The organism is Loigolactobacillus iwatensis (genome assembly GCF_003950295.1).
GTDB lineage: Bacteria > Bacillota > Bacilli > Lactobacillales > Lactobacillaceae > Loigolactobacillus > Loigolactobacillus iwatensis.
The window spans coordinates 1-57,671 of the sequence record NZ_RHNP01000017.1; the positions used below are offsets into that span (position 1 = coordinate 1).

50 protein-coding genes and 2 riboswitches (1 of these 52 running past the window's edge) are annotated in these 57,671 nt (G+C 40.0%); of the genes, 30 read left to right on the plus strand and 20 right to left on the minus strand.

Annotated elements, in window-relative coordinates:
- Positions 1-208 precede the first annotated feature (208 nt).
- Positions 209-973 (plus strand): gamma-glutamyl-gamma-aminobutyrate hydrolase family protein, encoded by a 765-nt coding sequence (locus EKM98_RS05775; protein WP_125981223.1) that lies wholly within the window; start codon positions 209-211, stop codon positions 971-973.
- An 82-nt stretch (positions 974-1,055) separates the two neighbouring features.
- On the opposite strand, the gene cytX is transcribed toward EKM98_RS05775, so the two are convergent.
- From cytX to dnaA, 18 genes are all read right to left on the minus strand, one after another.
- Positions 1,056-2,231, minus strand: coding sequence for a putative hydroxymethylpyrimidine transporter CytX (gene cytX, locus EKM98_RS05780; RefSeq protein ID WP_100070635.1), 1,176 nt, complete (start codon positions 2,229-2,231; stop codon positions 1,056-1,058).
- Positions 2,218-2,883: a thiamine phosphate synthase gene (gene thiE, locus EKM98_RS05785; protein WP_100070634.1), complete on the minus strand. Its 666-nt coding sequence runs from the start codon at positions 2,881-2,883 to the stop codon at positions 2,218-2,220. Before thiE ends, cytX begins: the two co-directional genes overlap by 14 nt.
- On the minus strand, positions 2,870-3,694 hold the full coding sequence (gene thiD, locus EKM98_RS05790; RefSeq protein ID WP_100070633.1) for a bifunctional hydroxymethylpyrimidine kinase/phosphomethylpyrimidine kinase: 825 nt from the start codon (positions 3,692-3,694) through the stop codon (positions 2,870-2,872). The genes thiE and thiD overlap by 14 nt, the downstream gene beginning before the upstream one ends.
- Before the next feature lie 16 nt (positions 3,695-3,710).
- Positions 3,711-4,517, minus strand: coding sequence for a hydroxyethylthiazole kinase (thiM, locus tag EKM98_RS05795; RefSeq protein WP_100070632.1), 807 nt, complete (start codon positions 4,515-4,517; stop codon positions 3,711-3,713).
- A 75-nt stretch (positions 4,518-4,592) separates the two neighbouring features.
- Positions 4,593-4,697, minus strand: a riboswitch (TPP riboswitch).
- A gap of 41 nt (positions 4,698-4,738) precedes the next feature.
- Complete coding sequence (locus tag EKM98_RS05800) at positions 4,739-6,031, minus strand: adenylosuccinate synthase (RefSeq protein ID WP_100070631.1); 1,293 nt, start codon at positions 6,029-6,031, stop codon at positions 4,739-4,741.
- A 515-nt stretch (positions 6,032-6,546) separates the two neighbouring features.
- Positions 6,547-6,930: a hypothetical protein gene (locus EKM98_RS05805; RefSeq protein WP_068225911.1), complete on the minus strand. Its 384-nt coding sequence runs from the start codon at positions 6,928-6,930 to the stop codon at positions 6,547-6,549.
- Between the two features lie 246 nt (positions 6,931-7,176).
- Positions 7,177-8,586, minus strand: coding sequence for a replicative DNA helicase (gene dnaB, locus EKM98_RS05810; RefSeq protein ID WP_068225912.1), 1,410 nt, complete (start codon positions 8,584-8,586; stop codon positions 7,177-7,179).
- 267 nt (positions 8,587-8,853) lie between these two features.
- The gene (rplI, locus tag EKM98_RS05815) at positions 8,854-9,306 is read right to left on the minus strand and encodes a 50S ribosomal protein L9 (RefSeq protein WP_068225913.1); all 453 of its coding nucleotides are present in this window, start codon (positions 9,304-9,306) and stop codon (positions 8,854-8,856) included.
- 48 nt (positions 9,307-9,354) lie between these two features.
- Entirely contained in the window at positions 9,355-11,388 is a 2,034-nt protein-coding gene (locus EKM98_RS05820; protein ID WP_125981224.1) for a DHH family phosphoesterase, read from the minus strand.
- Between the two features lie 276 nt (positions 11,389-11,664).
- Positions 11,665-11,904 carry a 30S ribosomal protein S18 gene (rpsR, locus tag EKM98_RS05825; RefSeq protein ID WP_068225915.1) on the minus strand — a complete coding sequence of 80 codons (240 nt, stop codon included), beginning with the start codon at positions 11,902-11,904 and terminating at the stop codon, positions 11,665-11,667.
- Between the two features lie 48 nt (positions 11,905-11,952).
- Positions 11,953-12,504, minus strand: coding sequence for a single-stranded DNA-binding protein (ssb, locus tag EKM98_RS05830; RefSeq protein WP_068225916.1), 552 nt, complete (start codon positions 12,502-12,504; stop codon positions 11,953-11,955).
- A 78-nt stretch (positions 12,505-12,582) separates the two neighbouring features.
- On the minus strand, positions 12,583-12,882 hold the full coding sequence (gene rpsF, locus EKM98_RS05835; RefSeq protein ID WP_068225917.1) for a 30S ribosomal protein S6: 300 nt from the start codon (positions 12,880-12,882) through the stop codon (positions 12,583-12,585).
- A 242-nt stretch (positions 12,883-13,124) separates the two neighbouring features.
- Positions 13,125-15,599, minus strand: coding sequence for a DNA gyrase subunit A (gene gyrA, locus EKM98_RS05840; protein WP_125981226.1), 2,475 nt, complete (start codon positions 15,597-15,599; stop codon positions 13,125-13,127).
- Between the two features lie 54 nt (positions 15,600-15,653).
- On the minus strand, positions 15,654-17,606 hold the full coding sequence (gene gyrB / locus EKM98_RS05845; protein ID WP_068225919.1) for a DNA topoisomerase (ATP-hydrolyzing) subunit B: 1,953 nt from the start codon (positions 17,604-17,606) through the stop codon (positions 15,654-15,656).
- Positions 17,607-17,636: 30 nt separating this feature from the next.
- The gene (recF, locus tag EKM98_RS05850) at positions 17,637-18,761 is read right to left on the minus strand and encodes a DNA replication/repair protein RecF (protein ID WP_100070628.1); all 1,125 of its coding nucleotides are present in this window, start codon (positions 18,759-18,761) and stop codon (positions 17,637-17,639) included.
- Positions 18,761-18,997: a S4 domain-containing protein YaaA gene (gene yaaA, locus EKM98_RS05855; protein WP_068226277.1), complete on the minus strand. Its 237-nt coding sequence runs from the start codon at positions 18,995-18,997 to the stop codon at positions 18,761-18,763. The genes recF and yaaA overlap by 1 nt, the downstream gene beginning before the upstream one ends.
- Before the next feature lie 296 nt (positions 18,998-19,293).
- Entirely contained in the window at positions 19,294-20,433 is a 1,140-nt protein-coding gene (dnaN, locus tag EKM98_RS05860) for a DNA polymerase III subunit beta (protein ID WP_100070627.1), read from the minus strand.
- A 170-nt stretch (positions 20,434-20,603) separates the two neighbouring features.
- On the minus strand, positions 20,604-21,968 hold the full coding sequence (gene dnaA, locus EKM98_RS05865) for a chromosomal replication initiator protein DnaA (protein WP_100070626.1): 1,365 nt from the start codon (positions 21,966-21,968) through the stop codon (positions 20,604-20,606).
- 529 nt (positions 21,969-22,497) lie between these two features.
- Here dnaA and rpmH point away from each other — a divergent pair.
- The 6 genes from rpmH to mnmG all read left to right on the plus strand — a co-directional run bounded on the left by rpmH (position 22,498) and on the right by mnmG (position 28,709).
- Positions 22,498-22,638, plus strand: coding sequence for a 50S ribosomal protein L34 (gene rpmH / locus EKM98_RS05870; protein ID WP_075168934.1), 141 nt, complete (start codon positions 22,498-22,500; stop codon positions 22,636-22,638).
- Between the two features lie 133 nt (positions 22,639-22,771).
- Positions 22,772-23,125 carry a ribonuclease P protein component gene (gene rnpA / locus EKM98_RS05875; protein WP_068225923.1) on the plus strand — a complete coding sequence of 118 codons (354 nt, stop codon included), beginning with the start codon at positions 22,772-22,774 and terminating at the stop codon, positions 23,123-23,125.
- Positions 23,126-23,128: 3 nt separating this feature from the next.
- Positions 23,129-23,959, plus strand: a complete 831-nt coding sequence (yidC, locus tag EKM98_RS05880; RefSeq protein WP_068225924.1) for a membrane protein insertase YidC — start codon at positions 23,129-23,131, stop codon at positions 23,957-23,959.
- Positions 23,960-24,206: 247 nt separating this feature from the next.
- Entirely contained in the window at positions 24,207-25,004 is a 798-nt protein-coding gene (gene jag, locus EKM98_RS05885) for an RNA-binding cell elongation regulator Jag/EloR (RefSeq protein WP_100070625.1), read from the plus strand.
- Between the two features lie 253 nt (positions 25,005-25,257).
- Complete coding sequence (mnmE, locus tag EKM98_RS05890; protein WP_068225926.1) at positions 25,258-26,649, plus strand: tRNA uridine-5-carboxymethylaminomethyl(34) synthesis GTPase MnmE; 1,392 nt, start codon at positions 25,258-25,260, stop codon at positions 26,647-26,649.
- A gap of 152 nt (positions 26,650-26,801) precedes the next feature.
- Positions 26,802-28,709, plus strand: coding sequence for a tRNA uridine-5-carboxymethylaminomethyl(34) synthesis enzyme MnmG (mnmG, locus tag EKM98_RS05895; RefSeq protein ID WP_125981228.1), 1,908 nt, complete (start codon positions 26,802-26,804; stop codon positions 28,707-28,709).
- Between the two features lie 142 nt (positions 28,710-28,851).
- On the opposite strand, the gene EKM98_RS05900 is transcribed toward mnmG, so the two are convergent.
- A complete protein-coding gene (locus EKM98_RS05900; protein WP_225418531.1) occupies positions 28,852-29,307 on the minus strand; it encodes a MerR family transcriptional regulator in 456 nt (151 codons plus the stop codon).
- 184 nt (positions 29,308-29,491) lie between these two features.
- Between EKM98_RS05900 and EKM98_RS05905 the strand changes: the two genes are divergently transcribed.
- The 14 genes from EKM98_RS05905 (at position 29,492) to EKM98_RS05970 (ending at position 47,743) form a co-directional block, all read left to right on the plus strand.
- The gene (locus EKM98_RS05905) at positions 29,492-30,961 is read left to right on the plus strand and encodes an MDR family MFS transporter (RefSeq protein ID WP_068279484.1); all 1,470 of its coding nucleotides are present in this window, start codon (positions 29,492-29,494) and stop codon (positions 30,959-30,961) included.
- Positions 30,961-31,683, plus strand: a complete 723-nt coding sequence (locus tag EKM98_RS05910) for a DUF4811 domain-containing protein (protein ID WP_125981230.1) — start codon at positions 30,961-30,963, stop codon at positions 31,681-31,683. The genes EKM98_RS05905 and EKM98_RS05910 overlap by 1 nt, the downstream gene beginning before the upstream one ends.
- A 363-nt stretch (positions 31,684-32,046) precedes the next feature.
- Positions 32,047-33,570 (plus strand): glycerol kinase GlpK, encoded by a 1,524-nt coding sequence (glpK, locus tag EKM98_RS05915; RefSeq protein WP_263850799.1) that lies wholly within the window; start codon positions 32,047-32,049, stop codon positions 33,568-33,570.
- Positions 33,571-33,592: 22 nt separating this feature from the next.
- Positions 33,593-35,425 carry a type 1 glycerol-3-phosphate oxidase gene (glpO, locus tag EKM98_RS05920; RefSeq protein ID WP_125981232.1) on the plus strand — a complete coding sequence of 611 codons (1,833 nt, stop codon included), beginning with the start codon at positions 33,593-33,595 and terminating at the stop codon, positions 35,423-35,425.
- A 4-nt stretch (positions 35,426-35,429) separates the two neighbouring features.
- Positions 35,430-36,158 carry an MIP/aquaporin family protein gene (locus EKM98_RS05925; protein WP_125981234.1) on the plus strand — a complete coding sequence of 243 codons (729 nt, stop codon included), beginning with the start codon at positions 35,430-35,432 and terminating at the stop codon, positions 36,156-36,158.
- Positions 36,159-36,382: 224 nt separating this feature from the next.
- Positions 36,383-38,758: an ATP-dependent DNA helicase gene (locus EKM98_RS05930; protein ID WP_125981236.1), complete on the plus strand. Its 2,376-nt coding sequence runs from the start codon at positions 36,383-36,385 to the stop codon at positions 38,756-38,758.
- Positions 38,759-38,877: 119 nt separating this feature from the next.
- Entirely contained in the window at positions 38,878-40,032 is a 1,155-nt protein-coding gene (locus EKM98_RS05935) for a hypothetical protein (protein WP_125981237.1), read from the plus strand.
- Between the two features lie 98 nt (positions 40,033-40,130).
- A complete protein-coding gene (locus tag EKM98_RS05940) occupies positions 40,131-40,958 on the plus strand; it encodes an undecaprenyl-diphosphate phosphatase (RefSeq protein ID WP_125981239.1) in 828 nt (275 codons plus the stop codon).
- Positions 40,959-41,101: 143 nt separating this feature from the next.
- Complete coding sequence (locus EKM98_RS05945; protein ID WP_125981241.1) at positions 41,102-41,356, plus strand: hypothetical protein; 255 nt, start codon at positions 41,102-41,104, stop codon at positions 41,354-41,356.
- Between the two features lie 285 nt (positions 41,357-41,641).
- Positions 41,642-43,030: a C69 family dipeptidase gene (locus EKM98_RS05950; protein WP_164512661.1), complete on the plus strand. Its 1,389-nt coding sequence runs from the start codon at positions 41,642-41,644 to the stop codon at positions 43,028-43,030.
- Between the two features lie 288 nt (positions 43,031-43,318).
- Positions 43,319-44,527 carry an acetate/propionate family kinase gene (locus EKM98_RS05955; RefSeq protein ID WP_125981244.1) on the plus strand — a complete coding sequence of 403 codons (1,209 nt, stop codon included), beginning with the start codon at positions 43,319-43,321 and terminating at the stop codon, positions 44,525-44,527.
- 348 nt (positions 44,528-44,875) lie between these two features.
- Entirely contained in the window at positions 44,876-46,180 is a 1,305-nt protein-coding gene (locus EKM98_RS05960; protein ID WP_125981246.1) for an ammonium transporter, read from the plus strand.
- A gap of 93 nt (positions 46,181-46,273) precedes the next feature.
- On the plus strand, positions 46,274-46,648 hold the full coding sequence (gloA2, locus tag EKM98_RS05965) for an SMU1112c/YaeR family gloxylase I-like metalloprotein (RefSeq protein WP_125981247.1): 375 nt from the start codon (positions 46,274-46,276) through the stop codon (positions 46,646-46,648).
- 141 nt (positions 46,649-46,789) lie between these two features.
- The gene (locus EKM98_RS05970; protein ID WP_125981249.1) at positions 46,790-47,743 is read left to right on the plus strand and encodes an aldo/keto reductase; all 954 of its coding nucleotides are present in this window, start codon (positions 46,790-46,792) and stop codon (positions 47,741-47,743) included.
- A 233-nt stretch (positions 47,744-47,976) separates the two neighbouring features.
- Here EKM98_RS05970 and EKM98_RS05975 read toward each other — a convergent pair whose 3' ends face one another.
- A complete protein-coding gene (locus EKM98_RS05975; RefSeq protein WP_125981251.1) occupies positions 47,977-48,456 on the minus strand; it encodes a GtrA family protein in 480 nt (159 codons plus the stop codon).
- Positions 48,457-48,629: 173 nt separating this feature from the next.
- Positions 48,630-48,765, plus strand: a riboswitch (FMN riboswitch).
- Positions 48,766-48,968: 203 nt separating this feature from the next.
- Here EKM98_RS05975 and ribD point away from each other — a divergent pair.
- From ribD to EKM98_RS06020, 9 genes are all read left to right on the plus strand, one after another.
- Positions 48,969-50,036 carry a bifunctional diaminohydroxyphosphoribosylaminopyrimidine deaminase/5-amino-6-(5-phosphoribosylamino)uracil reductase RibD gene (ribD, locus tag EKM98_RS05980; protein ID WP_125981253.1) on the plus strand — a complete coding sequence of 356 codons (1,068 nt, stop codon included), beginning with the start codon at positions 48,969-48,971 and terminating at the stop codon, positions 50,034-50,036.
- Complete coding sequence (locus tag EKM98_RS05985) at positions 50,037-50,657, plus strand: riboflavin synthase (protein WP_125981255.1); 621 nt, start codon at positions 50,037-50,039, stop codon at positions 50,655-50,657. It abuts the gene before it with no gap.
- 67 nt (positions 50,658-50,724) lie between these two features.
- Positions 50,725-51,930, plus strand: coding sequence for a GTP cyclohydrolase II (ribA, locus tag EKM98_RS05990; protein ID WP_125981257.1), 1,206 nt, complete (start codon positions 50,725-50,727; stop codon positions 51,928-51,930).
- Positions 51,931-51,961: 31 nt separating this feature from the next.
- A complete protein-coding gene (gene ribH / locus EKM98_RS05995; RefSeq protein WP_125981259.1) occupies positions 51,962-52,438 on the plus strand; it encodes a 6,7-dimethyl-8-ribityllumazine synthase in 477 nt (158 codons plus the stop codon).
- 308 nt (positions 52,439-52,746) lie between these two features.
- On the plus strand, positions 52,747-53,382 hold the full coding sequence (locus EKM98_RS06000; protein WP_125981261.1) for an LVIS_2131 family protein: 636 nt from the start codon (positions 52,747-52,749) through the stop codon (positions 53,380-53,382).
- Positions 53,383-53,586: 204 nt separating this feature from the next.
- On the plus strand, positions 53,587-54,339 hold the full coding sequence (locus tag EKM98_RS06005; RefSeq protein ID WP_125981263.1) for a Gfo/Idh/MocA family protein: 753 nt from the start codon (positions 53,587-53,589) through the stop codon (positions 54,337-54,339).
- Between the two features lie 290 nt (positions 54,340-54,629).
- Positions 54,630-56,036, plus strand: coding sequence for an MFS transporter (locus EKM98_RS06010; protein WP_125981264.1), 1,407 nt, complete (start codon positions 54,630-54,632; stop codon positions 56,034-56,036).
- Between the two features lie 227 nt (positions 56,037-56,263).
- Entirely contained in the window at positions 56,264-57,247 is a 984-nt protein-coding gene (locus tag EKM98_RS06015) for a ribose-phosphate diphosphokinase (protein WP_125981266.1), read from the plus strand.
- Between the two features lie 272 nt (positions 57,248-57,519).
- A protein-coding gene (locus EKM98_RS06020) for an ACT domain-containing protein (RefSeq protein ID WP_125981267.1) crosses the window boundary here: on the plus strand, positions 57,520-57,671 show its 5' portion. It continues 115 nt past the right edge of the window; 152 of the gene's 267 nt are visible here — the first part of the coding sequence; it begins with the start codon at positions 57,520-57,522; its stop codon lies off the right edge, out of view.

Here is a 57,671-nt window from a genome sequence, read left to right on the forward strand (position 1 = left end):
CATGAAGTCCGTCCTAACTTATTGGTTTCGTCGCTTATAAGTTTAAGGCTTCATGGCCTTTTTGGTCTAGTTATTTAGGTGTTGCACTTAGATTGTAAATCCGGCCATGAAATTTTAATCTAGAAAATACACATAATGGCTTGCTTTTATTAAGTAATGGGCTTATCATTCTTGCAATTATTAAATTTAAATGAGAGGGGCTCGATTCATGCGTCCACGCATCGCAATGCCTGCAGATACATTAACTGAAGCAACCAATATTATTAATGAGCGTAACGCCGATTTTACGCCGCGAATGGCCGTTAACGCTGTTTTAAAATCAGGTGGCCTACCCGTTATTCTACCAAATAGCGCGCCAGAGAATGTCGCCGATTACTTAGATTCTTTTGATGGTGTTTTATTTCTTGGTGGTTTCGACGTTGATCCAACTTTTTATAATGAGGAACCTGATATGAATCTTGGCCAAACCTATATTCCTCGAGATGAATTTGAAATTGAACTTGTAAAACAAGCCGTTGCCGCTGGAAAAAGTATTTTTGGTATTTGTCGGGGCATGCAAATCATTAACGTAGCCTTGGGTGGGACACTTTATCAAGACCTTTCTGAAGATCCCACAGCTAAATTAAAGCACGCGCAAACGGCACCAGGTAATTTACCAACGCACCACGTAACCGTAGAAAAAAATAGTCGCTTGTACAAAATCATGGGTGAACGTCCATACGTCAATTCACGTCATCACGAGGCAGTCAAGCTTGTCGCTCCTAGTTTAAATGTAGTTGCGCGTAGTGACGACCAAGTAGTCGAAGCAGTTGAATCAAAGGCCAATAATCAGATCTTAGCCGTTCAATGGCACCCAGAAAACATGTACAAACACGCCGTTGCCATGCAAGATCTATTCCGTGATTTTATTCAACGTAGTGGCGCTGCTGCTCTGGCCAAAACTGCAGCACCGCAATTAAAAGTTGTTAAATAATTTCGAAAAATAAAAATAACCCACAATAGGATGTTAATTGGTAAGGATGTTGATACCAATTTCACGTTATTGTGGGTCATTTTTATTTAGATCGATTTATAAAATACCCAGTTAGCCAAACAATACTTCCCAAAAGAAGAAGTTCGCTGGTTGTGGTGCCGAGGATAAAGTTAAATTGCTGTAGCCAATAATAACCGACCACGCCAACCAGCCAAAAAATAAAGTTTAGTTTAATCTTTAATGGCCGTTTCAATAAGAAGTAATTAACGAATACTATCGTATACAATGGTGCGAAAATTGAACCAATTAAGTATAAAAATTGCTGGTACAAACTAAGTGGTACCACCAACGCGATAATCAAACCAATTAACACAACGCCACTAGCCAGCCACTTCAAATTTAGCTTTTTCCAAATATTGTGAACATTAACTGCGGCCGAATGGGCATCTAAGAATGTCGTTGTGACGGTTGAAAAAATAATAATAAATAACGCCAAAATACCTAGACCAGAACTAACTAAAATTGTAGTAATATCCGTTTTACCCGTTCGAACAGCGGACAGTAGTCCAATTGAAAACATAAAAAGACTACCGATAAAATAACCGGCCGTGCTGGCCCAAGATACCTTTATTGGTTCTTCAGTTTGACTAGTGTAATCCGCGATCAGTGGCAACCAGGATAACGCCATTGTAACTCCCAGTTCAACGGCGGCACCAAAAGTTATTGAATTTCCCGTTAACACTGAGGCATGCTGTGGTATTCGTAAAACAAGCCATAACATAATTAAAGATCCGATGAAAAGTAAGGCCACAACTAGATTATTAATTCGAAAAAGCCAATCGTTATTAATTAATAACCAAAAAATAAGTAAGGCCGCCATGATTAAGCCCATGAATAGTGCACTTTTAAAATTAAATAAACGGCCGGAAACACCATTAAGGGCACTAATGGCGTTAGCAATCATAACTGCCGTCCAACCAATTAATTGAAGTGCATTAAGAAGTGAGAACAGTTGCACGCCTAAATGACCAAAGGCAAAATGAGTTGACGCAATTGCGGTACGTCGTTGGCGCCCACCCATTATCGCTGCAGGTAACAAGAAAACAAAGCAACCTAGGATATGCCCAACTAGAATTGCCAGAAATCCCTTGGCCAATCCAAGTGGTGCAATTAAGGTCCCAGTTATAATTTCCGCAATTGAAATGGCAGCACCAAGCCATAATAAGAATTGCCCACTAATCCGACTATTTTCTTTCATTTTTAGAAACCTGAGGGTAGAGATGCCGCATTGCCGCAATAATTTTAGCGCGGTGTGGACTGTGCGTTATCAGTGAAATAACCGCCAACCCATCAACTCCGGTTGCAGCCGTTGCGGCCATTGTATTACTATCAATCCCACCAATCGCAACACTTGGTAATTTATTAAAACTAAGCGCTCGTTTTAATCCCACAATTCCAATTTCTGGTTCGGCATCCGCCTTTGAAGTTGTGGAAAAAATGGGGCCAATTCCGAGATAATCGATACCAACAATACTTTGAGCGCGCTTAACTTGCTCCAGAGTATTACAAGAAAGTCCAACAATTAACTTTCCCCGCACCCGCTGAATTACTTGTTGAATGGTCTCATCCTTTTGCCCAACATGAATACCGTCAGCCTTTACTGCAAGCGCTAGATCAACGTCGTCATCCACAATAAAGGGAACCTTATAGTTAGCACACAAATCGCGGGCCTGTTGCGCCAAGGCCAATTTAGCAGTAGCAGAGGTTAAACTATTACTTCCCTTTTCTCGGTATTGAAAAGTCGTAATTCCTGCGCTTAAAGCTGCTTCAAGTACACCTAACAAGGTTTCACCCGCTGGAATATCCTGGCTACCGGCAACAAAATAGACGGCCAAATCAGTCTTTTGCATCAGTTTGTTCCACCTTTCTAAAGGCCCAGTGATTTGTTGGACCGTGACCATGACCAACGTCAATCCCGTCAGCAATGGCCGCCTGAATAAAGGCCTTAGCCAGACGAATGGCCGCCTCAACATTCTTTCCTTTAGCCAATTCGGCCGTAATGCACGATGCAAATGTGTCCCCGGTTCCGTGTGTATTCTTCGTTGCAATTCGTGGGGTACTTAACCAAAATGAGCGGCCATTCTCCAGTAAAACAAAATCACTGGAAGTTTGGCTATTAGAGCCATGACCACCTTTTACAACCACGTTTTTAGCACCTAATTGTTGTAAAGTGTGGCCAGCAGCCTGCATGTCGGCTTCCGATTCAATCTTTCCACCAGTTAGTGCTTCTGTTTCTGGTAAATTAGGGGTTACAACTGTTGCTAGTGGAATTAATTCATCTCTAACCGTCGCAATCGCGTCATCACTTAGTAAATGAGCGCCACCCTTTGCCACCATGACTGGATCCAACGTGTAAGGGCCAAAATCATAGCGTTGTAAATTCTGGGCAACAGCGTGAACGTGGGCTGCGTCAGCCAACATCCCTGTTTTACAAGCCCGAATATTGAGGTCATCCGCTAATGATTTGAATTGCTCGTTAATCAATTTAATGGAAACTGGCTCAAAATCCTGTACACCTAACGTATTTTGGGCCGTTACAGCAACGATAATTGTTGCGGAAAAAACGTGGCGTTCCTGCATTGTTTTGACATCAGCATTAACACCTGCCCCACCACCAGAATCGATTCCGGCAATGGTTGCTGCCTGTGGGTATGAATTCATTGATAAAACCTCCAAATTATTTTAGTTCTTGGTACCGAGCAACTTTCTCAATTTCCGCAACGGTAACAGTATGTAATCGATCAATCAAGGCAGTCCGGAAACTATTTGGTAATTCCGCGGTTAATGACTGGGCCGCCAACTCACCCGTTGTGGCGTAAATTTGGCAGGCGGCGGTAACCGCTGAAAAGTCATCAACTGTCTCCGTGGTTAGAGCTAAGAAAGCGGCACAAATACTCGATAATAAATCGCCAGAGCCGGTCATCAAGGGGAAAAGAGCGCTACCGTTTTCAATTAAAGTTAGTCGCTGGCCGTCAGTTACAATATCAGTTGGTCCGGTGATAACAACAACACAATCATAGCGTTGGGCAACTTGCTTGGCCACTTTTTGTAAATCAGCTTCTCCGTGGCCTGCATCTACTCCCTTGGCCTGCCAGGCAACATCCGCCAGCGCCGTAATTTCACCTGCGTTACCACGAATCAAGTTAACTGGAAAGGCAGCCAATATTTCCCGGGCAATTTTTTTACGGAAAGCAATAGCACCAACCGCCACTGGATCCAAAACAACTGGCTTATTAGCCAATTGTGCGTAATAACCCACACTATGCATTTGGCCAATTTGTTGTTGCGTCAGCGTTCCTAAATTTAGCGTAATACCATCAGCGGCCGTCACCATCTCTTGGGCCTCGGCCGGTTCTAAAGACATCATCGGTGCCGCACCGATTGCAATCAAACCATTAGCAACATCATTAACGGTTACAAAATTAGCAATTGTAAAAACCAATGGATTTTGCTGCCGTAATTGTTCCAGTAAAGCTAATTTCATTTCAAAAACCTCCAGTAATAATTAACCAAAATAAAAAGCCACCGCTTACTTGCATAAAGTAGGCGCTGACTTGAATTGCTAGCTTCGTCACTTTCCCTACGCAAGTATAAACTTACAGGTTCAAAGGGTCCGTGCCTAAACCACGTCTCAGTTCTTTTCAGAACACCCCTAGTGAATTTATTTAATTGTAACCGTTATAATTGTAACTTGTCAAAAATACTTTAAGCTTCTTGCCAAATGTTGTTCAAAACGTTAGTCTGATCACGATCAGGACCAACAGAGAAGGTTGCGATGTTAACGCCAACCAGCTCTTGAACTCGTTCCACGTAATGGCGGGCAGCCGCTGGTAATTCGGCCAACGTTTTAACACCGGTAATGTCCTCGTCCCAACCGGGCATTTCTTCATAAACTGGCTTACATTTGGCCAATTGCTTTAAACTAGCGGGATAATGATAAATTATTTTACCATCAAGTTCGTAAGCCGTACAAAGCTTAACCGTCTTAAGTCCAGTTAAGACATCAACACAGTTTAAACTAAGATCAGTCAGGCCAGAAACGCGCTTAGCGTGGCGCATGACAACAGAGTCAAACCAACCAATTCTCCGCGGCCGCTTTGTCACAGTTCCGTATTCATGCCCTGCCTCGCGAATAAAGTCGCCAATCTCATCATGTAATTCAGTTGGGAATGGTCCATCACCAACCCGGGAAGTATAGGCCTTACAAACACCAACGGCGCGATTAATCCGCGTTGGCCCAACACCACTACCGACAGTTACCCCACCGGCAACTGGATTTGATGAAGTCACAAAAGGATACGTTCCTTGGTCAATATCTAGCATGACACCCTGGGCGCCTTCAAAAAGAACTTTTTTACCATCATCTAAAGCGTCGTTTAAAACAACTGACGTATCAGTGACGAATTTTTTAAGTCGTTGACCATACGCGTAGAATGGTTCAAAAATATCAGCAAATGCTAATGCTTTTCCACCATAAATTTCTGTAAACTCACGATTCTTAGCTTCTAAATTTGCGGTAAGTTTTTCCTTAAAGACTTCCTTATCGAGCAAATCGACCATCCGAATTCCGACCCGAGCCGCCTTATCCATATAAGCCGGACCAATGCCGCGATTCGTAGTGCCAATCTTTTGATCGCCCTTACTAGCTTCTTGCAAGCGATCTAGTTCGATATGGTAGGGTAAAATTACATGGGCGCGGTCGGAAATCCGTAGATTATCCGCCGTTACCCCGTTCTCAGCTAAGTAGTCCAATTCTGCTACCAAAGACTCTGGATTAACGACAACACCGTTACCGATAACCGAAATTTTGTCTGGGTAGAGAATACCGGATGGAATTAAGCGTAACTTCAAGATTTTGCCTTGCGCGTGAATTGTATGTCCCGCGTTGTCGCCACCTTGCGAACGTGCAATGACGTCTGCAGCCTCGCCTAAGAAATCGGTAATTTTCCCTTTTCCTTCATCGCCCCATTGGGATCCTACTACAACAACTGATGCCATATAAACACCTCAATTATTTATTTTTCGTGTCTAAATTACCAACACAACAGCTGTCATTGTAGCAGTAAATGGCTAGCTTGGCAATAAAAAGACGAATGAAATTCTGTATATTATAGATTATCAATATGAAAAACGAACAAAATAATAATATTATTAATAATATGCTTAAAATACGAACATTATTGTTGTGGGTGCTATTGGAACTAAATTAGCTTTTTATCAGTCCGTTATTTATTAATGCGGTGTAACCCGTCATATTTTGAGTGTTGCCGTTTGAAAATAATCTTAAGGTTCTACGTAAAATTATCACGGTCACGCTATGCCGTTTGTACCACACTTTTAGCCATTTTAATAACGCCGCATTCAGTGACATTCATCTACTGGTCCAACACCTTATACCCAAAAAATGACATTCTCAGCCATCAAAGGATGAATAATTTTTAAGCGCGATTATATTAAAATCAAATTTTATTCTATTCCGCGGCCTAAGCGCGCTACAGTTTGCGCTTAAGTCTCTAGACCCCAAATAAGTCGCCGTTAATTATTAAGGTTTCGTCATCGGTCACTTTAAAGACGTGTACTTCATCAGCTAAACGGCCACCCTCAATTAAATCAGTCGCCGTTTCTACTAATTCATGATATTCATCTAATTCATCACCAAAGCGTAAACTGTCCTCGTCATTAAAAAAACTTGGCGGGATTTTAAGGTAAGCACGTACTTGTTCCTCAATGTCTAGCGTTGTTAAATCTTCAACATCTTCATTATTTTTAGCATCCGTAATTTGAATAAAGGCCGCGTGAGCAAGCGGAAAGTACTGATTCTCAACTAAAATTGATTCAAAATAACGATCCCGTGAAGTTGTCGCGGTCCGTAAAACATCATAAACGTTCATTGACATTATGAATTTCCTCCTTTTCATCATTATAAAGGCCCATTAAAATAAAAATCTGCCACTTAGGTATTTACCTAGTTGACAGATTAATTTTAGAACCGATTAGTATTGAATGGCCAAATAGTAGCCACGCGTAAAATAATTCGTTGGCTGAATTGGTCACTGATTTGGGTTACGTTTAAAGATTACTTTTACTAGTCATTTTTCTGACCAATTTAGTTTGAACGTGTTTACCAAAGTAAGTTGCTGTGCTTAATTTTCTGGCACGTATGCGATTGATGAAAACTTATTGTACTGTTTGACAAAGAGCAGCTTAACTGTACCGCGGGCGCCGCTTCGGTTCTTTTCGATAATAACTTCTACTTCGCCGACTTCTTGATCTTCTTCCCGGGTGCCGCCAGCAGCGCTAGATTGGGCAAATTGGCTATCATCATTACTATCCTCATCAGGCTCATCCCGATAATAATCATCCCGGTAAAGAAAGGCAACAATATCCGCATCCTGTTCAATTGATCCTGATTCACGAATATCCGATAAAACTGGTCGCTTATCTTGTCGCTGTTCCACACTACGCGATAATTGCGATAAGGCAATAACTGGAACGTGTAATTCCTTAGCCAATTTTTTTAATTGTCGTGAAATTCCTGAAACTTCTTGTTGCCGACTTTCATGATTACTACCTTCAATTAATTGCAGATAATCAATAACAATTAAGCCTAGATTACCCTTTTCTTTGGCAAGACGGCGACATTTGGCCCGAATTTCTGACATTTTATTTCCTGGCGTATCGTCAATATAAATTGAGGCCTTAGACAGACTGCCCATGGCAATAATTAAATTCTGCCACTCTTCTTCGGATAACTGTCCCGTTCGTAAATGGCTAGCATCAATACTACCTTCAGCGCACAACATTCGGTTAACTAAAGACTCTGCACTCATTTCTAAGCTAAAAATAGCTACCGTCTTATCCGTCTTAGTCCCAACATTTTGGGCAATATTTAACGCAAAGGCCGTCTTACCAACGGCCGGCCGCGCAGCAATAATGACTAGCTCATCTTCTTGTAAACCGGCTGTCATTTTATCTAAATCGCGGTAACCAGTAGGTAGCCCCGTGATATCATCATTATTTTGGTATAACTGATCAATTTGCTCAATTGCTGAATTTAAAACGTCTGAAATTGGCTTAAATCCAGAAGAATTACGCTGCTCAGAAACATTTAGAATTCCCTGCTCGGCCTCGTCCAAAATGGTCGAGACACCTTCTTCTTGGGAATAACTACTGGTTACAATTGTTGTGGCGGCCTTAATCAAACGACGTAAAATTGCCTTTTCCTGGACTATTTTAGCATAATAAGCCACGTTAGCAGCAGTTGGTACAGCAACTGCTAAGTCACCTAGATAGCTCATACCACCAATATCCTCTAGTTGATTTTGGCTTGCTAAACGGTCCTTCAAAGTCACAACATCAATAGCTTCTGAGGCGTCATTTAAATCAACCATTGCTTGAAAAATAAGCTGATGGGCACGTCGGTAAAAATCAGCTGGTTCAACAAACTCCATTGCTTCAACTAACGCCTCAGGATTTAAGAACACCGCACCAAGAACGGCCTGCTCAGCCTCAATATTCTGCGGTGGTGTTTGGTCAATTAATTCATTGTTCATCTTAAAACTCCCTTAAATACAAACGCGACGACAATGCCATCATTATACGTGTTGGATTGATCCATGGCAATAACCCAAAAATGCAGAATGAAGAGTTAAAGTAACGCACCTCCTCATTCCGCATTTTTATTTTGGGCGTGTTTTAACCTATTTTACCGGCATTTCACGACTAAATTATTTAGATATATCTAAAAAGGCACTGTCACTCTTAACCCTCTAACGCCATTTAGCAACGATCAAAATCCATACTTCACATCGTCAATTGGACTACTGTTCAACCACGTGAACCCGAATTTTAGCCGTAACGTCATCGAATAATTTCACGGTCACATTTCGATAACCTAGTGCCCGAATTGGCTCTGGTAACTCGATTTTACGCTTATCAACTTTAATTCCAAACTGTTTGTCCAAAGCCTGAGCAATTTGCTTGCTAGGAACGGAACCGAAGAGCCGGCTATCTTCACCAGCCTTAGATTTAATTTCAACAACTGTTTTATCGTCTTCAATTTTTTCTTTTACTTGTTTCGCCACTGCTAATTCTTCAGCAGCACGTTTTTCTTCAGCCTTTTGTTGGCCTTTTAATTGGCTCATTGCTTTTTTTGTTGCAAGCATTGCCTTATTATTTTTAATCAAAAAGTTTTGTGCGTAGCCATCAGGAACATTTTTAACCTCGCCGCGTTTACCCTTACCACGAACATCTTCTAGGAAAATAACTTTCATGATTAAACAACCTCTCTTTATTCGGATTAAATTTATTAATTTTAATACTTACTTACTTTTTTCGGCAGCATCTTCGGCAGGCTTTTCTACCTCATTAACAACGTCAATCAATTGTTGTTTGGCCTCATCAATACTGACTCCCGTTAACTGGGTAGCTGCATTAGATAAATGACCGCCACCACCCATTTTCTCCATAATAACTTGAACATTGACTTCACCTAAGCTACGGGCCGAAATACCAATTTCTTTACCATCAGGCCGCTTAGTTATGACGTATGATGCGTTAATTCCAGATAATGATAACAAAGTATCTGCCGCCTGTGCCGCAACAACTGGATCATAAGTTTTATTTTCTTCACCAGCACATAAAGCCACATTGGGTTTTATATATTTGATTGTTTCAATGAGGTGGTTTTTCTGAATATAATTATTAACGTTTTCCTTCAAAATACGTTGGACCATCACGGCATCGGCGCCAACCGAGCGTAAGTAACTGGCGGCATCAAACGTTCGGGTTCCTGTTCTTAACGAGAAGGATTTTGTATCCACCGTAATGCCGGCCAACATTGCCGTTGCTTCGATCTTACTAATTGCCTCAGTATCCTTAGGTTGGTACTCAAACATCTCAGTGATTAACTCACACGTTGATGACGCGTAAGGCTCAATGTAAACCAACATTGGGTTCTCGGGAAATTCCTCACCACGACGATGATGATCGATAATAAGTGTCCGGTCATGCAACTTTTCGTATAAAGCCGGACTAGTTGTAAGTGAAGGCTTAGAATGATCGACCATAATTAATAAACTATGTTCAGACACTAAGTCTGTTGTTTGCTCAGGTGTAACAATGAAAGGCTCAATTTCTGGATAGCGCTTAATTTCATCTAACAATCGTTGAACATCACTGTGTAAATTATCTTGATTCACAACCACGTAACATTTTTTGCCATTCATCGCCGCAATACGCCGAATACCAAGACAAGCGCCTAATGAATCCATATCCGGTTTGAAATGACCCATAACAAAAACTTGGTCGGCCTGACCCATAACTTCTTGTAAGGCCTGGCTAATCATTCGTGCCCGGACACGCGTTCGTTTCTCCATTGGGTTAGTCTTACCACCATAAAATCGTGCAGGATCATCTTCAGATTTAACCACAACCTGATCCCCACCACGACCCAGAGCTAAATCAAGGTTACTTTGCGAAAGAGTAGCCAATTTGGCTAGATCAGTATCATTATAGGCAATTCCTAAAGATAAGGTCAACGGATAATTTTGTTTAGAGGTTCGCTCACGAATTCGATCCAAAATCTTAAAATTATCCGCTTCAATCGCCTGTAATGCCTTGGCGTATAAAATAACGAAGAAATGATCATCATCCACCCGCTTTAAAAACATACCGTATTTCCGTGCCCAGTTACTTAACTCATTGGTAACATAATTATTCAGGTTAGAAATATCTTTATCAGTCATTGTTTGGGTAATTTCATCGTAATTATCTAAGAAAATTTGACCAATGGCTAACTGTTCATCATTATAGCGGTCTTCAATCTTAGCGTAACGCGTGATATCTAATAAATAGACAACGTGAATACTTTTTTGGATGATAATTTCAAATTGGTTATCGCCCCAGCGAACATTGCGCGGCTCGTCAAAGGATTCATTTTCACTGATTAACGTGGCCAATTCAGGATCAATTGTCGCAATTTTTTTGCCTAATACTTCTTGTTTACCCAGATATTGCTGTAAATACGGATTAGTCCACTCAATTTCAGCATCTTCGTTATAAAGCAAAATTCCAATCGGCATTTGAATCAATGCTTCTTGTTCGCCACGTTTAATTCGGTAAGAAAGATCTGAAATATAGCGATTCGTTTTTTTCGTAACTGTGTCGATTGCATAAAAGGTTGTGCTTACTAATGCAACGAAAAGTACAAATAAAAAGAGTCCTAAAATAAAATTAATGAAGAACGCCAGAATAATTCCAACACTTGCTAATATAATCAGACTTGCTGATACCAACCGCAGCCGATTATTCTGCAAGAACACTGGCAATAGGTTCTGCGAAAATAATTTTTTCATACTAACTCCTCTATCACTTAACCATTCAGAGCCGTACCAGAAAAATGTAACTAACTATTTGACCATTCAAATATGGTCAGTTAGGCCTCTAGTATAGCTTCTCCCCGTTTATTCATTCCATTATTAACTCACTCAACAATCCAAAATGGAAAGTACTTCTTTTATTTTAGCACAAACTAGGAAAAGACTCATTTTAAGTCGAATCAGGAAACGTTTCACGTGGAACAACTGAGTATAAAAAAAGATCGAGACAAACTGTCTCGATCTAATAACTGTCTACATATCTTCGGAAACGAATGGTAATAGAGCCATGATCCGTGCACGCTTGATTGCAATCGTAATCTTACGTTGGTTCTTGGCACTAGTACCCGTTACACGACGTGGTAAAATCTTGCCACGTTCTGAAACGAAGCGCCGTAATAAATCTGTATCCTTGTAATCAATGTGTTCAATATGATTAGCAGCGATATAATCTACTTTACGACGGCGACGTCCACCTCTACGTTGTTGAGCCATAATTGATTTCCTCCCCACTTAAATGGAATTAGTAATCATTACAACACATTAGAATGGTAAATCATCATCGGAAATATCAATCGAGTCCCCGTTATTTGCAAACGGATCATTAGGATTGCTATTAGGTGTATTGCTGGTTGAACCACTCGCAGGTGCTTGACTACTTGATGACTGAGGAGCTGGATTATTATTAGCGTTACCACCAAAGTTACTGGCTGGCTTATCTTGATAACCACCAGGGTTTTGGTTAGCATTATTTTGCTGACGACGTTCGTCAGTAGACCGTGATTCTAACAATGAGAAATTATCGACAACAACTTCAGTCACGTAAACACGTTGACCTTCTGCATTATCGTAATTACGCGTTTGAATTCGGCCATCAACACCAACTAATGATCCCTTGTGGGTGAAGTTAGCAAAATTTTCTGCGGCCTTTCGCCAAATAACACAACTGATAAAATCAGCTTCACGATCACCATTACGGTTAGTGAATTGACGGTTAACGGCGACAGTAAAAGTTGCTACAGCAGCACCACCAGAGGTATAACGTAAATCAGGGTCCCGGGTCAAACGACCAACAAGAACGACACGATTAATCATATCCTAAAGCTCCCCTTTCTTTTTTTAAAATTTTATTTACTCGTTGTATCTTTTACTCGAAAAGATACAGCGCACTAATTAGTCTTCTTCGCGTGTGATCATATGACGTAAAATATCGTCATTAATCTTTGAAAGACGGTCGAATTCACCTAGTGGCGTATCATCATCAGTTGCTACACGAATTAAATGGTATAAACCTTCGCGGTAGTTTTTGATTTCGAACGCTAAGCGTCGTTTCGACCAGTCCTTTGATTCAATCACTTCTGCACCGTTATCCCGCAAAATGCCGTCAAAACGTTCAACTAAGGCTGTTTTGCTTTCATCGTCTAAATCTGGACGAATAATGTAGAGAATTTCATATTTCTTTGATTGAGCCATGACTGTTCACCTCCTTATGGACTTTAAGGTCTCCAACCCTTTGTTGGAAACAAGGAGAATCTAAATAACTAGATACTCACAAATAAAAATTATAGCACGCGTTGACAGAACTTTCAACTAGTTTCCAATTTTATGGTCCTCAGTCATCAAGTGGGAATTGATAATTAAAACACAAAAATCGTTTTGGCTTTCGTCACCTTATAGATAACTTACGCCAAAACGATCTCGTTTAACTTTTACAATTAATCAGTCGTTGGATCTTCAGTGGTTGCTTCAGCATCAGCGACTTCTGGTTCAACTTTGGCCATTGTTGCGACCTTGGCCTTGTCGTCAACCCGAATTAACCGAACGCCTAAGGTTGCCCGACCAGTTTGTGAAACGTCGCTAACGTGGAAACGAATAACAACACCTGTATTAGTAATCAGCATAACATCCTCATTACCATTGACAGTTGTTAAACCAGCTAATGGGCCATTTTTATCGGTCACATTAACCGTCTTAATACCCTTACCGCCACGACCCTTAATTGGGTACTGCTTGGCACTAGTACGTTTACCGTAGCCATTTTCAGAGATAACAAGAACTTCGCTGTCGGCGGTTAACAAATCTGAACCAACAACATAATCGTCCTCACGTAAACGAATACCACGAACGCCGGTTGCAGAACGACCCATTGAACGAACGGCCGTTTCAGCAAAGCTAACCGCGTAACCTAAATGAGTTCCGATAATAATATTCTGCTTACCATCTGTCAAACTAACGTTAATTAGCTCATCATTCTCTTTTAAGGTAATTGCCTTTAAGCCATTACTGCGAATATTTTGGAACTCCGCAACAGGTGTCCGCTTGGCAACTCCCTTTAGCGTAGTAAACATCAAATAGTTATCTGCAGCATCCGAAGCCACATTAACCACCGTTTGAATACTTTCGCCAGAATCAATTCCAAGTAGATTAATCACCGGAATTCCCTTGGCTGTTCGACCATATTCAGGTATTTCGTAGCCCTTTGCTTGGTAAACTTTACCCGTATTCGTGAAGAATAATAGCATATCATGCGTTGAGGTAAAGACTAGGTGTTCGATGAAATCATCATCGTGAATGCCCATACCTTGAATACCACGGCCACCACGATTCTGGATCTTAAATTCAGAAGCAGGTAAGCGCTTGATGTAGCCATTGTGCGTCAAAGTAATCACAACGTCTTCTTCTTCGATTAAATCCTCATCTTCAAGACTCAGAACTTCGCCAACTAACAACTCAGTCCGCCGCTTATCACCAAATTTAGTTTGAATTTCTAACAATTCTTGATAAATAATCTGGTTAATCCGTTCCGGTTTAGCCAAAATATCCTTATAGTCAGCAATTTTGACCATTAAATCAGCATATTCGGACTCAACTTTATCGCGTTCCAAACCAGTTAAACGAACCAAACGCATGTCTAAAATAGCCTGTGTTTGCTTATCATCTAATTCATAGCGTTCCATTAAAATATTTTTGGCAACTTCACCGGTTTTAGAACTACGAATAATTCGAATAATCTCATCAATATGGTCTAATGCAATTCGTAAACCAGCCAAGATGTGCGCGCGTGCTTCGGCCTTACGTAAATCAAAGGCCGTCCGCCGTTGAATAACTTCTTCTTGATGTTTTAAATAATACTGCAAAATTTCTTTTAAACTCAACGTCCGTGGTGTGCCATTAACAATGGCTAGCATGTTAAAGCCGAAAGAAGTTTGCATCATAGTTAATTTATATAAGTTGTTCAAAACAACTGAAGCTGATACGTCACGGCGTATATCAATAACAACACGCATACCTTCACGATCGGATTCATCGTTTAGATCTGTAATTCCATCAATTCGTTTATCACGTGCCAATTCAGCAATTTTTTCAACTAATCTGGCCTTATTAACCATGTACGGAAGTTCAGTAACAATAATGCGTTCCTTACCGTTTTTTTGTTCCTGAATCTCAGTTCGTGCACGGAGCATAATGGTTCCCTTACCAGTTTCATAAGCACGGCGAATACCTGATTTGCCCATGACTAAACCACCAGTTGGAAAATCAGGACCAGGAACTGCCTCCATTAAATCGGCTGTAGTTGCTTCTGGATTATCCATTAAAATATGCAGTGCACTAATAACCTCACTCAAATTATGTGGTGGAATATTTGTTGCCATCCCAACGGCAATCCCCGTTGAACCATTAACTAGTAGGTTAGGAAAGCGTGCCGGTAGTACAGTAGGTTCTTTTTCAGTACCATCATAGTTATCTTGGTAATCAATTGTATCTTTGTTAATATCGCGCAACATTTCCGTTGCAATTTTACTCATTTTAGCTTCGGTATACCGCATTGCAGCGGCGCCATCACCGTCGACGGAGCCAAAGTTACCATGTCCATCAACTAACATGTAGCGATAACTGAAGTCTTGCGCCATTCGTACCATGCCTTCATAAATTGATGAATCACCATGGGGATGGAATTTACCCATAACATCCCCAACAATTCTGGCCGATTTCTTATATGGCTTGTCCGGTGTTACTCCTAATTCGCTCATACCGTATAAAATACGACGTTGGACTGGTTTTAGACCATCACGAACGTCCGGTAATGCCCGTGCAACGATAACACTCATCGCGTAGTCCAAGAACGAGGTACGCATTGTTGTCGATAAATTGACGTCTTTTATCCGGCTATTTTGTGGTTCGTCTGCCATTTACTTCATTGACTCCCTTCAAAATCATCTATATATCCTAAAATTAAGGATCCATTAAACGTCCAAGTTTTCGACGTAATGGGCATTATCTTCAATAAACTGACGCCGTGGTAAGACCTTGTCACCCATTAACATTTCAAGAACGTGATCGGCCTCAATGGCATCGGAAACGTCAACCCGCAACAAACGGCGATAATCTGGATCCATCGTTGTTTCCCATAATTGAGAAGCATCCATTTCACCAAGACCTTTATAACGCTGAATAACTGGCTTAGGACTAGGTTGCAAGCTACCTAAAACAGTTTCCAGTTCTTCGTCAGAATCAATGTACTTTTGCATTTTTCCTTGCCGTACTTGATACAACGGTGGCTGGGCAATATAAACGTAACCTGCCTCCACGACCGGACGCATATAACGGTAAAACAACGTTAAAAGTAACGTGCGAATATGTGCACCATCTACATCGGCATCAGTCATAATAATCAATTTATGGTAACGTGCCTTTGATAAATCAAATTCATCACCAAAACCAGTTCCCATCGCCGTAAACAACGTTCGAATTTCTTCATTAGCCAAAATACGATCTAAACTGGCCTTTTCAACGTTCAAAATCTTACCACGAATCGGTAAAATGGCCTGCGTTAAACGTGACCGTCCCTGCTTAGCAGAACCGCCGGCCGAATCCCCCTCAACAATAAATAACTCACTGATTTCAGGATCCTTACTGGAATTATCAGCTAATTTACCTGGTAAATTACTAATCTCTAACCCTGATTTTTTACGGGTAACTTCTCGAGCACGCTTAGCAGCTAAACGTGCTTTAGAGGCTAATAGTCCCTTATCCATAACATCTTTAGCGATATCAGGATTTTCCATAAGGTAACGCGAAAATGTCTCCGCAAAGGTATGGTCAGTTACCGTTCGTGCGTCAGAATTACCTAATTTTGTCTTAGTCTGGCCCTCAAATTGAGGATCTGGATGTTTGATACTAACAACAGCAGTCATCCCTTCACGAACATCTTCGCCTGAAAGGTTATCTTCACTGTCTTTAAGAAAGTTCTTTTTGTGCGCGTAGTCATTAATTACTCGCGTTAACGCGGCCTTAAAACCAGCCTCATGAGTCCCACCTTCATAGGTATGAATATTATTGGCGAAGGTCATCAAGTTAGTGTGGTAATCGTCAGTGTATTGTAAAGCAACTTCAACCTTAATTCCCTTTTCGTCACCTTCCACGTAAATTGGCTCTGGAAAAAGATCGTGCTTACCGTTGTCTAAATACTCAACGTAACTCTTAATGCCACCTTCATAGTGGAAAACTTCTTTGGTCGGTTTCTCAGGACGTAAATCTTCAATGCTAATTCGTAAACCCTTATTCAAAAAGGCCAACTCACGAATTCGCGTTGTTAAAATTTTAATATCATAAACGGTTGTTTCCCTAAAAATATCATGATCAGGCCAAAAATGAACAATTGTGCCGTGTTCATGTTCTGGAATTGTACCGCTAACCTTAAGCTCAGTATTAACTTTACCGCGCTTGAAATCCATATAGTAGCGTTTTCCTTCTTTAAGGACCTCAACGTTTAATTGGCTAGACAAAGCGTTAACGACTGAAGCACCAACACCATGTAAACCACCAGAAACTTTATAACCGCCGCCGCCAAACTTACCACCAGCATGGAGAATAGTAAAAATTGTTTCAACGGCTGGCCGGCCGGTCTTTTGCTGCAAATCAACTGGAATTCCGCGACCATTATCAGTCACGCGGATGGAGTTGTCTTTTTCAACAGTGACGTTGATTTCGTCCGCAAATCCAGCCAGCGCTTCATCAATCCCATTATCCACAATTTCCCAAACTAAATGATGTAGACCTTGAGAAGTTGTCGTACCAATATACATCCCTGGTCGTTTCCGAACAGCCTCTAAGCCTTCAAGAACTTGAATTTGACTAGCATCATAAGATTTGGCTAATTCTTCAAGACGCTCTTCTTTTTTTTCTGAATCCGTCAAGTGTTGTTCCCTCCATTTTCTTTCTTCCAGTTAATCATGGTCGCTTTGTACTAATTCGCCATGTGTGATATGAAAAACCCGTGGCGCCTGAATCATCGTTTTGGCGACACCACTTAAACTAGTTGTCGTTAAAAAAGTCTGCACTTTATGCTGGATAGCCTTTAAAAGGTGTGTTTGGCGCAAATCGTCCAACTCCGATAAAACATCATCTAACAATAAGACTGGGTACTCACCGGTTTGTTCCTTCATCAAATCAATCTCCGCTAATTTAACGGATAAGGCAGTCGTACGCTGTTGTCCTTGTGAACCAAATGTCTGCACATTTTTTTGATTAACTAAAAAACGCACATCATCGCGATGTGGTCCAACTAACGTCGTGCCCTGTTCAGTTTCACGCTTAACATCGCTACGTAAAAGTTTTTGCAGTGCGGCAGTTAATTCTTCGACTGATTGATCTTTAGCCTGCTCAATTTGTGTAATGTAACTAAAAGTCAATGTTTCGGCGCCGTCAGTAATGCTCCTATGCAATTTTTGCGCCCAACCTTCTAGCTTACCCAAAAATTGTATTCGTTGATGAATAATAGCAGCACCGTACTGGGCCAACTGGTCGGACAGTACCTCTAAGTAAACTTGGTCCTTGGCCTGCTGGTACTTGAGTTGTTTCAAGTACCGGTTACGTTGTTTTAAAACTGTCTTATACTGGCTAATATTATATAAATACCGGGGACTCATTTGTCCAAATTCCATATCAATAAAGCGCCGCCGAACTGCCGGTGAGCCCTTAACAAGCGATAGATCCTCTGGCGCAAATAAAATAACGTTTAATTGGCCCAAATACTGTGATAATTTAGCCTGCTCTAAATGATTAATTTTAGCTCGTTTGCCTTTTTTACTAATAACCAGTTCTAAAGGTAACTTACTGTTGTTTTTTTGAATTGTCCCTTGAATTTTAGCAAATTCGGCTTGCCACTTAATAAAATCCTTTTCATTATTTGTTCGGTGACTTTTAGTCATTGCTAAAACGTAGATTGCTTCTAATAGATTAGTCTTACCCTGGGCATTTTCACCAAGTAAAACATTCGTATCCTTAGAAAAATGAACGTCAACTTTTTGATAATTACGATAATTTGTCAAGATTAAATGATCAACGTACATTAGTTATCATCCGAATTGGTTACTTGCCGTAAAATAAAATCGCCAACGTCAGGAATTGTCACTTGGTCGTCCGCCACTAGCTTACGTCCGCGTCGATTTTCCGCTGTTTGGTTCACTAAAACAGGCTGCTCCTGCAAGAACCATTTGGCCTGTCCACCAGAATCAATTAAACCTAATTCTTTTAATAATTGACCAAGCGTCATATAAGCGGTATCGAGATCCACAATTTTTTTCAATAACATCCCTCACTTCGCTCTATTACATTTGTTTACCTCATATATTATACGCGTTTTAATAGAAAAAAACAATGTAAATAGCCAAATTATGCGACTCAGTGCGTTTTTAGCCTAATTCGACAAAAGACACTAAAAGTACTTAAAGAAGCTAAAATAAAAAAATAAGGCTATTTATGTCATTTTAACGTTAGTTTACGTAAAATTTGCGCAAACTGGCTCTAAAGTAATTTTATGGCAAAAAAAAGCATCCTAGATGGCCAATATTCTGACCGTCTAGGATGTATTTTTGATCATATTTAAAAAGTTCGAACTGGTGTAATTAATTGAACAAAATGATCGTTATCCTCCGTTGGCACAAGCGTAAATGGACGAAGTGCCGAAGTAAAGGCGATGTGAATTTGTGTCTGACCGAAAGAACGTAATGCATCTTTCATATAATCAGGATTAAACGAAATCTCTAAACTATCACCGCTTAAATTCTCACTAGCCAATGCTTCTTCAACGTTACCAACATCTGGCGAGTTACCGTAAATAGTAACGTTATTTTCTGTAGGATTAAGTGCTAATTTAACTACGTTATTGTGGCTTTCATGAGACAGCAATGATGCACGTTCAATTGCTGCTAAAAGTACAGGCGCACTAAATTCGACTTGGGTTGTTGAGCTAGTTGGAATTAAACGTGATGTCTCTGGATAATTTCCCTCTAACAAACGTGAATAGAACGAAGTTGCCCCCGCAATAAAGAGAACCTGATTTTCGGCAATCCGTACTTCAACGGTATCAATATCATCGTCTAACGTTCGCGAAAGTTCAACGAGACTTTTACCAGGAATAATAACGTCGTAGTGAATGTTAGGGTTCAGATCTAAATTAATTTTACGTTGCGATAAGCGATGTGAATCCGTTGCGACAGCCATCAGTTCACCCTGATCAAGAACTAAATGAATACCAGTTAGAATCGGCCGGCTTTCTTGATTAGAGACAGCAATAACAGTTTGGGCAATCAATTGTTTTAGAACACTGACGTCTAAGATTAATTGATCTTCAGTATCAATTTCAGGTAAGTTGGGATAATTATTGGCGTCTAGGCCATTAATCGTGAATTCGGCTGGACCGGATTTAATTTCTGTTTGAAAATTATCCTTAACTTCTAAATTCATTGTGTCTTCAGGTAATCGTTTGACAATTTCGCTAAAGAAACGAGCCGATAAAACAATTGAGCCAGTTGAACCAATATCTAATTCATTTTTATCATCAGTAGCAGAAATGAATGATTCAATAGAAATGTCTGCGTTACTGCCCGTTAACATTAAACCGGCGTCTGTCAAAACGATTTTAATTCCCGTTAAGATTGGAATCGTTGTTTTAGATGAAATTGCACGTTGCACGTCGTTTAAATGTCTAATAAAAACGGAACGGTTGATTGAGAATTGCATATAGATGGAGCCTCCTCTTTATTATTTACATTATAAAAGATTTTAAGTAATAGTAGTAGGGCATGTTAACTCTGTGGAAAACAAACTGAAACGTAAAGACCGAAAGATATTCACCTGTGGATATCTTGTGAATATCTTTGCGGATAACTCGCTAGTTATTCACAGGTGATTTATTTAGGCTTCAAAATATTCTTAAGTTCACGGATGTCACTTTGCAGTTGTTCTTCATTTTCTAATTCTTGACTTATTTTTTCGTGAGCATGAATAACGGTTGTATGGTCCTTGCCGCCAAATGATTTACCAATTTTTGGAAGCGAGTTATCAGTCATTTCACGAGATAAATACATTGCTATTTGCCGAGGCATTACGATTGATTTAACTCGTTTCTTCCCTTTAAGATCAGTTAAAGAAATATCGTAGTATTTAGCGACTGCATTTTGAATAGTAAGAATTGATAAACCACTTGCTTTACCATTTAACTTAAGATTCTTTAGCGCATCAGCGGCCAAGCTAGTTGTGATATCAGAGTGTTTCATTGCCGCGAATGCTTGTACACGAACCAACGCTCCTTCAAGTTCACGGATATTAGAATCAATTTGACCGGCAATATAACTAAGTGTGTCGTCAGGAATTTTAAGTTGTTCGGCGTCAGCTTTATTTCTTAGAATTGCAATCCGAGTTTCAAGGTCTGGCGGGGTAATATCAACGGATAGTCCCCATTTAAACCGTGAAACAAGTCGTTCTTGCAACTTGGGAATTTCATTCGGTAAACGATCGGAAGTAAGAACAATTTGTTTTTTATCATCGTAGAGTGCATTAAAGGTATGGAAAAACTCCTCTTGCGTCCCCTCTTTATCAGCAAAGAATTGAATATCATCAACTAATAGTAAATCAACGCTACGGTACTCTTGGCGAAACTGCTCTTGTTGCCGCGTTTGGATCGAATTAATAAAATCATTTGCAAAAGCCTCAGAGGTTACGTATTTAACTTTAGCCTCTGGGCGATAAATCAACATTTGGTGACCGATTGCGTGCATTAAATGAGTTTTTCCAAGTCCAACACCACCATAAAAGAATAGTGGGTTATACATTGTTCCGGGTTCCTCTGAAACAACTAACGCTGCGGCATGCGCCATCTGGTTTCCCTTGCCAGTGACGAATGTGTTGAACGTATACTTACTATTTAAATGCGTTGGGCGCATAAATGTTGGTGTCACACTAGCTGGCTGTTCTCCCTGCGTCGTTTTAGGCATCTCGGTAGTGATTGTCGGTTGCGGCTTATCAGTAGATCCCTCCACACGAAATACTGGCGTGATTTCCACGTCAGCGATTTCATAAACCCCTTCAACCACTTTTGTTGCCAGATGGTTATCCCAATAGTCCTTATGTAAAGGTGATGGGACTTCGATAACGAGCCGGTGATTCTCTAAGGCTATGGGAGTAGCGTCTGCAATCCAAGTGTTATACCCTACGGGGGTAAGTTCGGATTGAAATTTCTCCTTTAGTTTAGCCCATAAATCGTCCAAATCAGGCACAAAAAGGCCTCCTTTTCAAAAAACGTACCTTCATTCTAGCATTCTATAAAAAAGTTTTCCACAACTTTTAATAAACTGTGAAAATATCTAAATAGATATCCACAAGGCTGTTTAAAGCAATATCCACAGCTTTACAAAAAGTGTGAGTTAGTCTGTGAAACATTAGTTATCCACAGCTAGCTTCTAGTTTTTAAACGCTGATATAGCAACTGTTTCACAAGTTATCAACAGAGAAACACAAGTCTGTGTATTATTTTTAAACAGCCTGTTATTTTGTGTAAATAACAGGAAGAACGCTGTGTATTTCTTTTAGAAAACTAAAATGTATTGTTTGGGTTATCCACAAAAAAGACGGTATATTTTTTATTTTGTGGATAACTTTTATTAAGGTACTATTTGCTTAATGAGTGAGGTGTGCTATTATATCTGAGTAATTGCAATTTGACGAAGGCCTACTTTATCCGTTATAATGTTTTGTAATCGGTAGAAGTGTCTTTACGAGAATTAAGCAGGCAGGAGGTGTCAAAATATGTCAACAAAGAGAACATACCAACCAAAGAAGCGTCATCGCGAACGTGTGCATGGTTTCATGAAGCGTATGAGTACTAGCAACGGTCGTAATGTATTACAACGTAGACGCCGTAAAGGTAGAAAAGTATTGTCTGCATAGGCCACTGACCCTCAGTGGTCTTTTTTATTATTTTTGACGTAAAGTCACGCGGTTAAGGCAGGCAGATCTTGCCGGACCAATAGCTGGCGTGACTTTTTTCGATATTAACCTAATTAATAGTGGAGCATCAGTCATGAGAAAATCATACCGTGTTAAAAAAGAAGCAGACTTTCAAAAAGTATTTGAGCTTGGTGATTCAAAGGCCAACCGTAATTACGTTATTTACCGAATGGATAAACCGGAGCAGAAACATTTCCGTGTTGGAATTTCGGTAGGTAAAAAAATTGGTAATGCTGTTCACCGAAATCAAGTTAAACGTCATATTCGTCAAAGTCTGCAGGAGTTAAAACCAATGTTAAAATCCGACGTTGACTTCCTTGTTATTGCGCGTCCGCATGCGGATACGCTTGATCAAGCAGCGGCCAAACAAAATTTGGTCCACGCGTTGACGTTAGCTGGACTATTAACGGATGAAGTGAGGGAATAGGATTTGAAGAAAAAGAAGCGAATACTTGGTGTTGCGGGTCTTTTTACACTGGTATTGTTCTTAGCTGGTTGTTCAACTAAGCCAGTTACGCAGCACAGTACGGGTATTTGGGATCACTACATTATCTGGAATTTCTCCCGGGCAATTATTTGGTTATCAAAATTATTTGGTGGTAGTTATGGTGTCGGAATTATTGTTTTCACTTTAATTATTCGGATTATTATCTTGCCATTAATGCAATACCAAATGAAGAGTTCCCGTAAAATGGCTGATTTACAGCCACAGATGAAGGCAATCCAGAATAAATATTCTTCCAAAGATCTAGAGACACAGCAAAAACTACAGGCAGAAACGTCAAAACTTTATTCTGATGCAGGTGTTCATCCATTTGCTAGTATGTTGCCATTATTGGTTCAAATGCCGATTTTGATCGCATTATATCAGGGAATTCAACGAACACAGGCATTAAAATCCGGGACATTCTTGTGGATGCAATTAGGTAAACCTGATCCTTACTTTATTTTACCAATTTTGGCTGCAATTTTGACTTGGGGAACTTCTAAGTTAACAATGATGGGGCAGGCCCAACAAAGTGGTATCCAAAGTACCCTTATGGTTTGGGGGATGCCGATCATCATTTTAGTTACTGCCATTAATTTACCATCGGCTTTGGCAGTGTACTGGGTCGTTACTAATGCTTTTTCAGTGGGACAAACGTTGTTGTTTATGAATCCCTTTAAAATTCGTGCAGAGCGCGCGGAAAAAGAAAAAAAGCAACATGATCTACAACGTCAACTTGAAAAGGCCCGGCGTAGTAAGAAACGTAAACGTTAAATTACATAAAAGAGTGAGCTATTTGGGCGTAACTTCTTGTTATTTTGAGAGTTCAGCCTAATTAGTTCACTCTTTTTTTCGTTAACCTTATTCCTTACTCTAAAAACTGGTAAAATTAAATTGGTATTATTTAGGCTAGAAGCCATATTTTGGTGTCGTGATTTTGCTCAATGAGGATAGAATGACTTCTACAAGGTTTTGTGCATGCATAAAATCTCACTATTAAGAGAACTTAGGAGGAACAAATATGCCGACGTTTGAAGGCAACTCAATTCAAGATGCCATCCAAAAAGGCTTGGCACACATGAAAGTGATCCGAGATGCTGTGACAGTTGAAGTTGTGTCTGAAGGTAGGAAGGGCTTTTTTGGATTAGGTCGAAAGCCCGCAATTGTTTCGTTAGAATTGATTACTACTAAATTAAAGGCTGCACAGTCAATAACTAAAGAAAATGAACCCAAAGCTGAAAAAACAGAACCAGTTTCAAAGCCCAAAGTAACAGTTGAATCTTCGAATTCAGTAACGCCTAAACCCAAAAGTAGGCAACAATTACAAGTGATGACGCCAGAGCATAAGCAGCAAGATAAAAAGGCCTTAGACGGCGTGCGTGCTTATTTAATGGCAATTACTAAACAGATTCCAGCGACGGCTACTATCAATATGCAGCGGGCCCCACGCAATCAGTTAACGTTTCACCTGGTTACTAAGCAAGAAGGTTTATTAATTGGACACCACGGTAAAACAATTAACGCCCTGCAGTACCTGGGTCAAGTATATTTAAATCATCAGGCTCACTCCAAGTTTGCGTTATTACTTGATGTGGGGGACTATCGTGAACGGCGAACGGGAATTTTACAACGATTGGCCGATAAAACGGCCCGCGAAACGATTGCGACCGGAAAACCAATTATGTTAGACGCAATGCCGGCTTTTGAACGTAAACAAATTCATGCTCACCTAGCCGAAAATAACTACGTAATAACGCACTCAGAAGGCGATGAGCCGCATCGCTACGTGGTTGTCTTACCAAAGAAAGAACCGTTTTAAATCTGCTTTTGTTGGATGGGTTTAAAAAGGACACTATTCGAATATTTCTTGGAATTAAGCGCGCTTAAACTTAGAATAATGCTAACAAGGCGTTGACAAATTAAAAGTAAGCATTTATATTAGTGCTAATAAAACATTCTTATCTTATTGAGATGAAGTAGTCAAAGTGCTTTATCACGGCTTATTTAGGTCGTGGTGTAGGCGCTTTTTTTATGGGCAAAAATAAGGTATTAGTTAAAAAAGGGGTATTAGTATGGCAAATACAACTAGTGAATTTGATACAATTGCTGCTATTTCGACACCACCGGGCGAGGGAGCCATTTCGATTGTTCGTTTATCCGGTGAGCAAGCAGTTGAAGTTGCTTGTAAGGTTTTCAAGGGAAAAGACTTGCATAAAGTTGCCAGTCATACGATTAATTACGGGCACATAATTGATCCTAAAACACATGCGGTGGTTGATGAAGTAATGGTTTCGGTCATGCTAGCACCCAAAACTTACACCCGTGAGGATATTATTGAGATCAATACGCATGGCGGGATTGTTGCCACTAATCATGTTCTGCAACTTTTACTAAGTTACGGTGCGCGTATGGCCGAGCCAGGCGAATTCACCAAACGTGCATTTTTAAACGGGCGCATTGATTTAACTCAGGCCGAATCGGTGATGGACCTAATCCGGGCTAAGACAGACCGCGCAATGCAGGTAGCTGTTGATCAATTGGATGGTAGTTTATCCCATTTAATCAAAGGGATTCGTCAGGATATTTTAGATGCCTTGGCCCAAGTAGAGGTTAATATTGATTACCCGGAATACGATGATGTTGAAACGGTAACAACTAAAATGTTAGTCGAAAAGGCAACGATGGTTAAGCAACGAATTGAGGATTTATTAGCTACGGCCAATCAGGGCAAAGTTTTGCGTGAAGGATTAGCCACCGCCATTGTCGGTCGGCCTAACGTAGGCAAATCCAGTCTTTTAAACCATTTATTACATGAGGATAAGGCGATTGTAACGGATGTTCCTGGAACAACACGGGATGTGATTGAAGAATACGTTAACGTCCGGGATGTGCCGCTAAAGTTAGTTGATACTGCTGGTATTCGCGCCACTGAAGATAAAGTTGAGAAGATTGGTGTCGAACGTTCACGTAAAGCAATCACGGCCGCTGATCTCGTTTTGTTAGTCCTGAATAATAGCGAGCCTTTAACAGATGAAGATAATGAATTATTGGCAGCAACTAGGAATAAAAAACGATTAATTATTTTAAACAAAACTGATTTACCCGTTAAATTAGATGATCAAGAATTAAAACGACAAGTTGCGGCTGAAGATATTATCGCCATTTCGGCGCTGACTACAAATGGGATTGATAAATTAGAAGAGCGCATTGCAGACTTGTTCTGGGGTGGCATCGAAAATAGTCAGAGTAATACACTGGTAACCAATGCCCGGCAAATTGGTTTACTTAATCAGGCCGATCAAGCACTTGATGATGTTTTAAAGGGAATTAATGATGGCATGCCAGTTGATCTAGTTCAAATCGATATGACGCGCTGTTGGGATCTACTCGGTGAAATCACAGGTGATTCCTATCAGGATGAACTCTTGAATCAGTTGTTTAGCCAATTTTGTTTAGGAAAATAAGCGCGCTTGAATTGGCGCTTAATTAGAAGATTTAATGATAATTATTGTAAATAACTAGTCGTAATTATGAAGGATAGTTGAGTGACTTTTATCCTACTCACTGCTATTAAATTCATAATGATACGCGACTTTACGAATAAAGGAGTTATGTTATGAAGGTTCAAGAATACGATGCTCAAGATTATGATGTCATTGTTGTAGGTGCAGGTCACGCAGGCAGCGAGGCCGCTTTGGCTGCAGCACGAATGGGCAATGAAACGTTATTGTTAACGATTAATTTAGATATGGTTGCTTTTATGCCTTGTAATCCATCAGTTGGTGGTCCAGCCAAGGGAATCGTTGTTCGTGAAATTGACGCGATTGGCGGTGAAATGGCGCATAATATTGATAAAACTTACATCCAAATGCGCATGCTAAATACTGGTAAAGGACCGGCAGTTCGAGCTTTACGCGCTCAGGCTGATAAGCACGCTTATCACCGAGCAATGAAGGATACAATTGAACGGACACCACATTTAACTTTGCGCCAGGGAACTGCTGATCGGTTGTTGGTTGAAGATGGTGCTTGCGTAGGAATTGTTACTAATACAGGGGCACGTTATCACGCTAAAAGTGTTGTCCTGTCAGCAGGGACTGCTTCACGAGGAAAGATTATTATTGGCGAATTGCAGTATGCTTCTGGTCCTAACAATTCGCAGCCTTCTAATGAGTTATCCGAAGATTTACTTAAACAAGGTTTTGCTTTGACTCGTTTTAAAACAGGAACACCACCACGAGTAGACGGTACAACGATTGATTATTCGGTAACTAAGGAACAACCTGGTGATAAAGAGGTTAATCATTTTAGTTATGATACGCCTGATTCAGTTTACTTAAAGGATCAGATTTCATGTTGGCTAACGTACACTAATCCGACTACGCATCAAATTATTCGGGAAAATTTAAATCGTGCGCCGACGTTTTCTGGTGTTATCAAAGGGGTTGGTCCTCGGTATTGTCCTTCAATTGAAGACAAAATTGTTCGTTTTGCTGACAAGAGCCGACACCAGCTTTTTCTTGAACCAGAAGGTCGGGACACGGAAGAATGGTACGTCCAAGGTTTTTCGACATCAATGCCTGAAGAAGTTCAACAGAAAATGTTGCATTCAGTTGCTGGCCTAGAGCACGCCCAGCTAATGCGACCAGGTTACGCCATTGAGTACGATGTTGTTGAACCTTATCAATTACGCCCAACTTTGGAGACCAAGGTTGTTAAGAATCTTTTCACTGCTGGACAAATGAATGGGACCTCAGGTTACGAAGAGGCGGCCGGCCAAGGCTTAATTGCCGGAATTAACGCTGGTTTACGTGCCAAGGGAATTGAAAAGCCCTTTATTTTAAAACGAAGTGACGCTTATATTGGTGTTATGATCGATGATTTAGTGACCAAGGGAACTAATGAGCCTTACCGGTTATTAACTAGTCGTGCCGAGTACCGTTTGATCTTACGTCACGATAATGCAGATTTACGTTTAACCGAAAAAGGCCACGAGCTTGGTCTGATCTCCGAGGAACGTTACGCTAAATTCTTAAAAAGACGAGCGGCGATTGAAAATGAATTAGCGCGCTTAAATAGTGTTCGTGTTAAGCCTGGTACTGCCGTTAACGCCTTTTTAGCAGAACATCAAGCGGCACCATTAAAGGATGGCGTTTTAGCAAGTGAATTCCTTAAGCGCCCAGAAGTAACTTATAAGGATTTGGTTCAATTTATACCGGCCGTAGAAGGAATTGATCGGCGTGTGATCGAGCAAGTTGAAATACAGGTTAAGTACGCTGGTTACATTAAAAAGGCCGAAGCACGTGTTGAGAAGCTTAAGCGAATGGAAGCTAAAAAGATTCCAGCCAACATTGATTATGATGCTATTAGTGGTTTGGCCACTGAAGCTCACCAAAAATTAAAAAAAATACAGCCTGAGACGATTGCTCAGGCAACAAGAATTAGTGGGGTTAATCCAGCCGATATCGCTATTCTTTCTGTTTATATTGAACAAGGAAAAATTGCTAAGGTTGATGCTGGTTAAAGTAAAAAAGAAATGAAGTGGGACAAAAGTCGGTTTTGGGTTTACTGCGTAACGTAAACCCAGACTTTTGGCGCACGTTCTGGAGTAATGCTTGGAAATAATAAGGGGGTTAGGACAAAAGTCCTAACCTCCTTATTATTCGCTAACCTAGTGGAATGTCCTGAACTTCATCTGGATCCAAAAGTTTAAAGTAAGTTTCAGATCCATTGATGACACCGTAAAGTTTTTTTGTTTTAGTTCCATCAAAATAACCAAGATCTAAGGCATCATGTCCGTCAACAATGGAAATACCCTTTAATTGACGGCGCATAAAGCGATGAAATAATGAAGCCTGTTTGGTATACTGTGAAACTTTGGATACGGCGGCTTGAAGTGTATAGCCTTCATCTAGATAGTGTTTAATACTTAAAACTGCGATTACTGTTTTAAAATCATACTGCCGCGCCTTACCATCTTCCTTTGTTAAAGGATGAATATAACCGCGCTTTTCCCAATAGCGTAGTTGGCGTGTCGAAACCCCTGTCATTTCACTAATCTGACCAATTCCAAAAATTAAATTGTCCATTGATAACATAGATTTTTTTAGATCAAAACTCATACTGTTCACCTACATTTTCCGTGTTAGAACCCTTAAGTCGTTAAATTAACCTACAATGACATTGATTATAACAACCTTAACGTCATTGTCAACTTTATTAAAACTATTGTCAATTTACTTGACAACTAAATTCAAAGGTATTATAGTCATTCTCAGTACTTTTTATGAAAGAAGGCCTTGAAACATGGCAAAGAATCAACCAACTGACGCAAATGGCAAGCCATATAACCGTAACTTGTTACTTGCAACAGTCATCATCGGAACTTTTGGAACTGTTTTAACGCAGACATTACTTGCAACTGCTTATCCAACCTTAGAAAAGGCATTTAGTGTTTCAACGTCGACCGTCCAGTGGTTAACAACTGGTTTTACATTAGTTAACGGAATTATGATTCCGATTACTGCGTGGTTGATTAATCGTTTTAATAGTAAATACTTATATATTAGTGCAATGACGATATTTACGATCGGAACTTGGATGTGTTACGTGGCACCTAACTTTTCAATCCTGCTTTCAGGGCGCCTAGTTGAAGCCGTGGGTGTTGGTATTTCAATGCCATTAATGCAGACGCTGGCACTTTCAATTTTTCCACCAGAGAAACGTGGGGCGGCCATGGGGGCTACTGGATTAGCAATTGGGCTAGCACCAGCTATTGGGCCAACGCTTTCTGGCTGGATTATTGATACCTACAATTGGCGGGTCCTTTTCGGAATGATCTTACCAATTTCTATTCTTGTTATTATTGCCGCATTCTTCTTTATGCGTAAAGTTTTGGAAACAAATAAAACTTCCTTAGATGTTCTTTCCGCAGTTTTATCAACAATCGGTTTTGGATCGTTATTATACGGTTTTTCCGAAGTTGGCGATAAAGGTTGGGGTAGTTCCATCGTTGTTTGGGGCTTAGCTATTGGGATCGTATTTATTGGACTCTTTGGTTGGCGTCAATTAACCATGAAGAAACCCTTCTTGGAACTACGTGTTTTTAAGTCATCTGAATTTACGATTGCCACGATTTTGTCATCAGTTGTTATGATGGCCATGGTTGGGGCAGAAATGGTATTACCGTTGTATATTCAAACGGTTCGTGGTGAATCGGCCTTCCATTCTGGATTAATCCTATTACCAGGTGCCATTATGATGGGGGTAATGAGTCCTGTTACCGGCCAACTCTTTGATAAAATCGGTGCCAAACGTTTGGCAATTGTTGGGATGACGCTTCTTACAATTGGAACAATTCCATATATGGGCTTAACGCAGTCATCACCTATTTTAGTTGTTTCATTATTCTATGCCGTTCGGATGTTTGGTATCTCAATGGTTATGATGCCAACGACAACGTCTGGGATGAACGCATTACCGTTTAATATGATTAGTCAAGGTACTGCCGTTAATAACACTGTTCGGCAGGTTGCCAGTGCAGTTGGGACTGCTATTTTAATTAGTGTCTTATCTAATCAAACAAGCAATTCAATGCCAAGTAAGCATGTTTTACACGCAACACCGTTACACTATAAGACTGGTGCAATTAATGCTGTTTTGACAGGCTATCATTCAGCCTTTCTAGTCGCCGCAATTTTCTGTGTTATAGGTTTAGTTATTGCCTTCTTCTTGAAAGATAAGCGCGGTGCTACCGTAACAGGAGGTGACAAATAATGATAATTGTATTAATTATTGTTGGTGCCATTTTATTTGCAGTTTTCACAATTGGACTTAAAAGTGGTTGGCTACGTAACGTTTTAATTGTTTTGGCACTTGCCATTTTGATTTGGCCAATTGCATCAATATCTGCAACGGATAATAATCATTATGGTATGAAAGAAAAAACAACGACCACTGAAAAATCAATTGCTTCGGCAGCTGATATGAAGGGTGCTAATATCAATATGCTACTTTACCAACCATTAGGTAATGGTAAAGAAAAAGTCTATATCTATAAGACTGATAAAACGCAGAAGAAGCCAACAACAACCCAAGCAGATGAAAAGACAACCAATAAGGTAGTCAAATCTGGAAGTACAAAAACGGCGAAGTTGGTTACTAAGATAACGCATTATGTATTCAAAAATAATTTCTATAAAGCAATGTATGCCGGTTTAGATGCTGATAATCAATACAAAGAACGAACTAATACGTTTAAAGTTGGCAATAACTGGTTAGTTTTAAGCACTAAACAGGCAAAGCAATTACAAAAACAAGCGACGGCAGCCCAGAAACAGATGAAGACTGCGATTGAAACACAGGTCAAAGAAGCAATGACAAAAGATCCAAGTATGTCTAAGAGTCAACAAAAGACTCTAACACAACAATTAGAACAAAAGGCTCAGCAACAAGCACAACAACAAATGATGCAAAAGTTACAACAAATGCAAAAATAAGTTACGTGCACTGAGCAAAAATTGACCAATGAATTGCGCTAAATTAAATTTTAGCGCAATTTTTTTGTGCCTAAAATTCAAATTCTTTAAATAGTGGTTGGAAAATTAGTTGAATTATTGGATAAGTTAACACCAAAAAGTAATTTAGTAACAACTTTTTTAATTCACAAACAGAAATTTTTGAAGTCAATTAATTAATTTTAAAAGGATTTTAATTGCCATAAGGTATAACTAAATTTTGCACAAGTAAAAATTTATACGATAAGTCAGCATATTAATTCACAATTACCCGTTAGGAGATTATGCTTATAAAGAATATTATGTTAGCGTTTTACTACTTAAAAAAGATTGGAGTGATTTATTTTGGCAAAAGAAGCAACTTATATTATGGCGATTGATGAGGGAACAACAAGTACCCGGGCAATTATTTTTGACCAGCAAGGTAATAAAGTAGCGGATTCGCAGCGTGAATTTCCGCAGTATTTTCCTAAACCTGGTTGGGTGGAACATAATGCTAACGAAATTTGGAACGCAGTATTATCAACAATCGCGAATGTTTTTATTGAATCTGGCGTGAAGCCGCGGCAAATTAGTGGTATTGGGATTACCAATCAACGGGAAACAACGGTTGTTTGGGATAAGCAAACGGGCTTACCAATTTATAACGCCATTGTATGGCAATCGCGGCAAACATCTTCAATTGCGGATAAATTACAGGCTGATGGTCACGCTGATTTAGTGCATAAACGGACTGGCCTAATTATCGACGCCTATTTTTCGGCAACAAAAATTCGTTGGATCTTAGACCACGTTAAAGGTTCCCAGGAACGTGCCGAAAAGGGTGAGTTACTTTTTGGTACGATTGATACGTGGCTTCTTTGGAAGTTAACTGGTGGTGAAAAACACATCACTGATTATTCTAACGCTAGTCGAACAATGTTGTTTAACATTCACGAGCTACACTGGGATGATGAAATCCTCAAACTTTTAAATATTCCTAAGGTGATGTTACCTGAGGTTCACCCAAATTCAGAAGTTTACGGTAAAACTAAGGATTACCATTTTTATGGTAGTGAAGTTCCGATTGCCGGGATGGCCGGGGATCAACAGGCCGCACTTTTTGGGCAGATGGCGTTTGAACCGGGAACGGTTAAGAACACTTACGGAACTGGTGCTTTTATTGTGATGAATACTGGTGAACATCCACAATTATCCGACCATAACCTATTAACAACGATTGCTTACGGCATTAATGGCAAAGTTTATTACGCTTTAGAAGGAAGTATTTTTGTGGCCGGTTCAGCAATTCAATGGTTGCGCGATGGAATGAAACTGATTCAAACAGCACCGGAATCGGAGAAACTAGCGGCGGCCTCGCATAATGATAACGAAGTTTACGTTGTTCCTGCCTTTACTGGTTTAGGGGCGCCTTACTGGGACTCAACAGCCCGCGGATCTGTTTTTGGCCTAACACGTGGAACGACCCGGGAGGATTTTGTTAAAGCAACTTTGCAGTCCGTTGCTTACCAAACGCGGGATGTTGTTGACACGATGAAATTAGATACTAAGATTGATATTCCGTTATTAAAAGTAGATGGTGGTGCCGCTAAAAATGATATTTTGATGCAATTTCAGGCTGATCTGTTAAATATTCCAATTCAGCGCGCTCATGATTTGGAAACAACTGCTTTAGGTGCAGCTTTCTTAGCTGGGCTGGCAGTTGGTTACTGGAAGGATCTCGCCGACTTGAAGCAGCACTATACAGAAGGTGAAATGTTCCAACCTAAAATGCCTGCCGATGAACGAGAAAATCTTTATGAAGGTTGGCAAGAAGCAGTTGCAGCAACGCGGAAGTTTAAACACCGTCCCTTGAAACACAACGACTAAATAATAAAGGAGGTCGCTCACGATGGCATTTTCATTAACAACGCGTAAAGAAATTATCGATCATTTGCAAAGTGAAGCTTTAGATTTATTGATTATTGGTGGTGGTATTACTGGTGCTGGTGTTGCCATTCAGGCAAGCTCAACGGGAATTAAAAGTGGCCTGATTGAGATGCAGGATTTTGCTGAAGGGACTTCTTCGCGCTCAACTAAATTAGTTCATGGTGGGATTCGCTATTTAAAAACTTTTGATGTTGAAGTTGTCTCCGATACCGTTAAAGAACGGGCGATTGTTCAACGAATTGCGCCACATATTCCGCGGCCTGACCCGATGTTATTGCCGATTTATGATGAAGCCGGTGCAACCTTCAGTTTGTTTTCAGTAAAAGTTGCAATGGATCTATATGATCGGTTAGCCAATGTTACCGACCCTAAGTATACAAATTACACAATTTCAAAAGAGGAAGTTTTGAAGCGTGAGCCACACCTAAAAGCAGAAAATTTGCTGGGCGGGGGCGTTTATCTTGATTACATTAATAATGATTCACGACTTGTCATTGAAAATATAAAAAAAGCTCAAGAAAATGGTGGGCTAATGGCTAGCCACGTTAAGGCTTTAAAATTATTACGCACTAAAGACGGTAAAATTAATGGTGTTCACGCAAAAGATTTACTGACTGGGCAGGAATTTGACATTCACGCACAGTTAGTGATTAATACCGCTGGACCATGGTCTGATTTAGTTCGTGAATTAGATCAGCAAGAAAAAATCATTCCACAAATGCGGCCAACAAAGGGGGTACATTTAGTTGTTGATGGTGCTCGACTCCCTGTTCCACAACCAACTTATTTTGATTCAGGTGATCAGGATGGGCGAATGATTTTTGTTATTCCCCGGGAAGATAAAACTTATTTTGGAACGACTGACACGGATTACCAGGGCGACTACGCACAGCCGACTGTCACCAAAGAGGATGTCGATTACTTACTTGCAATTGTTAATAAGCGTTACCCAACGGTTAATCTAAAGTTGGCCGACATTGAGGCTAGCTGGGCCGGTTTACGTCCATTAATTGCTTCTAATGGCAGCTCTGATTATAACGGCGGTAATTCAGGTAAAATTGCTACAAAGAGTTTTGATCAGGTTATTGAGGTTGTTAATGCTTACGAAAACGCTAAGGCAACCAAGGAAGATGTCGAGAAAGTATTGAATGATTTAGAAGTGACACTTTCAGAAAGTAAATTAAGTCCATCATCAGTTTCTCGTGGTAGTTCATTGACAGTTGCTGCGGATGGTCTGATTACTTTAGCCGGTGGTAAATTAACTGATTACCGCAAGATGGCCGCCGGTGCATTAGCGCTAATCACTAAGTTACTAAAGGATCAAGAACATGAAACTTTTAATCCGATTGATTCTAAAAATTTACCAGTTTCTGGTGGTGACATTGATCCCGAAAATGTTGTGGCGACCTTAGAATTTTTTGCCAAACAGGGTATTGATGGCGGCTTATCTAAGGAAGAGGCAATGATGATCGTTAATCTTTATGGTTCTAATGCAGCGCGTGTGTTTAGCAGAATTGGTGAATTAAAGGCGGCACCGGGTTTGAGTTTAGGTGAAACGCTTGGATTACACTATGCGCTAGAAGAAGAGATGACGTTAACGCCAGTTGATTATCTGCTTCGGCGGACTAACCATATTCTCTTCCACCGTGACACGTTAGACGACGTTAAAGTTGGTGTTAGCAACGAAATGGCCCGTTATTTTGGTTGGTCGACTGCCGAAAAAGAACGGATGAATAAACAATTAGATACTGCGATCGCAACTTCTGATCTTCGCGATCTGAAAGCTGAGAGGTGACGTTATGCCAAAAGATAGTTTGAGTTTACAATTATTAGGTGAATTTATTGGAACCTTTATTTTAGTTTTACTAGGTGATGGGGTAGTAGCTGGTGTTTCTCTAAAAAAATCTAAGGCTGAAGGTAGTGGCTGGATTGCAATTTCCCTAGGTTGGGGATTTGCGGTGACGCTAGGTGTTTATGCATCTGCCTTTCTTAGCCCAGCGCACTTAAACCCAGCTGTATCAGTCGGAATGGCCATGGCCGGGGAATTTCCTTGGGCCCACGTTATTCCGTATAGTTTGGCACAAATTGCCGGTGGTTTTGTTGGTGGGGTTATTGTTTGGTTACATTATTATCCTCATTGGAAAGAAACTAAAGATCCGGCAACAACGCTTGGTATCTTTGCAACTGGGCCAGCGATTCGGAATTATCCGGCAAATTTTGTTAGTGAAGTTATTGGAACCTTTGTTTTAGTCTTTGGTCTACTGACTTTTACACGAGGAAACTTCACTCAAGGGCTTAATCCACTTGTTGTCGGTGTATTAATTACAGCTATTGGTCTATCACTTGGTGGAACAACTGGTTACGCAATTAATCCCGCTCGAGATTTGGGGCCACGGTTGGCACACGCAGTCTTGCCAATTGCCAATAAGGGTGGTTCTGATTGGGCGTATAGCTGGGTACCGATTCTAGGACCACTAGTAGGTGGCCTAATTGGGGCAATTTTATTTAATTTGATTCCACTGACTTAATGCTTGAGTATCGATCATAAAAGACAGGGAATAAAAATTCTAGTGGTATAGATAAATTGTTAAAAGGATAGAAGCAAGTCGCGGTAAACTTTATTTTACCGCGATTTGCTTTTTTGTTATGTAAATGGATAAACACTAGTTAAATGATAGCTTTTAGGCCCGTACTATTTTGGTTGGCGTCTAATTGGTTTATAATAGGACAATTGAAATGGGGGAGTGGCCTGATGACGACTAAAATTGGTGTTCGTGAGCTAGTAGAATTTGTTTTGCGTTCTGGAGATTTAAATGCACGCCAAAATAGCCAGAATACGGCCGCCCAAGGTGCAAGGATCCACCGCCAATTACAAAAGAAACACGCAGCCGATAACTACCAACGAGAAATTTATTTAAAAAAGACAGTACATATGAACGGCCAAGACTACGTGATTGATGGTCGGGCCGATGGTATCTATCAAACGGATAAACAAAATTACCGGATTGAAGAAATTAAAACGTCGGATAATGATTTTAGTGAGCTAACGTCGAATACGTTGACGCTTTACTGGGGACAAGTTAAAGTGTACGGTTATTTTTTGATGGAAGATCAAAATTTGGACGAAATTACGCTGCAATTAATTTATTATCAAACCACAACGGAACAAATTACGCAAACAGACAAAACCTTTACGAAGAAAGAATTAAAGGACTTTTTTCAATCTTTAATTGATGATTACGAGTTTTGGTTAGTTTTACGTGAGGAGTGGCACCAAAAACGTAATGCAAGCATCAAACAGGTGACCTTTCCTTTTCCGGAATACCGTGCCGGCCAACGGGAGTTAGCGGTGGCCGTCTACAAGACGATTGTATTGCAGAAACGACTTTTTGTGGAGGCGCCAACTGGGACTGGTAAAACCATTTCAACCTTGTTTCCGACGGTTAAGGCATTAGGCGAGGATAAGATTCAGCGCGTTTTTTACTTAACGGCCAAACAAAGTACCCGGCACGTAGCAGAAGAGGCGGTTCAATTACTAAGCCAACAAGGGCTACAGTTAAAAAGTATTACTTTGACGGCCAAGGATAAGATTATCTTCCCTGAAGAAATTGATGTTGCACCAGATAAAAATCCGTATATGCTAGGTTACTATGATCGCCTAAAACCTGCGTTGCAAGATTTATTGGAAAACGAAAATCAACTAACGCGGACAGTGATTGAAACATACGCACGCAAGCATCAACTTGATCCGTTTGAATTTTCGCTGGATGCGTCATTATTTGCCGATATTATTATATGTGATTATAATTATCTTTTTGATCCCATTGTGTACTTGCAGCGCTTTTTTAGTGAACCAGATAAGGATAATTTTTTCTTAATTGATGAGGCACACAATTTAGTCAGTCGTTCCCGAGATATGTATTCGGCGGAGTTAACGAGTGGGGCAACCAATCAATTAATTCAACTAGCGAAAAAAGATCATTCCGCAATTGAAAAAGATAATTTGGTTAAACAAACTCGTAAATTAAAACGGTCGTTTACAGCTATAACAAAGGGATTACGCGATACTAAGCGCGCTGAAGAGGCAAGCCAAGCGCCGCTGGATAAGTTTAATAACAGTCTTAATCGTTGGCTAGAATTTATTCACGATTGGTTGCCGGCGCAGCCAGACAGTTCCTTTACGACTGCCGTTTTAAATCTATATTTTAGTGGCTTAACCTATTTAAAAATTGCCGATTTATACAATGAAACTTATCAAACGTTATTGCAGTATGACGAAGCAACTAAGTCGAGTACGATTAAACAATTATGTCTAGATCCTAGTACTTTTTTAGATCAGTCCTTAAAAAAAGGTGCTGGTGCTGTTTTATTTTCGGCAACTTTATCGCCAGTTAATTATTATCGGGAGGTTCTAGGCAACGATGAGACTAGTCTGGCTTTCCAATTACCTTCCCCTTTTTCAGCAACTAAACAAGCGATTATGATTGCCCAGTACGTTCAAACAACTTATCAAAAACGAGCGGCTAATTTAACTAAAATTGTTATGAGTTTAGGCGAATTGGTTCAAGCGAAACAAGGTAATTATTTATTCTTTTTTCCTTCCTATTCGTACCTTGAAACTGTCTACGCTGCCTTTCAAACGGCCTATCCAGATATAAAATTAACCAAACAGGTGTCCGCCATGACTGATTTAGAACGGCAAGGTTTCTTAGCCCAATTTAAAGAATTACCAACGCAATCGTTAGTTGGATTTTGTGTATTAGGTGGTATTTTCGCAGAAGGAATCGATTTAAAGGGAAGCCGCTTAATCGGTGTTGCGATTGTGAGCGTTGGGTTACCCGGGCTTTCAACTGAACGTAATTTAGTGCGTGATTATTTTGATCATAAAAATGGTGCTGGCTTTCAGTATGCGTATCAGTTACCAGGAATGAACCATGTCTTGCAAGCCGCCGGGCGATTGATTCGCGGAAGCCAGGATGCTGGGCCAGTGTTGTTGTTAGATCAGCGCTTTGGAAGTAGTCGCTATACAAAACTTTTTCCAAGTCATTGGCAACGCTATCAGCGTGTTCGTACATTAGAGCAATTATCTAAGTCGTTACATGATTTTTGGCAGAATAATCAAAGCTAAAAGGTTAATTAAATTTCGTATCAATTAATGTTGTTTTTTGTTACAATCGGTTACAATAAAGACTCAAAGTTTGAAAGTTAAGCGCGCTTTTTAAGCGGTGCTAGAAATGGGGTGAGTCCATGAATTCAATTTTAACAGAACTGCAAACTGCGCAACGAGAGCATTTATTGATTAATCTCTACCAAACTGCGCACGATGTCATTTATACTGGCTACGTTACCGAATTGAATGAATCAGGGGTAATTATGCAAACTTTTGATGACGCGGGCTTACAAGATGGGCTTGTCTTCTTAGCATTAAACGTTATCGAGGCGGTTGAATTTGATAGTGATGATTTAGACAGCATGGCTTACCGAATTCAAAATGCACAACAAGCGCACTTTGTGACTTCATTGCAAGCACCATTTAAGTTTGACGGACAGCAAAACCTATTACCACAATTAATCCAGCAGGCAATTAGACGGCAAACGATGTTACTACTTGTTTTAAAAGACCGTGATCTGTATTTGGAAGGAACAATTCAAGCACAAGTTTCTGGGGCCGTTGATTTTCACGTTTTTGATAAATTTGACTATACTAACCAAACGATATTGTCGGTCACAACAGAACAGATTCAAGTAGTTGAGTTTTTGGGAAAGGAATTAAGTTTAGAGGGGACGTTAGTTAAATCTAACTTAGTTCACCAGGTAACTAAGCAGGAAACGACAACATTAGCAATGGTGGCGACACTACACCAGGCGCAGAAAAAGCACCAGTTAATCTCGCTGAGTACTAGTGATGATGATGATCTATTTTTTGTTGGCTGGGTAAATACTTTAACTAACACCAGTGTGATCATTAATTTGGTCGATATGAACGGTCAATTTGGTGGTTACGTCTTGATGCAATTAGACATGCTACAGCAGGTAACTGAAATTTCCGATTATTTACAGACGATTGATTTTTTCATTCAACGTAATGTGGTTTTTAAGCAACCAGTATTAAATGATGAGCGACTTTTTGATCCAACGGTTGATCTATTTCAGGCAGTTTTACTGCAGGCACGGTATTTTAAGCGAATTATTCGGGTTAAGTTAAGCAATGAAGATGAAGGTTTAGTCGGTGTTCCCACTGATTTAAATACAGATCAATTAACGTTTAAGATATTGGCCGGCGATGATGAGGAAGATCTTGATACAGTTACAGTACCGTTAGTGGCCATTAGTGAGATTGCTTTTGATTATATGGACGCTTATTTATTGGAACAAGAGTTAAAAGAGACTGGGGATCTGTAGAAATTACTCGTAATCAGTGATTGAGATTGCTATAATAGGTGAGTTACTAGACGTGTGTGTTGCGTATTGACTGATCAATTATAAAGGAGTTTTAATCATTGTTGAATATCATTAAGGCCGTTATTCTAGGTATTATTGAAGGAATCACAGAATTTCTACCAATTAGTTCCACGGGCCACTTATACTTGGCAGATGAATTTGTTCGTTTAAGTGAATCAACTGCATTCATTAACATGTTTATGGTGGTTATTCAATTGGGTGCAATTATGTCAGTTGTTGTTCTTTACTTCCATAAGTTAAATCCATTGTCACCGCGAAAAAATGGCCAAGAAAAACGGCAAACGTGGGTACTTTGGGGAAAAGTAATCTTAGCCGTTTTGCCTTCAGTAATCATTGGCTTGCCGTTAAATGATTGGATGGAAGAACACCTAACCAGTTGGCAAGTTATTGCAACAACACTGATTGTTTACGGGATTTTATTTATTATTATCGAAAATCACAATAAAAAAACGACGCCTAAATATACCGATTTGAATCATTTGCCAATGAACATTGCATTATTCATTGGGCTGTTCCAGGTATTGTCAATGATTCCAGGAACATCACGTTCAGGGGCCACAATTTTAGGCGCAATCTTAATTGGGACTTCACGCTACGTTGCAACAGAATTTTCATTCTTTTTGGCGATTCCAACAATGTTTGGCGCCTCGTTACTAAAAATCGCTAAGTACTTTATGAATGGCAACACATTTACGGGAATGCAAACGGCAGTTCTGTTAACGGGTGTTATTGTGTCCTTTGTTGTTGCCTATCTATCAATTAAGTTCTTACTAAATTACATTAAGAAAAATGATTTTAAGGCCTTCGGTTGGTACCGAATCATTCTGGGGATAGTTGTAATTGCTTACTTTACGCTATTTGCTTAGAGCATATTTGAAAAATAGCATCAAAAATAATTCGGGATTATTTCCCGGGTTATTTTTTAGGTCTTGTATATTACTTGGTGTAGTGAAGACACCTTGTTATGGTTAAGGTAATGATAAAATTATTAACTTAACGAGGTGATTGGATGGCTTTAACGGATGAATTTTTAACGCGTCGCTTTATGAAATTTCAGTGTTGGCAATGTCAACATCCAGGAATGGAAATAACGGGTAAGACGCCTGCGGGACAAAATGATGATCAATCAACACGTTATCAGATTGAGATGACTTGCCCACGCTGTCACGCAAAGGACAATTATTTCATCAATGATGGTGAAGAAGGAAAAATTACGCCGAGTGAAAAAAGTGGTAATACGGCCGATCCGGAAAATATTCTCTAGATTTTCGGAATAGTACTAAAAAATGATTTTATGTTACCGTTAAAAAAGCTAATGTTTTAGCCTAAGGCCTGTGAATTATTCAACGGGAGTTAGCGCTAAAATCATTAGTGTTTTTTTTGATTAAGTAGGGTTAATTTTTAAGCTGCTTCGTGGCTAATTTAGTCAAAAAGCGGTAAAATTATTCTTTGTAATTATAGGAATATGACTGTCTTTTGTTGTATTACCCAATAAATTTGTAAAGGAGCTTCTGTTTTGGAAAAAATTGATCGTGCTTGTACCTCAATTATGGTTGGTAAAGAGGCCAGTTTGGATGGCTCAACTATGATTTCCCGAAATGATGATACATTTTTGCCACTAACACCACAACGCTTTTTAATGCGTCCTGCAGTTAAGAAAGCACAGCACATTAAATCTTACTTAAATGGTTTTGAAGCTGATACGCCGGCTAACGCTTATCGTTATCAAGCAGTCCCTAACGTTGACCTTAAAAAGGAAGGCGTTTATGACGAAAGTGGTTTTAATGAAAAAAATGTTGCGATGAGTGCAACTGAAAGTACTTATGGTAATGAAAAGGCCTTGGCCTATGATCCATTAATCGCTGATGGTATGGACGAAGATACGATGCAACAGATGGTTTTGCCGTACATTAATTCTGCTGTAGAAGGCGTTAAACGCTTAGGTGATTTAATCAGCCAGTATGGTTCGCCCGCTGGTAATAGTGTCTTGTTTAGCGATAAAAAAGATGTTTGGTACATGGAAATCGTGACCGGACACCTCTGGGTTGCACAACGAATTCCGGATGATGCTTATGCGATTACTGCTAACCAAGTTGCCATTCAGCAAGTTGATTTTAACGACTCAGAAAACTTTATCTGGGCAGATGGTATCCAAGATTACGTTACCGAACACCACCTGAATCCAGATAAGGAAGGATGGAATTTCCGGCACATTTTTGGAACTAGTAATGAAAAGGACCGCCACTACAATACACCACGTGTTTGGTTTGGTCAGCGTTACTTCAATTCCGAAATTGAACAGGATCCTGAAAGTAGCGAGCTACCATTTATTTGCCGAACGAGCCATAAAATTAGTGTTGAAGACATTGAATATATCTTAGGATCACACTATAACGAAACTAAATTTGATCCACTAGGCCACGGTAATGATGCAGATAAATACCGTTACCGACCAATTGGTTTAAATCGAACACAGAATTCGCACGTTTTACAAATGCGCAATGATGTTCCTGAAGCACAGGCGGCTATTATGTGGTTGGCAATTGGTTACCCAAGCTTTACGCCATACGTGCCGTTCTACGCCAACGCAACGGACACAGATCCTAGTTATAGTGAGACGCCGGAGAAGTGGGATACTAAGAGCGCTTATTGGATGTACCGGACGGCTTCAATGCTAGTTGAAAGTCATCATAGTAGTTTTATCCAGACTGACCTTGATTACGTTAAGGCCGCTCAAGAACAGCAGCGCCGCTTAATAATCGAAACTGGTCGTCAAGCTGAGAAGCTAAGCGGTACGGCCTTGACTAAGTTCTTGACGGAACAAAATTATTCAATGGTTGAAGATATGCGTCAACGTACGATGACCTTGATTGGCGAACTAGTTATGCAAGGAATCAATTTGTCCAAACTTACCTTTGATATGGATAAAAATTTATAGATTACCGTTTGAAGGGCGTGGGACAAAAGTTGATTTTAGGTTTACTGCGTAACGTGAGCTAATCCAATAGCGCGCTATGGTTAATTGGATTAGCTGTAGTTAGGCGCGTGAACCCAGACTTTTAGCGTACGCTCTAGAGTAACGTTTGAAGACAATAAGCGGCTGGGACTTTTGTCCCAGCTGCTTATTTTTTATTACTAATTTATGAAAGCGTTTGAAAAAGCAATGAAAGTCCGATAGAATAGATTTATGTTTAGATAAATGTTACTGAATAAAGGGGAAATGAATATGGCAAAAATTCTCGCCATTAACGCAGGAAGTTCAACATTAAAGTGGAAATTATTTGTGATGCCGGCAGAGACTGTTATCGCAAGTGGGATGATTGATCGTTTAGGCTTAGCAAATTCAGTCTTTACAGCAAATTATGGTGATGGTCAGACCTTTAAGTTGACCAAAGATATTACAACCCACGATATGGCTGCGACGTTGTTACTTGAAGAGCTCAAAGAACTAGGTATTATTGATCACTTTGAGGAAATTAGTGGTATTGGTCACCGTGTAGTAGCCGGTGGCGAGCAATTTAAGGATTCGGTTATCATTACTGAACAAACATTATCACAAATTGAGGCCTTGGCCGAATACGCACCACTACATAATCCAACGCAGGCTTATTATATTCGCGTTTTCCAGAAATTATTGCCCCGTGTGTTACAGGTTGCCGTTTTTGATACCTCACTTTACGCGACAATGCCGCAAAAAAACTTTTTGTACAGTATTCCGTATGAGTACTACGAAAAGTACGGTGCACGGAAATACGGCGCCCACGGAACTAGTCACCGTTATGTTTCAGAACGAGCGGCCGAATTAGTGGGTAAGCCCTTAGAGCAGCTAAAAATGATTACACTGCACTTAGGCAGTGGAGCATCAATAACTGCATTTGATCATGGGAAGGCCGTTGATACGTCAATGGGCTTTACGCCACTTGCTGGGATTACAATGGCCACTCGTTCAGGAGATATTGATCCATCCCTAGTTGCCTTTTTAACGGAAAAGCTTGGTTTGAAGAACATCAATGAGATGATTACAATTTTAAATCAAAAATCCGGCTTATTAGGATTATCTGAGCTATCGCCAGATCAACGTGATATTGAAAAAGCCGCACCAACTAACAAATTGGCGCAACAGGCCTTAGATATATTCGTTAATCGAGTCGTTAAATATATTGGGTCTTACGTTGCAACAATGGATGGCCTAGATGTATTGGTCTTTACGGCTGGCAGTGGTGAAAATGGGATTGGATTACGCCAAAGTATTGGTGATCAGCTTGCTTATTTTGGTGTTAAAGTTGATCCAGAAAAGAATCATATTCGTGGAAAAGAACAAGTCATTAGTTCAGATGGCGCACCGGTAACCACATTAGTTGTACCAACTAATGAAGAGCTAATGATTGTTCGGGATGTTATGCGCTTGGGCCATAATTATACGGCGCTTGATTAGCAGGTACGTAAACCAGATTTTTGGTCCACGTTCTAAAGTAATGCTCGGAAATAATAAGAGGCTAGGATTTTTATCCGGCCTTTTTTTGCGCCCAAATTTATTAATTATTGAATTGGTCTAATCCAATTAAGTAGTATGGTAGCTTTAATTAACTTATGTTATCGCTTTAAAGAGAGCAATACTCGCGTTTAATCGGAAATAGTCAGAAAACCAATCGAAGTTAGGTTTTATAACAGCCAAGGTTATAAAAATGAGAAAACTTTATTTATTTATTAAATATACCTTTTAATAAACGTAACTGATGTTATAATTTTTAACATTAATAAGGATCTGACTGGAGGAAATTAAATGAATACTGCTAATACAACGTTCGTTATTATTGCGAGTATTTTAGTCTTGTTCATGACGCCTGGATTAGCGTTCTTTTATGGTGGTTTAGTTTCAAAACGTAACGTTGTGAATACGATGTTGTCAGTTTTCTTTATTATTGGGATTGCAATTTTACTTTGGATTTCTGTTGGTTATGAATTATCATTCAATGGCAATATCCACGGATTTATTGGAATAGTGCACCATTTCTTTTTAGCTAATCTGAATTTAAAACAGTTAACGGCGACTGGAATTCCAAGAGGCCTATACTTATTTTTTCAAATGATGTTTGCGGTCATTACGCCAGCTCTTTTTGTCGGTGCGATAGTTGGTCGAATTCGTTTTAAATTTTTATTTTGGTTTATTGTGCTGTGGTCCTTCGCTATTTATTACCCGATGGTTCATATGGTTTGGAGCCCCCATGGTTTATTAGCTAATTTAGGGATCATTGATTTTGCAGGCGGGACAGTTGTCCACATTACTGCCGGGATTACGGCGTTTGTCTTATCGGCATTTCTAGGTCATCGCTTTAATTACGGGCAAACAACAAAGCACTACAATTTACCCTGGGTACTGTTAGGAACCTCTATTTTATGGGTTGGTTGGTATGGTTTTAATGCCGGAAGTGCCTTAGCGATTAATAATATTGCGATTCAGGCCGCCCTAACGTCAACAGTGGCCGCCGCGACTTCAATGGTTGCTTGGTTATTTTTAGATACACACTTTGTGGGTAAACCAACGTTGGTGGGGGTTTGTACTGGGACCCTTTGTGGTTTAGTTGGTATTACACCTGCTGCAGGTTACGTTACAATTGGCGGTGCTTTTTGGATTGGTTTGTTGGCAACCGCGGCCAGTTACTCTTTTATTACTTACTTAAAGCCACGCATTGGTGTCGACGATGCTTTAGATGCTTTTGGTTGTCATGGTGTGAGTGGAATTATGGGAAGTATTGCGACTGGCCTATTTGCGACAAAAACAGTTAACCCAAAAATTCCAGAAAACGGTCTGTTTTATGGCGGTGGTTTTAAATTATTTGGAGTACAGCTATTGGGCACATTGCTAACCATACTTTTTGTGGCAGGGATGTGTGCGCTGGTGATCAGTTTATTACGCTTAGTCATTAAAATGCGCGTCGATGAAACAGAGGAGCGTGTTGGCTTAGATCAAGGGGAACATGGTGAAACGGCCGATTATACGGTGGAAATAAATAATGATTTTGTCAATTATGAAGATGAATTTAAAGGCCAGATGGCGAATTTTCACCATAAACCAAATCATCATTGACCCTTCGCCGCAAATACCCTTACCAACACGTTCTAGTTATTGGTCCTCTTTTCCATTAGAATAAGGATAATTAGTTTTAGTGGAGGGGATTAAATGCATTTTCAACAAATACATCACATCGCGATTATTGGTTCGGATTACGCACAAACTAAAAAATTTTACGTTGACCAGTTAGGGTTTCAAGTATTGGCCGATCATAAGCGAGAAACTGATCGTAAATTAGATCTGACAAATGGCGAAATTGAATTAGAGATTTTTATCAAGGCTAATAGTCCTGCGCGACCCAGCTATCCAGAGGCCTTAGGGTTACGTCATTTGGCCTTTAAGGTGGCAAGCGTCGCTGAAACTAGCGTTTGGTTAAATAACCAGGGAATTAAAACTGAACCAATCCGAAACGATGCATTTACTAATAAGGCAATGACTTTTTTCTTTGATCCAGATGGACTGCCACTTGAGATTCATGAATAGCAGATTAATTGGCCTTTTTAGCCTTTCAAGCGCTCATTCAAGCGCGCTTAACTTGTTCTTCATTTAGTGATTGGCGTATACTTTACAGGTAAGGTTGCCAGTTTTTAGCGGGCGCTTTAATTTGATGAAAGGTGTGATTTTTTGAAGAAAATTAATTTAGGTGGCAGTGGCCTGCAAGCTTCTGCTGTGGCGCTAGGAATTATGCGCATGGATGCCTTGACTACCACTGATGCGGCTAAGGTTATTGAAACTGCCGTTACTAATGGCGTTAATTATTTTGATTCAGCCGATATTTATGGTCAAGGTAAGTCGGGAAAGGTCTTTGGGGAAGCGCTGCAACAATCTTCCGTTAAGCGTGAGGATATTTATATCCAATCCAAGGGCGGCATTATTGTGTCACCTGAACGCAGCCACGGCAGTGAAGTGTTCGGTAAACGTTATGATTTTTCGAAGCAACACTTGATTGATGTTGTTGATCAAGAGTTACAGCATATGAAAATCGATTACCTTGATACATTCCTTTTACATCGTCCAGATCCGTTAATGGAACCTGAGGAAATTGCCGAAGCGTTTAATACGCTACAGGCTAGCGGGAAGGTGCGTCACTTTGGCGTTTCTAACTTTAATCCCCGCCAGATTGAATTGGTGCAACACTACACTAAGCAACGTTTGTTAATTAATCAATTGCAATTTAGTATTATGCATACTGGCATGATTGATTTTGGCATGCACGTTAACATGACTGATCCACGAAGTATCAACCATGATGGTGGTGTTTTAGAATATTCACGCTTACACGATATGACTGTTCAGGCGTGGTCACCTTATCAATACGGGATGTTTGCAGGAGTTTTCATTGATAATCCTAAATTTCCAGAACTAAATACTAAATTACAAGAAATTGCGGACAAATATAAAGTAACTAAAAATGCGATTGCAACTGCGTGGATTTTACGACACCCAGCTCAAATTCAAGTTATTTTAGGATCAATGAATCCACAGCATATTACTGAGTCTTTAGCAGGTGCTGAGGTTGATTTGACTAAACAAGAATGGTATGACATTTATTTTGCAGCAGGTAATGATTTACCATAGCATGATTTACTGTTAGCAAAATAATGAACGAGGGTAGCCTATCTATGGTTGTACGCACAGCCACGCCCTGACCTTATCCTCGTATATTCTGTGCATTAGTTGCCAAAATAAATTTACCCATAAAGATCGTTTTCAATGTTTTATCAGTGGATTTACATTGAAGGCCTTTATGGGTTTTTGTGTCCGGTTAAAGTATCAAGTTATAATGGCAAGCTAACTTTTACAAAAAAATTTCATTCTTTTTTACGGTGGCGGAAAGCAAGCTGCTGTAGTCGTTTTTTTAAATGTTGGTGAGTTAATTTGGTATGATTACTTGTCGCAAAGATCCAGCGACTAAAAAGATAATTTACGATTCCAACAATAAGTTGGTCAGCAATTTTAGTTGGCATACTGGCCAGCTTCAGTAAACTAATGCCACTAAACATAATCAGCGAATCAATACCCAGTGAAAACAGGCGAAGTGATAAAAAGGAAAGTAACTCACGCCGTAACGCCCGCCAATTAGTGTATTTTGAACGAAAAACGAGTGATTTATTTGTAAAGAAGCCAAATAAAGTGGCAATTAACCACGCTAATGCATTTGCCAGTAGGTATTGAATTAGAAAAAAATGGCGGAAAAGCCAATAAGCTAGAATATTGATGACGGAAGCAAGGAAACCAAAAACCATATAGCTGAAGAAATTATGGTAACGATGAAGTAAGTTTTTAAGCATATTTTTGGGCTCCTATCAGCTAAATTTTAGACTTAGTAAACAATAGCAGTTTGTGAACCTGATGAAAAGTAATTTTAATAAAATCCATAATAATTAGTTAAATGAATTTTTATGCAAAAAATAATAGGCTTGACATTTGGCAAATACCTTTGCATACTGTAGGCAAGTTGAATAGATTTCTTCGGGGCAGGGTGAAATTCCCGACCGACGGTAAAAACGTTTTTACGTTTAAGTCCGTGACCCGCGTTTGCGGTGGATGCAGTGTGAATCTGCAACCGACAGTTAAAGTCTGGATGGGAGAAGAAAAAAGTTGACGGTTGTTTGGCGTTTTATTTAGCTGGCCTCCGTTTAGTAATGAATAGTTAGATTTTGTAGCCATGAGTATTGACTACTAGATTTATTTGTTACTATCACACTTTTTAGACTTTAGTTATTATGGCTAAGGCTCCTTAACGTATTTTAGGTGTGCCCCACATTTTTGTGGGGCACTTTTTTTATGCAGAAAAGAGAAGGTGATCGGAATCAATTCAACTAGTTATATGCGTTTGGCGCTTCATGAAGCGCTGAAAGGACGTTATCTTACCTACACCAATCCAATGGTAGGCGCCGTTTTTGTTAAAAATAATAATATTATCGGTGTCGGGCACCACCTTGGTTTTGGTTATGAGCACGCGGAAGTTAACGCGTTTCACAATGTTCAATCCCCCGAAGAAGTTAATAATTCAACCCTTTACGTCACGTTGGAACCATGTTCACATTTTGGTAAAACGCCACCTTGCTGTCGGCAACTTGTTGCTTGGGGAGTGAAGATGGTCTATATTGCCCAAAAGGATCCAAATCCTTTAGTTGGTGGTAAAGGAATTAGTTATTTACGTGAACACGGGGTTTTAGTTCACATTGGGTTAGAACAAGCTGCTGCCGAGAAACTTAATCAATTTTATAATTTTTTTTACCGGCAGCGGCGGCCGTTTATCACGTTGAAAGTGGCACAAACCTTGGATGGTCGTGTCAGTTTAGGTGGTGAGCAGCGTACTTATTTAACTGATAAAGTTGCCAATCAAGATGTTCAAAAATTGCGTGGAGATTATCAAGCCATTCTTGTTGGCAGTGGGACGGTTTTAGCAGATGATCCTAAATTAACTGTTCGTCAGCAACTTAAATACCCGCCAGTTCGAGTTGTTCTTGATCGACGGGGGCGGATAACACCGGCCCAGCAAGTTACTGATAACGCGGCACCGACTTGGCTCTTTACTGAAAATCAAAAAAGTGCGGCAAAATTGGCAAACACAACCGTCAAAGTCTTTTATAAGCCTAAATGGTCAATTAACCTGGTTATTCAAGAATTGGCCCAAGCCGGAATTCAATCCGTTTTGGTTGAGGGTGGTCCCCAGCTTCATGATGCCTTTTTAGTTACCAATAATTGGCAGCGCTTAATTATTTATCAAACCAATCAATTAGCTGGTGGTACGGGCCTGGCCGCGTTTCAATCTCAACGGCAAAGTACAGAATTAACGACGCTTGAAATTAGATCCGTTAAGAAAATCGGTAACGCAATAAAAATTACTGGGGAGATGGCGTGAATGTTTACCGGAATTATTGAAGATATTGGTCGGATCTATCAGGTTAGAAGGCAACGGGAGACAATTAAATTAGGTATTATAGTCACTAATTTAGATTTAGCAACTACACAAATTGGGGCCAGTATTGCAGTTAATGGTGTTTGTTTGACAATTGTAAGTCGACAAGGGAAACGATTTATTGCTGATGTAATGCCAGAGACCTTTCGCATCACTAATTTGGCCAAACTAGGTATTAATGATCAAGTTAATTTGGAGCGGGCACTACCAGTTAGCGGGCGCTTTGAAGGGCACATCGTCTTAGGACACGTAGATCAAACAACTACTATTGTGCAACGCCAGCAAGATCAATCCGCGATCGTGGTCACTTTTAAAACACCAGCCGTGTTGTATCAACAAATCGTGACGAAGGGATCAATCGCCATTGATGGCATTAGTCTAACTATTATTGAGGCCAATAGGCAAACTTTTAAGATAGGCTTGATCCCACACTCACAGCAAGAGGCAACATTAGCGGCCAAAAAAGTAGGTAATGTGGTTAATCTTGAAACGGATATTTTAGGAAAATATGTGGTTCAGCACTTAAAAAATACTACAAAAGGGCATTTGGTAGACACACTGTAGAAATAGTCAATTGTACTTAATCCAAAATGAACGGTTAATTTTTAACAATTAAACTGAGGTGAAAGTAATGGATAATGAAAAAATAGAACAAGCAATTACTGATTTAAAAAATGGTAAGTTGATTTTAGTTGCTGATGATCGTAATCGAGAAGCCGAAGGAGATTTTGTTGGTTTAGCACAATTTGCTACTGGGGCAACGTTAAACATAATGGTCACTCATGGCCGGGGACTTGTTTGTGCACCAATGACGGCTACGGTTGCTAAACGGTTACAACTTGAGCCAATGACGCAGCATAATACTGAAACTTACGGTACGGCGTTTACGGTTAGTACAGATCATAAGACGACAAGCACTGGTATTTCAGCGTTTGATCGCGCAACTACAATTAAGGCTCTCAGTGATCCGACGGCGCGGCCTGATGATTTTGAACATCCTGGTCACGTTTTTCCACTCGTTGCTAAGGCGGGCGGGGTTTTAAGTCGACGCGGGCACACAGAGGCTGCCGTTGATTTAGCCCAAATTGCTGGGGTTGAGCCAGTTGCCTATATTTGTGAAACACTTAATCCTGATGGGACAATGGCGCGCTTACCGCAATTAGAGAAGTTGTCCCAGCAGTTAGGTCTGACCTTGATCACAATTGAAGAGTTGACCGCCTATCGTTATAGTTTGAACCAATCCGTTGTGACGGCGGCCGAAAAGGTCAAATTGCCAACAGGTTACGGTGAATTTGATTTAACGGGCTATACATCCGAAAAGGATAGTCAAGTTCAATTATTTCTGACTAAAGGTGAACTGGATACAACGCAGCCAGTGCTATTACGGCTGCATTCGGAATGTTTTACTGGTGATATTTTTGGTTCAGAACGCTGCGATTGTGGTGAACAACTCCACGCCTCAATGGCACAAATTCAGCGCGCTGGGAGCGGCGCTTTATTATATTTACGTCAAGAAGGTCGGGGAATTGGATTACTTAATAAATTGCACGCTTATAAGTTACAGGAGTCTGGCTATGATACTTATGACGCGAATATTGAGCTTGGTTTTGCACCAGATGAACGAGAGTACGGATTGGCAGCGGCCATTCTTCACGTTCAAAGGATTACACAAGTTCGTCTGATGACTAACAATCCCGCTAAAGTGGCGGCCTTAGAGAAATACGGAATTGAAGTTGTGGAGCGAGTACCAGTTGAGGTTAAACCTCGTCCAGAAAATATTAACTATTTAAAGACCAAGCAAGCCAAATTTCACCACATTTTACATTTAGCACAATAAAATAAATTAGTATTTTAGGAGGAAATTAAAAATGACCGTTTATTCAGGAAACTTAACTTCAAAAGATGTCAAAATTGCAATTGTTGTTGCACGTTTTAATGAATTTGTAACGAGTAAATTATTAGGTGGCGCACTGGACGTTTTGGAACGTCACGAAGTAGCAGCCACGGATATTGATACTATTTGGGTTCCAGGTGCATTCGAAATCCCGGCGATTGCTAAATTACTGGATGCGTCCGGTAAATACGATGGCATTATTACGCTTGGCGCTGTCATTCGCGGTGAAACTAGTCATTATGACTATGTTTGTAACGAAGTATCTAAAGGAATTGGTAGTCTGGCCTTAAATGGAAAAACACCGATTGTCTTTGGTGTATTAACGACGGAAAACGTTGAGCAGGCTATCCAACGTTCTGGAGCCAAGTCAGGTAATAAAGGCAGTGATGTTGCAACTAGTATTTTGGAAATTATTAATTTAAAGCGGCAATTAGTTACGGTAGCAAAATAAGTTAACAGAAAATTATTACGTTTCCTAGTTTGGGCATAAAATCGCGTGGCAAATTGAAGCGAATGTTGTAAACTGATTATAAGGAATTTTCGATTCAGAAAATAAGCGATTTAATTAATCTGAACGTGATCTTTAAATTAAAAGAACTATGATGGAAGTTAGAATAATAGCCTTGAGTTTGCTAGGCCATCAGTTTATAGATCCATGTGGTCGGCTATTGATCATAGATTTAAAGAAAAATGGTGGCCAATTAATCTCGCAAGTTTAACTGGACGTCACAGATTTTAGAGGAAAACGGAGGAAACGTTTTGGATGCTGTTAACTACATTGGGATTGCCTTTTGGCTTATTGTCTTAATCTTTATCTTCTTTACATTTCATAATATCCGTGTGCGCCGTTTAAAGCGGCTTGTTTCAGGGGAAAAGGGCTTTTATTGGCCAGGATTCTTACTGTCTAGTTTGTTAATTGTCATTGCTTTTGCTGGTCTGTGGTTAGCGAGTTACGCGACATTCTTCAGAAATGTTGATTTGACTGATAAACAAGAAATCAGTTTAAGTTACAAGTATAAGCCACTAGTAATGTCTTCTATTAACGGCCGTTTTTACGATGTTAAGGTTGAAAATGGCAACGGTAAGCAACCAACACAGTATTACACGTATTGGGTTGATGGGGCTCGTTACCAAATTTCCAGTAACAACGCAACGATTGTTTCTGGTGCGCACCCGATGAATGTTAGTGCTGGTAATTATCCATGGAAACATGACGAATTGGCTAAGCAAGAAAAGAAAACTGAGCGGACTTTTGTTGCGACAATGACGGCAACTTATAAGTCTAATTTTATGAACGGATTGGGTATTCGAGCTGGGCGCAAAGCAACAACTTTTTCAATGATTCGTGTACCTAACTCATCGGTTATTTACATTAAAAAAGATAATCCTAAATAGAAAAAAGGCCACTACTGCAGGAAGGTTCTGTATCGTAGTGGTTTTCTTTATTTTTAGATATTTAATGGGTGTCGTTTTACTAAAAAAGCGTGCTAAGATAAGTTTAATGGTTGCGCTGGGAGCGCCAAAATTCAGTTTTGGGTTCACGTTCTAGACCAATACCGAACTTGAGCGCCTTTTCAAACATTCTCTAAGGAGGTTCAAATGACATTACGTTACGGCATTATGGGGGCAGCGTCAATTGTACCGCGTTTCATTGCTGGTGTTGCCGCTAGTAAATCAAGTAAAGTTGTTGCGATTGCGGCGCGGAATGAAAATCGCGCGCAGAAAATAGCAAATGACTGGCAAATTGCAACGGTTTATCCGGACTATCAAGCATTGTGTGCGGCCCCTGAAATTGACGTGATTTATATTCCGCTATACAATCGTGCGCATTTTAATGGTGCTAAATTAGCGTTGGAAAATGGTAAAAATGTACTGTTAGAAAAGCCATTCACGCTGTTTGCTGATCAGGCCAGGTCGTTATTCAAATTGGCCGCACAAAAACACGTTTTTTTGATGGAGGCACAAAAGGCGGCCTTTTTACCAATTACACAGCAAGTTAAGACGATAGTGACTTCTGGTAAATTAGGCAAGATTAACTATCTTGATTCTCAGAGTAGCCACGCTGGTGCAGAAACTATTCCGTGGTTTAATGATCTGGCCAGTGGTGGTGGCGCTTTTTATGGCAGTGCTGCTTACCCGCTGGATTATCTTCAGGTTTTGCTTGGAGCTACTGGTATCACAGGTGTGACCGGTCAAAGTATTCACGTTGGTAATGAAAGTGACCGTCAGGCTAGCGCGCTAATAAGTTTTGACTCGACTTTGGCCAGTATTTTTATAACCAGTACGTTTAATCTGGCTAGTCGGATGGTTATTCATGGTACAAAAGGTAAAATTGTTATTCCTAACTTTTAGAAAACGGATCATGCGTTTGTTACGCTAAATGATCAACCACCTGAAAAGCTAGCCGTTAAGCAACAAAGTGAATTTAGTTTTGAAGTTGACCACGTCGCAACTTGTTTGCAAAAGGGCGATTTGGTTAGTCCAATAATGACGCCAGAAATCACAATTCAAACGTGTCAGATTATTGAGACGCTTTACCGAAAATGGTACTCAAATTATGATCAACTTATGAGATAGAAAAATTAGTGTAGTCAAGCGCATAATTAAGCGCGCTTGATTACTAAGTACGGGACTTGAGCTTAGTGAAGAAACATACTGAATGGCTATTACTTTTTGGAACAAGTTTGGTTTCATTTATGGGAACCTTAGATGCTAGTGTCGTTAATATTGCGATGCCTGATATTGCGGCAACATTACATATCCCGATGAACGTCGTGGAGTGGGTTGCATCGGTTTATTTAGTGACAATTTGTGTTTTGTTACTTTTTTGGGGTAAATTATCTGACCAGATTGGCCGCGTGAATATTTTTCAAGTTGGGACACTAATCTTCATTCTCGGCTCAGCAATTTCTGGCTTTAGTTCGAGCCTAATTTGGCTGCTAATTGGTCGAGTCGTTCAGGCTTTTGGAGCCAGCATGACGATGGCAACTAACTTTGGTATTATTACTGCTATTTTTCCAAAAAATATGCAGGGGCGTGCCTTCGGATTAAACAGTTTAGTATTACAAGTTGGCAATGTTGCCGGTCCTGGGGTTGGTGGTATTATTTTGTCGTATTTAAATTGGCACTGGATATTTTTTATTAATTTACCAATTGGGATTGCTGTATTCGTACTTGATTGGGCCATTTTTAAGCACGAAACCATTGTTTGGACTGATATTTCGATTGACTGGCAGGGCTTTGGCTTTTATGCAGTAATGATTATTTTATTCTTTGGGATGATTTTTTATGCCCAAGTTGCTGGGTTCACTAATCCAATTAGTCTTTTGTTACTTGCGGTGGCAATTGGCCTACTGTTTGGTTTTATTTGGACCGAGCGGCATGTGGCCGATCCAATTATTCAATTAAAAGTATTTCGAAAGGCTAATTTTACGATTGGTTTGATAAGTGCCATGCTTGTTTACATCGTTGGCTATTTTTCTAACGTTATTATGCCTTTTTATTTAGAACGAACGCTAAGTATGGCCCCTAAAGCAGCGGGTTTATTATTAATGGGTATTCCGTTAGCCAACGTTATCGCGGCACCAATTGGTGGTTATTTAACGGATAAATACGGGGCTGTCTTAATTTCATTTTTCGCATTATTTATTTTTGTCATACCGCTCGTCTACTTCCAACTAATCCAAATTACCTGGGCCGTTAGCCTAGTCTTTATCGTTATTTTATTTTTGGGGATTGGAAATGGTATGTTCCAAAACAATCCAATGATTATGGCCAGTGCACCACAAGCGTACCAAGGAGTTGCTGGTAGCCTGGCAGCGTTAGCACGTAATATTGGGATGACTATTGGACTAAGTGCTGCTACAACAAGTCTTTACGCCGGAATGAGCATGAAGGCGGGATATAAGCTAACAACTTACCCAGTAGGCCATCCAGCGTATTTTATGGCCGGAATGCATTTTTCGTATGGTTTGGCGCTAGGATTAATTTTAATTGCAGTCATTTTAGTTGGTTGGGTCCTGAAAACAAAGGGACCATGGCCAGTTTAATTTCAGGCTAGGGAGTGTTTAGAAAGGCACAGGAATCTGCTTTTTCAAACACGTTTATACCAAATTAGTCAGAAAGATACTAATAAAAGTATTTTACAAACACGACCTAGCTAAGATTATAAAAATAATTCTTGAAAGATTCTTGAAAATTCTTGAATGACTTGCTTTTAAGCAAGAAAATGCTTACTATTTCTATGAAAGCAAAAAACCTAAAATGGAGGTTGCTCATGTCAGAAGACTACTTTGACCCAAAGTTAAAGTTGATCACGCTCAACGCTAACAAACCATTAGCGGAGAAGATCGCGAAGGAAGTTGGTGTCTCACTAGGTAAGGCATCAGTCAATCAATTTAGTGATGGTGAAATTCAAGTTAATTTGGAAGAAAGTATTCGTGGTGATGAAGTTTTCGTTATTCAATCAGTTTCTGATCCAATTAATCAAAGTTTGATGGAATTAATGATTATGATTGATGCATTACGACGTGCCAGCGCTAAGTTTATTAACGTTGTCATTCCTTACTATGGTTATTCCCGGCAGGATCGTAAAGCACGGGCCCGGGAGCCAATTACGGCCAAGTTAGTTGCCAATATGTTAGAGATGGATGGTGCAACGCGGATCATTGCTTTAGATTTACACGCAGCACAGTTACAAGGATTCTTTGATATTCCGGTGGATCATTTACAAGCAGCGCCATTACTTGCCAATTATTTCATTCAGCACAACTTAACTGAGGACGTTGTCATTGTTTCGCCTGATCACAGCAGCGTTGCACGTGCTCGCCAAATGGGAACGCTACTTGGTGGCGCACCAATTGCAATTATTGATCGGCGTTACTCAAAAGCTGAGCAAACCGAAAATTTAGAAATTATCGGGGACGTTAAGGGTAAGACGGCCATCATTGTTGATGATATGATTGACACTGGTAGTCGAGTAACAACTTCGGTTGAGGCTTTGAAGAATGGTGGGGCCAAGGATATTTATGCAGCCGCTACCCACGCTGTTTTTTCTGATCACGCGACACAGAAATTACAGGCCTCGGCTTTAAAGAAAGTTGTTGTGACTGATTCGGTTCAAATTCCTGAGGGTAAGCAATTCCCTAAATTGGTGGAATTATCTGTTGGTACTTTGATTGGTAAGGCGATTAGATTAATTCACGCTGATCAACCCATTGATCATTTATTTAAAACAATTTCCGAAAAGAACGAAGATTAGGAAGATATTAAACACTAATCAAGTAAATATTTAGGAAAATGAATAGGCGCTATGGTAGGGAACACTTCTTACCACGGTGCCTATTTTTCTATGGCGTTAAAAGTAATAAATCGGATAGTCGCTCTATTTAAATAATGTTGATTTTCATGAAAATTACGTAAAATTCACCAGAAAGATAGTTTTTTCTTCAGATTTTTGTTACATTATAAAATAATGATAAAAAAATTAATGTAATTGTAATTTAGTAACTATAAGAAAGTGAGCGGATGATAATGCGTGCAGTATTAACGGTAATTGGTAAAGATCGAGTTGGAATTATTGCGGGTGTCAGTCAAAAATTGGCCACTTTACAGGTGAATATTGTGGATGTAACGCAGACGATTATGCAAGAAAATTTTACGATGATGATGATGTGTGATCTTCC

Coding starts and splice junctions, on each gene's coding strand:
- EKM98_RS05775 (WP_125981223.1), top strand. CDS start 209: ATGCGTCCACGCATCGCAATGCCTGCAGATACATTAACTGAAGCAACC.
- cytX (WP_100070635.1), bottom strand. CDS start 2,231: ATGAAAGAAAATAGTCGGATTAGTGGGCAATTCTTATTATGGCTTGGT.
- thiE (WP_100070634.1), bottom strand. CDS start 2,883: ATGCAAAAGACTGATTTGGCCGTCTATTTTGTTGCCGGTAGCCAGGAT.
- thiD (WP_100070633.1), bottom strand. CDS start 3,694: ATGAATTCATACCCACAGGCAGCAACCATTGCCGGAATCGATTCTGGT.
- thiM (WP_100070632.1), bottom strand. CDS start 4,517: ATGAAATTAGCTTTACTGGAACAATTACGGCAGCAAAATCCATTGGTT.
- EKM98_RS05800 (WP_100070631.1), bottom strand. CDS start 6,031: ATGGCATCAGTTGTTGTAGTAGGATCCCAATGGGGCGATGAAGGAAAA.
- EKM98_RS05805 (WP_068225911.1), bottom strand. CDS start 6,930: ATGTCAATGAACGTTTATGATGTTTTACGGACCGCGACAACTTCACGG.
- dnaB (WP_068225912.1), bottom strand. CDS start 8,586: ATGAACAATGAATTAATTGACCAAACACCACCGCAGAATATTGAGGCT.
- rplI (WP_068225913.1), bottom strand. CDS start 9,306: ATGAAAGTTATTTTCCTAGAAGATGTTCGTGGTAAGGGTAAACGCGGC.
- EKM98_RS05820 (WP_125981224.1), bottom strand. CDS start 11,388: ATGAAAAAATTATTTTCGCAGAACCTATTGCCAGTGTTCTTGCAGAAT.
- rpsR (WP_068225915.1), bottom strand. CDS start 11,904: ATGGCTCAACAACGTAGAGGTGGACGTCGCCGTCGTAAAGTAGATTAT.
- ssb (WP_068225916.1), bottom strand. CDS start 12,504: ATGATTAATCGTGTCGTTCTTGTTGGTCGTTTGACCCGGGACCCTGAT.
- rpsF (WP_068225917.1), bottom strand. CDS start 12,882: ATGGCTCAATCAAAGAAATATGAAATTCTCTACATTATTCGTCCAGAT.
- gyrA (WP_125981226.1), bottom strand. CDS start 15,599: ATGGCAGACGAACCACAAAATAGCCGGATAAAAGACGTCAATTTATCG.
- recF (WP_100070628.1), bottom strand. CDS start 18,761: ATGTACGTTGATCATTTAATCTTGACAAATTATCGTAATTATCAAAAA.
- dnaN (WP_100070627.1), bottom strand. CDS start 20,433: ATGCAATTCTCAATCAACCGTTCCGTTTTTATTAGACATTTAAACGAC.
- rpmH (WP_075168934.1), top strand. CDS start 22,498: ATGTCAACAAAGAGAACATACCAACCAAAGAAGCGTCATCGCGAACGT.
- rnpA (WP_068225923.1), top strand. CDS start 22,772: ATGAGAAAATCATACCGTGTTAAAAAAGAAGCAGACTTTCAAAAAGTA.
- jag (WP_100070625.1), top strand. CDS start 24,207: ATGCCGACGTTTGAAGGCAACTCAATTCAAGATGCCATCCAAAAAGGC.
- mnmE (WP_068225926.1), top strand. CDS start 25,258: ATGGCAAATACAACTAGTGAATTTGATACAATTGCTGCTATTTCGACA.
- mnmG (WP_125981228.1), top strand. CDS start 26,802: ATGAAGGTTCAAGAATACGATGCTCAAGATTATGATGTCATTGTTGTA.
- EKM98_RS05900 (WP_225418531.1), bottom strand. CDS start 29,307: ATGAGTTTTGATCTAAAAAAATCTATGTTATCAATGGACAATTTAATT.
- EKM98_RS05905 (WP_068279484.1), top strand. CDS start 29,492: ATGGCAAAGAATCAACCAACTGACGCAAATGGCAAGCCATATAACCGT.
- EKM98_RS05910 (WP_125981230.1), top strand. CDS start 30,961: ATGATAATTGTATTAATTATTGTTGGTGCCATTTTATTTGCAGTTTTC.
- glpO (WP_125981232.1), top strand. CDS start 33,593: ATGGCATTTTCATTAACAACGCGTAAAGAAATTATCGATCATTTGCAA.
- EKM98_RS05925 (WP_125981234.1), top strand. CDS start 35,430: ATGCCAAAAGATAGTTTGAGTTTACAATTATTAGGTGAATTTATTGGA.
- EKM98_RS05930 (WP_125981236.1), top strand. CDS start 36,383: ATGACGACTAAAATTGGTGTTCGTGAGCTAGTAGAATTTGTTTTGCGT.
- EKM98_RS05935 (WP_125981237.1), top strand. CDS start 38,878: ATGAATTCAATTTTAACAGAACTGCAAACTGCGCAACGAGAGCATTTA.
- EKM98_RS05945 (WP_125981241.1), top strand. CDS start 41,102: ATGGCTTTAACGGATGAATTTTTAACGCGTCGCTTTATGAAATTTCAG.
- EKM98_RS05950 (WP_164512661.1), top strand. CDS start 41,642: ATGGTTGGTAAAGAGGCCAGTTTGGATGGCTCAACTATGATTTCCCGA.
- EKM98_RS05955 (WP_125981244.1), top strand. CDS start 43,319: ATGGCAAAAATTCTCGCCATTAACGCAGGAAGTTCAACATTAAAGTGG.
- EKM98_RS05960 (WP_125981246.1), top strand. CDS start 44,876: ATGAATACTGCTAATACAACGTTCGTTATTATTGCGAGTATTTTAGTC.
- gloA2 (WP_125981247.1), top strand. CDS start 46,274: ATGCATTTTCAACAAATACATCACATCGCGATTATTGGTTCGGATTAC.
- EKM98_RS05975 (WP_125981251.1), bottom strand. CDS start 48,456: ATGCTTAAAAACTTACTTCATCGTTACCATAATTTCTTCAGCTATATG.
- EKM98_RS05985 (WP_125981255.1), top strand. CDS start 50,037: ATGTTTACCGGAATTATTGAAGATATTGGTCGGATCTATCAGGTTAGA.
- ribA (WP_125981257.1), top strand. CDS start 50,725: ATGGATAATGAAAAAATAGAACAAGCAATTACTGATTTAAAAAATGGT.
- ribH (WP_125981259.1), top strand. CDS start 51,962: ATGACCGTTTATTCAGGAAACTTAACTTCAAAAGATGTCAAAATTGCA.
- EKM98_RS06005 (WP_125981263.1), top strand. CDS start 53,587: ATGACATTACGTTACGGCATTATGGGGGCAGCGTCAATTGTACCGCGT.
- EKM98_RS06015 (WP_125981266.1), top strand. CDS start 56,264: ATGTCAGAAGACTACTTTGACCCAAAGTTAAAGTTGATCACGCTCAAC.